Source organism: Streptomyces sp. NRRL S-340 (genome assembly GCF_000720185.1).
Classification (GTDB): Bacteria; Actinomycetota; Actinomycetes; order Streptomycetales; family Streptomycetaceae; genus Streptomyces.
Map to the genome: position 1 here is coordinate 1 of NZ_JOIY01000009.1, position 55,913 is coordinate 55,913.

Genomic DNA, 55,913 nt, shown 5'->3' on the forward strand with positions numbered 1-55,913 from the left:
ATGATCGAGATCCGCAAGCAGAACCCCGCCTTCGGCCTCGGCACCTACACCGAACTCCCCTCCTCCAACCCCGCCGTCCTCGCCTTCCTGCGCGAGTACAAGGACGACCTGGTGCTGTGCGTGCACAACTTCTCCCGCTTCGCCCAGCCCACCGAACTCGATCTGCGCGCCTTCGACGGACGGCACCCGGTCGAGCTGATCGGCGGCGTCCGGTTCCCGGCCATCGGGGAACTCCCCTACCTGCTGACCCTCGCGGGCCACGGCTTCTACTGGTTCCGGCTCACCAGAGTCGCATCCCGGATCGGCCGACGAGTCTGACCGTGTGGCCGAGACGAAAGGAGGCGTGACCATGACGAAGACCGCATCCCTCCAGCCGAGCAGCCCCGGCGTCGCCGACCCCATGGCCTCGCTCGGGTCGCTGCTGCGCGCCTGGCTGCCGCGGCAGCGCTGGTTCGCCGGCAAGGACCGGCCCGTCACCGATCTGCGGCTGCTGTCGATGACGGAGCTGTTCCCGGGCTGTCTGCACCTGCTGGTCCACGCCGAACACGCCGGGCTCGCCACCGGTCACGGCGGCGTCCCCGCCCCGGCCGGCATCTCGGCGCCGCCGCCGGCCGACTGCTACCAGTTGCTGCTCGGCGTACGGCAGGAGCTGTCCCCTCGGCTGCACCGCGCCTTCATCGGCCGGGCCGCCGAAGGGCCGCTGGCCGGTCACGCGATCTACGACGCCCTGTGCGACCCGCGCTCGGCGCAACTGCTGCTCGAACGGCTGCGCCACCCCGGCAGCGCGGGCCCGCTGCGCTTCGAGGCGGACCCGTCCGCGCTCATCCCCGGCGGCCTGGCGCCCCGGCTGCTGGACGCCGAGCAGTCCAACTCCTCCATCGTGTACGGCGACGAGTTCATCCTGAAGGTGTTCCGCCGTGTCCAGCCCGGTGTCAACCCGGACCTGGAGGTGCCGTGGGCGCTGGCCCGGCAGGGCTGCAGCCGGGTCCCCGCCCCGGTGGCCTGGCTGCGCACCACCCGGCCGGAGGAGGCCACGCTCGGCGTGCTCCAGCCGTTCCTGCCCGACGCCGCCGACGGCTGGACCCTCGCCCTGCGGGCGCTGGCCACCGGCGACGACTTCACCGCCCAGGCGCACCAGCTGGGGCAGGCGACGGCGGAGGTGCACCTGGCGCTGGCCGACGCCTTCCCGACCGCCGGGCACCGTGAGGTCGCCCGTACGGCGGTGGCGATGACCGAGCGGCTGGAGGCGGCGGCCCAGGCGGTGCCCGCGCTCCGGCCGTACACCACCCGGCTGCGCACCGCGTTCGCCGCGCTGGCCAGCTGCGACGCCGGACCGGCCGCGCAGCGGGTGCACGGCGACCTGCACCTGGGCCAGGTGCTGCGGGCCGGACGCGAGTGGTTCGTCATCGACTTCGAGGGCGAGCCGTCGCGTCCGCTCGCCGAGCGCCGCATCCCCGAGTCCCCGGTGCGGGACGTGGCGGGCATGCTGCGCTCCTTCGACTACGCCGCCCGCCAGCGCCGCCCCTGGCGGCCGGAGTGGGCGCGCCGCTGCCGGGAGGCGTACTGCGCCGGCTACGCCTCCCGGGCCGGCTGGGACCCCCGTAAGAAACACGCCCTGCTGCGGGCCTACGAGACGGACCGTGCCGTGTACGAAGTGCTGTACGAGGCCCGGCACCGCCCCGACTGGCTCGCCGTACCGATGGCGGCGATCGAACGTCTCGCCGTGAGAGGAGGCTGAACCGGTGGCACTGCGCGACACGTCACTTCCCGAGCCGTCCGGCCCTGTCCCGCCCGCGGCGGGCCGGGCCCAGGCGGCCCCGCCCCTGGACCCCGCCGACCGTGAGCGCCTGCTGCACGGCGCCCACCACGACCCGCACGCGCTGCTCGGCGCGCATCCGGTGCCGGGCGGGGTCGCCTTCCGGGCGCTGCGCCCGTTCGCCTGCGCGGTGAGCGTGGTGACCGACGGCGGGCGCACCCCGCTGGTCAGTGAGGGCGACGGCCTGTTCTCGGCCGTGCTCCCGCTGGACGCGATCCCCGAGTACACCCTCGTGGTCGGCTACGAGCAGGAGGAGTACGAGGTCCACGACCCCTACCGTTTCCTGCCCGCCCTCGGCGAGCTGGACCTGCACCTGATCCGGGAGGGCCGGCACGAGCAGCTGTGGAAGGCGCTCGGCGCGGAGCCCATGACCCACGAGGGCGTGGCGGGCACCCGGTTCACGGTGTGGGCGCCCAACGCCCGCGGGGTGCGGGTCGCCGGTGACTTCACGTACTGGGACGGCACCGCGTTCCCGATGCGCTCGCTGGGCGCGGCAGGGGTGTGGGAGCTGTTCCTGCCCGGCGTCGGCGAGGGCGCGCGGTACAAGTTCGAGATCACCTCGCAGTACGGCGGCCGGTTCCTGAAGGCCGACCCCATGGCGCGGCGTACCGAGGTGCCGCCGGACACGGCCTCGATCGTGACGGCCGCGCACCACGAGTGGGGCGACGCCGAGTGGATGGCGCACCGCGGGGACACGCCCGTGCACGAGGCGCCGCTGTCGGTGTACGAGGTGCACCTGCCGTCCTGGCGCAAGGGCCTGACCTACCGGGAGCTGGCCGAGGAGCTGCCGGCGTACGTCAAGGACCTGGGCTTCACGCACGTGGAGCTGATGCCGGTCGCCGAGCACCCCTTCGGCGGCTCCTGGGGCTACCAGGTGACCTCGTACTACGCGCCGACCTCGCGGCTGGGCTCACCGGACGACTTCCGGTACTTCGTGGACGCCTGCCACCGGGCCGGGATCGGCGTGATCATGGACTGGGTGCCGGCGCACTTCCCGAAGGACGACTGGGCGCTGGCCCGCTTCGACGGGGACCCGCTGTACGAGCCCGGGAACGCGCAGCGTGCCGAGCACCCCGACTGGGGGACGTACGAGTTCGACTACGCCCGTACCGAGGTGCGCAACTTCCTGGTCGCCAACGCCGTCTACTGGTGCGAGGAGTTCCACATCGACGGGCTGCGCGTGGACGCGGTGGCCTCCATGCTCTACCTGTCCACCGCCTGGGGCGGGGTGACCGCGCCGACCGACCGCGGCGGGCTCGGGTTCGGGCTGAAGTGGAACATGGGCTGGATGCACGACTCCCTCCAGTACATGAGCAAGGAGCCGGTGCACCGCAAGTACCACCACCACGAGATGACCTTCTCGATGGTGTACGCGTACAGCGAGAACTACGTGCTGCCGATCTCGCACGACGAGGTGGTGCACGGCAAGCAGGCCCTGGTGTCGAAGATGCCCGGCGACTGGTGGCAGCGCCGCGCGAACCACCGGGCGTACCTGGGCTTCATGTGGGCCCATCCCGGCAAGCAACTGCTTTTCATGGGGCAGGAGTTCGCGCAGGGCGGTGAGTTCTCCGAGGAGCACGGACCGGAGTGGTGGCTGCTGGACGAGGGCGCCAACTGCGCGGCGGGCGATCACCGCGGGGTGCGGGACCTGGTGCGGGACCTGAACGCGCTGTACCGGGACGTTCCGGCGCTGTGGCAGCGCGACACCCGGCCGGAGGGTTTCCGCTGGGTCGCGGTGGACGCGGCCGACGACAACGTCTTCGCGTTCCTGCGCCACGACGCGGCGGGCGCCCCGCTGCTGGCGGTGTCGAACTTCTCCCCCGTGGTCCGCGAGGGGTACCGCCTGGACGTGCCCGTCGACGTGACCGCCTGGTGCGAGGTCCTGAACACCGACGCGGCGCGCTACGGCGGCGGGGACGTCACCAATCCCGATCCGGTCAAGCCGGAGGACGGGCACGTCCGTCTCACGCTGCCGCCGCTGGCCACCGTCTGGCTGACCCCGTACCCCGCCTGACGGCACGGGGTCACCGGCCGGCCGCCGGACCGCGCACACCGCACCGGGTGTCCGGCGGCCGCCTCGGGGCAGTCGGGGTCGTACGACCCCGGCGCCCGGCCGGTGTCACGGGACGAAGGGCGGCATGAGGTGCGGACCGTCGGAGTGGAGGAGGAACTCCTCCTGGTCGACCCGGACAGCGGTGAGCCGAAGGCCCTGTCGGCCGCGGTGCTCGCCCGCGCCGAGGCGGCCGACGCGGAACAGGACGTGTTCGAGAAAGAGCTGTACGGGCAGATGCTGGAGTTCGCCACGCATCCGCAGACGGACATGGCCGAACTCGGCGCGGAGATCGTGCGCTGCCGCAAGGAGGCGGCCCGGCACGCCGGGGAGATCGGCTGCGCGGTGGCCGCGCTGGCCACCTCCCCGCTGCCGGTGAGCCCGGCCATCGGCATGAACCACCGCTACCAGTGGCTGGCCGAGCAGTACGGCATCGCGACCCGGGAGCAACTGGTCTGCGGCATGCACGTGCACGTGGCCGTCGAATCCGACGAGGAGGGCGTCGCGGTCCTGGACCGCATCCGGCCGTGGCTGCCGGTGCTGGTGGCGATCAGCGCCAACTCTCCGTTCTGGCAGGGCAAGGACACCCGCTACGACAGCTACCGCAGCCGGGTCTGGGACCGCTGGCCCTCGGCGGGTCCCACCGAGCTGTTCGGGTCGGCGGAGCGCTATCACCGGCTGGTGGCGGACATGGTCGCCACCGGGGTGATCCTCGACGAGAAGATGGCGTACTTCGACGCGCGCCTGTCCGAGCGGTACCCGACGGTCGAGATCCGGGTCGCGGACGTGTGCCTGCACGCCGGCACGGCCCGCCTGGTGGCCACGCTGGCGCGCGCCCTGGTGGAGACCGCCGCCCGTGAGTGGCGGGCGGGCGGCGCGCCGGTGGACCACAGCGTGAGCCTGCTGCGGCTGGCGGCCTGGCAGGCCGCCCGGACCGGGCCGGGCGCGGAACTGCTGCACCCGCACACCATGCGGCGGCTGCCCGCGCGGTCGGTGCTGCGGGCGCTGCTCGACCATGTCTCCGACGCCCTCGCCGACACCGGGGATCTCGAACAGGCACGCGAATTGCTGGACACCCTGCTCACCCGCGGGAACGGTGCCCGGACACAGCGCGAGCTGATGGAGCGCGCCGGCAGCCTGCGGGAGGTCGTCACCGAGTGCGTGCGGCTCACCCAGGAGTGATTCAGAAGATCAGGGCGAGGGCGTAGGCCAGGAAGCCGGCGGCGACCAGCAGGACGAGGAGCAGGATGAGGGTGAGCGGGGTCGCCGCCCACCCCCTGGAGGTGGCCTCCGGCTCACGGGGGCCGGCCTCGGGCATGCTGCTCTCGGCGGGCGGGGTCTCCCCCGGTGGCACACCGCCGCCCGGTTCGAGCCCGGACGTCCGGTCCGGGTCGGGATCTGGATTGACGTGACTCATGCCCTCCGAGTCCCCACTCCTGCCCACTGGGTACCACCGGATCCCGGCGCCCGGTGCCGCCGCCGTGGCGACGAGCGGGGACGGGACCGGTGGTGCCTCGCGCCGAGACGCGTGCCACGGTCCGGCGACGCGTAGCCTCCCCGCGCACGGGAACTAGACAGAGGACGAACGGAAGGGACAGGACGACGACGCCCTGCGCACGCCGGGCAGGGAAGGCGAGATGGCAACCGATCCGCATGGGGAAGACACACTGGCCACCGAGGGCATTCCGAGCCGCACCGCTCGCTTCGCGGGCGAGCTGCACCATGTGACGGGCGCGCGGCTGGCCGCGGAGGAGTTCCTCGACGATCTCGCGCGCAGTGCCCTGCCGACGGCCCCCGAGCACTGGGACGACATCCTGCTGGTGGTCACCGAACTCGCGGCGAACGCCGTGCAGTACGCTCCGGGGCCGTTCGTGCTGCGCCTGCGCCGCACCTTCGACGGGGTGCACGTGACGCTGAGCGACACCAGCACCACGCCGCCGGCGCCGCGGCCGTTCCATCCCAGCCGGGGCGGCGGCGGGATCGGCTGGCACCTGATCCACACGCTGAGCGACCAGGTCAGCGTCGTCGTCACCGACCACGGCAAGGACGTGCACGTCTTCCTGCCCTGGTGAGCCCGGCCGCGCGCCCCGCGGGGCGCGCGGGGTGCGCGGGCCGTCGCCCGGTCAGGCGGTGTTCGCCTCCTGGCGCGGCGGCAGCCCGTGGTAGTACTCCCCCACCCGCGTCAGGTAGCCGCGGTCCCGGGTCTCGCTGTCGGTGCGGAAACGTGGCGCCGCCTTGATCTCCGCCCGGGAACAGGAGACCTCGATCCTGCGCTCGGCCGGGTCGATCCGGCCGACCACGCCCGCCGGGACCAGGACACTGCGGCCGAAGACCCAGACGCCGGTGTCCACGACCAGGTGCCGCATCCCGAAGGTGTCGGCCGCCCGGTCCACGTGGCCGATGGTGCCGTCGCCCGCGACGACGGTGAAGCCGGTCAGGTCCACGTCCCCCGTGCGGCCGGCCCGCGGCGGATACGCCCAGATTCCCTCGATGGTCACGCTGCCCCTTCCTCTCTGCGGCCGCACAGCCTCCAGCGACGGCCCACGGCTGCGGCGGCTGCACGCCCCCCGTGCCGGTCCCACGGCCGTCCCGGCGGCCCCGCGGCCTTCCCGGTCACTCCACAGCACCAACTACCCTGCCCCGACGTCCGCATTCGACGGCCGGCCCGCGCACCCGGCGAGTGTGCCGGGCCTGTTCGGGGGTAGGCGCGCAGGCGCAGTCCGCACTCGTTGGAGGTACTCGTGTCCGTTGCCCAGAACCCGCTGTCCGTCGAGGTCACCCTGATCCGGGAGGACGTGGCCCTGTTCGCGGTCGAGGGCTACCTGGACGTCGACACCGCGACCGAACTCCAGGCGCACCTGGCCAATCAGCTCCACCACGGCCGGCGGCACTTCCTGCTCGACCTGACGGGGGTGCCGTTCATGGACTCCTCCGGCATGAACATCATCCTGCGCGTGTACCAGGAGGTCCGCGAGCGTCCGGGCAGCGTCCACATCATCGCGCCGGTTCCGGCCGTGCGGCGGATCCTCGACCTCACCGGGGTCAGTCTCACGGTGCCGGTGTCCGACACCACCGAGGAGGCGCTGGCCCGGGTCGACGAGCCCGCCGCGCGGCCGGAGTGAGGCCGGGGCCCCAGGCCCGTGCCGTGCCGCCCGGGCGGCCGGTGCGGTCCTTTCTGGTGCGCGGACGGCCCGTGGCGGGCATGGTGGTGATCGACACGTGTGTGCGGCCGTCGTGCCCGGCCGGGCGGAGGAGGACCGGCGGCACGGCGGGAGCGAAGAGGTGCGAAGCAGCGATCCAGGGGCAGGCGCTTGACGTCGAGGCATACCGCCTGGAGCCGCAGAAGGGATGAACACCGTGACACGACCCAGGATCCTGGTGGTCGGCGCAGGTTTCGCCGGCGTGGAGTGCGTCCGCCGTCTGGAACGCACCCTCTCGCCCAGCGAGGCCGACGTCACCCTGGTGACGCCGTTCGCCTACCAGCTGTATCTGCCGCTGCTGCCCCAGGTCGCCTCCGGCGTGCTGACGCCGCAGTCGATCGCCGTCTCGCTGCGCCGCAGCAAGAAGTACCGCACCCGGATCATTCCGGGCGGCGCCATCGGCGTGGACCTGAAGGCCAAGGTCTGCGTCATCCGCACCATCACCGACCGGATCGTCGACGAGCCGTACGACTACATCGTGCTGGCCCCCGGCAGCATCACCCGTACCTTCGACATCCCCGGTCTCACCGACCACGCCTTCGGCATGAAGACGCTCGCCGAGGCCGCCTACGTCCGCGACCACGTCATCACCCAGCTCGACCTGGCCGACGCCAGCGACGACCCGGCCGAGCAGGCCGCACGGCTCCAGTTCGTGGTCGTCGGCGGCGGCTACGCCGGCACCGAGACCGCCGCCTGCCTGCAGCGCCTGACGCACGCCGCCGTCAAGCGCTACCCGCGGCTCGACCCGTCGCTGATCAAATGGCACCTGATCGACATCGCCCCCAAGCTGATGCCGGAGCTGGGCGACAAGCTGGGCCGCAGCGCCCAGGAGGACCTGCGCCGGCGGGGCATCGAGATCGCGCTGGGCGTCTCGATCGCCAAGGCGGGCCCCGAGGAGGTCACCTTCACCGACGGCCGGGTGGTGCCCACCCACACCCTGATCTGGACGGCGGGCGTGGTGGCGAGCCCGCTCATCGCCACCCTCGGCGCGGACACGGTCAGGGGCCGGCTCGCGGTGACCGCCGAGATGTGCCTGCCCGGTTACGACGGCGTCTTCGCGCTCGGCGACGCCGCCGCCGTGCCGGACCTCGCCAAGGGCGACGGCGCAGTGTGCCCGCCGACCGCCCAGCACGCCTCCCGGCAGGGCAAGCGCGTCGCGGCCAACCTCGTCGCCTCGCTGCGCAACCAGCCCATGCGGCCCTACGAGCACAAGGACCTGGGCCTCGTGGTGGACCTGGGCGGCGCTGACGCGGTCGCCAAGCCGCTGGGCGTGGAACTGCACGGGGTGCCCGCCCAGGCGGTGGCCCGCGGCTACCACCTGGGGGCGCTGCGCACCAACGTCGCCAAGGTGAGGGTCGGCACCAACTGGCTGCTCAACGCGGTCGCCGGCGACGACTTCGTGCGCACCGGCTTCCAGGCCCGCAAGCCGGCCAAGCTGAAGGACTTCGAGTACACGGACGCGTACATGACGGCACAGCAGGTGCAGGAGTACGTGGAGAAGTCGCGCACCCGGGCGTTGTGACCCGGCCGCCGCGGGGTGGCCCGGCTCCGGACGTCGCGCCGCCCCGGGCGGGGTGACACCACGTGAGCAGGGTGACGCCACGCGGGCGGCGCACCGCCGCGCCCGGCCGGGCCGCGAGGAGCGGTCCGGCCGCGGCGTGCGATGCTGGAGAAACGGATCATCACGAAGATCCACGGGGATCGGGAGAGAGTACGGCGGCGTGAGTGCAGCGGAGGGGTCGGTCTGGGCACGGCTGCGGGATCGCGTCGCGGCGTCCGATCCCGGGCTGCTGAGGCTGGCCGCTGGGTCCAGGACGGCCGGATCGATAGCGCTGACCCTGGCCGTGCTGGGCGCGCTGCGCGTCCCGGTGCCGCACCTGGTGGCGGGCGCGATCGCGTCGATGGCGGCCACCTTCGCCATCCGCGAGAAACAGCGCCCGCAGCAGGCCGTGACGCTCGCACTCGGCCTCCCGGTGGCGCTGGCGTCCGTGTCCCTGGGGGCGCTGCTCAACTCGCGCGTGATCGGCGGCGACGTCTTCTTCGTGGCGCTGATCTTCTGCGCCGTCTACAGCCGCCGCTTCGGCGACCGCGGCAACGCGCTGGGCCTGATCGGCTTCCAGGTCTACTTCATGTCGCTGTTCGTGGGCGCCACCGCGCACACGCTGCTGTCCCTGTACGTCGTCGTCGCCCTCGCGTTCGCCTCCAGCGCCCTGATGCGCTTCGTGATCGTCTACGAGACCCCGGCGGGCATCCTGGCACGGCTGCGCGAGGCCTTCCGGGTGCGGCTGGCCCAGCTGGTGTCCGCGCACCTGGAGCTGCTGGACGCCGGTCCCGACGAGGCGGACAAGGCCCTGGAGGCGGTGCGCGAGGGCACCGCCCGGCTGCACGAGACGGCGCTCATGATCCAGGGCCGGCTGGAGCAGGGCACCTCCGACGAGGCCGTGGCCCGGCTGGTGCAGCGGCGCATCGCGGGCGCCGAGATCGCCGCCGAGCGGCTGGGACTGCTCCTGCTGAACGCCCGCAGCAGCGAACGCACCGACACGCTCACGCTCCACCTGCCCGGCGCCCCCGTCCCCTCGCACGGCAGGCTGCCGGTGCGCGAGGAGGCCACGGACATCCTGCGCCGTGACCTGGGGGCGCTGCGCATGCTGGTGCTGCGGCCCGTCGGCGAGGGCGGCGGGACGGCCATGACGCACGTACGCAACCGGCTCCTGGGCTACCGCGAGGAGGAGAACCTGCCGGCCGCGTCGGCCGCCGTGCAGGACGTCTTCCGCGGCATCGGCGAGGCCGCCCGCGCGGTACTGGGCCTGCGGACCGCGCTGGGCACACCGCAGGACGAGTCCGACGACACCCCGGCCACCACCCGCTCCCGGGAGGAGCTGGACGCCGAGGACGCCGCCATCGAGGGCGCCGAGGCGAGCGAGGAGGCCATGGAGGAGCCCGCCACCGGTCTGCGGCGGCCCACCACACGGGCCGCGGTGCAGGTGGCGCTGGGCTCGTCACTGGCCATCGTGGGAGGGGAGTTCCTCTCCAGCCAGCGCTGGTACTGGGCGGTGCTGACCTGCTGGATCGTCTTCATCAACACCTCGTCCACGGGCGAGATCCTGGTCAAGGGCTACCGCAGGCTGCTGGGCACCGTGCTCGGCGTGGTGGCCGGTATCGTGCTGGCCGGTCTGGTCGGGCCGCACACCTGGCCGGCGCTGGCCCTGGTGCTGCTCTTCGTCTTCGCGATGTTCTACACCGCGCCGCTGTCGTACACGCTGATGTCGTTCTTCGTGACGGCGGCGCTGGGCCTGCTGTACACGCTGCTGCACACCTACAGCCTGTCGGTGCTGCTGCTGCGCATCGAGGAGACGGCGCTGGGCGCGGCCTGCGGCATCATCGCGGCGGCCGTGGTCCTGCCGGTGCGCACCGACCGGCGCACGGACGAGCTGCTGGTCACGGTCCTCGAACGGCTCTACGACGTGACCGGCACCGCCGTGGACCAGCTGAGCGGCGGCCGGCAGGCCGACCTCCTCGACCAGGCGCGCGACCTGGACCAGGCGCTGAGCGATCTGCGGGGGGCCGTCCAGCCGCTGACCCACCCGATCACACCGCTGCGGGCGCGGCGCAACACCGCCCAGTACCTCCTGGCCCTGCTGGAGACGTGCGCCTACCACGCGCGGTCGCTGGCGGCGACGGCCGAGCTGCTGCCCACGCATCCGTCGATAGCGGCGGATCCGCGGCTGCGCCAGGCCTGCCGCCGGATCACGCACAACATCGCGGCGCTCACCGCCCACGTGGCGGGTGAGCCGCAGGCCCCCGAGATCGAGACCGGCCCGAGCATCGCGTCCCTCCTGGAGTCGGGTGCCGCCCCCGGCACGCCCCGCTACGGCCGGATCACCGACCGGGTGCTGCGGCACCTCCAGCGCCTGGACGAGGCCGTGGTGGGCCTCGCCCGGCCGCTGGGTGTCAAGGTGCCGACCTCCAAGCGGTGAGGACGGCAGCGGGGGCGGGGGGGGTCGGCGCCGGGTCTCAGAAGTCGGTCGGCAGGTCACTGGCGGCGGCGATGCCGCGCAGTTCTTCCGTCTCCCGGTGCCGGTCGCGGATGTAGTCGGCGATCTCCGTCAGGCGCGCCGGGTCGGCGGCCGTCGTGGCGTCGGTGACGACCCGGACGGGGCCGGTCTCCTCGATGTCCAGGACGACCAGCTCGTTGTCCAGGCGCCCCGTGACCGCAGTGGCGATGACCAGGGCCGCCTCGTCGCGTATCTGCTGCGGCAGCCCCTGCGTCTGCGGCCCGTCCAGCGGGAAGTCCGTGGTGGGCACGCCTTGCTCTCCCTGTTCGTGTATGGCGCGCAGCACCGGGTCGACGACGGTGAGCAGAAGCTCGTAGTCGTCCTCGGGCATCCGGATCCGCAGCAGGTCGAGGTACACCTCCACGGCCCGGTCGTCGGGCGGAAGCTCGTCTTTGTCCATCTCCCCCGTGTTCCCCGGCCGGGCGCTCTCAGACGCGGCCGGTGCTGTGCCGCCCCCGGCCTGCGGGAAAGCAGGCGCGACAGCACGGAGCACGGCGCAGCACCACGCCGCACGGCTGCGGGCCGTGCGGCGTGTGGTCGGTAGGCAGGCGGGACGGGAACAGGGGGCAGCGCGGGCCGCCGGTCGGTCCGGAGGGACGCGACGCGCTCTCCGGCCGGTCCGGAGATGACGCGACGCGGCCTTCGGGTGCGGCCGGTCAGCGGGTCGTGCCGGGGCGGGGGCCGTGGGGGCGGCGGGCGGTGCGTTCCGCGAGGACCTCGTCCCTGACCCGGGCGCAGCTGCGGCTGATGAGCCGGGAGACGTGCATCTGCGAGATGCCGAGCCGGTCGGCGATGCGGCTCTGGGTCATGTCCTCGAAGAAGCGCATGTAGAGGATGGCACGTTCGCGTTCGGGAAGCCTGCGCAGCCCTTCCTTGGCCGACTCGCGGTCGATGACGACGTCGTACGAGGAGTCCGCCGCGCCCAGCGTGTCCGCGAGGCTGTAGCCGTCGGCCCCGGACGACATCTCCGCGTCCAGGGAGAGGGTGCTGAAGCTGTCCAGGGCCTCCATGCCCGTGCTGACCTCTTCCTCCGTCAGTCCGGTGTGGGCGGCGACCGCCGCGATGGAGGGCTCGGGGCTGCCGGGGTTCTGGGTGAGTTCACGGCGCGCCACACGCACCTTGTTGCGCAGTTCCTGGACCCGGCGGGGCACGCGCAGCGCCCACATCCGGTCCCGGAAGTGCCGCTTCACCTCGCCGGTGATGGTCGGCACGGCGTAGCTCTCGAAGGCGCCCCGGTCCGGGTCGAACCGGTCGATGGCCTTGACCAGGCCCAGTGCCGCCACCTGCCGCAGGTCCTCGATCGACTCGCCGCGGTCGCGGAAGCGGCCCGCGATGCGGTGGGCCATCGGGAGCCAGGCGGTCACGAGTTCGTCGCGGACCGCGTCCCGTTCGGGCCCCTCCGGCAGAGCCGCCAGGCGCCGGAAGAGGGCCTCGGTCTCGGGTGCGTCGTCGTGCTGCCGCCGTGTGGGAGCGGCCTGGTCCTCGGGGGTGCCGGAACGGCTTGTCGATATGTCGATCAGCATGCGGAATCGCTCCTGAACGGTGGTTTCAGGGATGTACCGCGGGAGGCGGGGCACTCGCTCGGGGCGATCCGAAGGGCCTTCGGAGCACCCGTGCCGCTCCCGCTGGCGCGCCTCCGGTCCGAAGCACGAAATTCCGTCTGCCCGGGGGCGGGAGGAACAAACTCCGCTTCTCGGATTTCTTTGCAGCGGGCAACGCTCCCCGGCGTGCGCGGGCGCTCTCCGCAGCGGCCGGCGTGCCTGCCGGGCCCGGCACCTTCAGGTCAGGGACACCACGGCGCTGATGCACTTCCCGCCGGTGGGCAGGTCGCGGACCTGCACGTCACGTGCCAGCCGGCACACGATCGGCCAGCCGTGCCCGCCGCTGCGGAAGCGGCCCTGCGGGTCCGTGGGGGGCCGGGCCACCGGGAGCCGGTCACTGCGGTCGCTCACGCAGACCCGGACCTCGGGTCCGACGACGTCGACGTGGAAGTCGGTCACCCCGCCGCCGTGCAGGATGGCGTTGGTCGTGAGTTCGGAGGCGACGAGCTGGGCGTCGGAGACGGCGTGCGCGTCGCACGGCGGATGACCGGCGCGGCAGCACGCGGTGATCACGTCCGCCACGGCCTGCCGGGCGTCGGCCGGCCTGCACGCCTCGGACCGGGCGGCGCCGGGCGGCAACTCCACGACCGGGGTGGTCCTGTGCTTCTCGGGCATCTCTCCGCTCCCCTGTTCCTCGCTCCCTGCGCGGTGAGGGTTCTCCGTGCGGTACGGACTCCGCCGGCCTCACCGTCCGGCTAGCCCTCGCGGGCCGGCCCAAACATCCGGCGGCGTCGGCGACCGGTTCGACGCACCTGTCGTGCGCGGGAGCCGCCTGGCGTGAACGTGCGGGTCATTCGGGGGATGAAAACGAGTGAAACCGGTCACTCGGACCCTTCTCGACCGAGGAGAACGACCGAAAATGGTTTACTATTCATACATACGCGGCGACGGGGTCGACCCCGCAGCGGTCCCCTGGATGCCGCCGCATACGGCCCTGGCTGGCCTCCCCCGTCCAGCCAGGGCTTTCTCACGTCCTCGTCCGCCGAGGTGCCCCGCGTGCCCGCAGCCGCTGGAATGGGCGTAGGCAGATGCGCGGAACCGAACGCCGGTGAGGAGTCCCGGTCATGACCAAAGCGATAAAACTGCTCACCGCCCTCCCCCACAAGCAGCGCGACCGCCTGATGGAGGTCGCGCGGGAGGTGTCCTTCCCGGAGGACACCAGGATCTTCGAGGCGGGAGGCACCGCCGACCGCTTCTGGGTGATCCGTTCCGGCGCCGTCCACCTCGACCAGCACGTCACACCGACCCGCAGGGTCACCGTGGCGAGCCTCGGCGCGGGTGACCTGCTCGGCTGGTCGTGGCTCTTCCCGCCCTACGAGTGGGACTTCGGCGCCGAGGCGTTCAGCCGGGTCCGCGCCTACGAGTTCGACGGTGCGGCGGTACTGGCCCTGTCCGTGGAGGATCCGCTGCTGGGACTGTCCCTGGTGCGCACCGTCGCGGAGATCCTGGCCAACCGGCTGGAGACGACCCGGGGCAGGCTCCTGGAGCAGTACACGATCCCCCGGCGGAACGTCTAGGCGCGCTGTCCCGAAGGCGTGTCACCGACACCGGGACAGCACACCCGGGACGGCTCCGGTCTCAGATGCGGTAGCGGCGCAGGGCCGGCACGGCGGCGGCCAGTCCCAGCATCAGGACGACGACCAGCAGCCCGCCGCCGGCCACGGCCGCGCGCGGTCCGAACGCCGAGCCGGCCGTGCCGTGCAGGACGTCGGCCAGGCGCGGCCCGCCCGCCACGACGACCGTGAACACCCCCTGCATCCGGCCGCGCATCTCGTCGGTGGCGGCGGAGAGCAGGATCGCGCCGCGGAACACCATGGAGACCATGTCGGCCACTCCGGCGGCGGCCAGGAACGCCACCGCGATCCACAGGTTGCGGCTCAGGCCGGCCCCGGCGACGGTCGCGCCCCAGGCGGTGACCGCGCCGATCACCATCCAGCCGTGCCGGCGCGCCCGGGAGAAGGTGCCGGAGAACAGCCCGCCGGCCACCGCGCCGATGGGGACCGCCGCGAACAGCAGCCCCAGGGCGAGGCCCTCTCCGTAGGGGGCGAAGGTCTCGGCGGCGAGCTGCGGGAACAGGGCACGGGGCATCCCGAAGACCATGGCGATGATGTCCGCGAGGAAGGACAGCAGCAGCACCTTGTGCCCCGAGATGTAGCGGAACCCGGCGGCGATCTCGCGCACCCCGGCGCGCCGCCGGTCCGTGCCCGTCAGCGGCGGCAGCGACGGCAGGCGCCACACCGCCCACACCGTGACGCACAGGGCCACGGCGTCGGCGAGGTACAGCTCGGGCAGTCCGATGACGGGTATCAGGGCACCCGCCAGCAGCGGTCCCGCCACCAGCCCGGTCTGCATGACGGTGGAGCCCAGCGCGTTGGCCGCGGGCAGCTCCTCCTCGGGCACCAGGCGGGCGATGGAGGCGTTGCGGGCCGGGGAGTTGAGCCCGAAGAAGGCCTGCTGGAGGGCGAGCAGCACCATGAGGACCGCCACCGAGTCCAGCCGGGTCAGGGCCTGCGCCCAGAACAGCAGCGAGGTGACGGCGATGCCGCAGTTGGTCACGAGCAGCAGCTTGCGCCGGTCCACGGTGTCGGCGACGGCACCGCCCCACAGCGCGAAGACGACCATCGGCACCAGGCCCGCGAGGCTCGCGTAGCCGACCCACGCAGAGGAGCCGGTGATGTCGTAGATCTGCTTGGGTACGGCGACGGCGGTGAGCTGGCTGCCGACCGCGGTGACGATGGTGGAGGACCACAGCCTGCGGTAGGCGGGGCGGCGCAGCGGACGGGTGTCCATCGCCCAGCGGCGCCAGCCCCGCCGGGCCTCCCCGGCGTCCGGGCCGCCGCCGGTCCGTGGCGCGCTGCTGCTGTCGGTGGTCTCGCTGGTGTCCACGGGCTTCCTGGTTGCTCGTTACATCTTTCTGTTTGGGACCAACTATCGCAGCACCGGCCGCTCCTCTCGCACACGCGTTCCGGGCGACGGACCTGGCGGCCGGTTCCGGCCCGGTGCCGGTCCGCCTCGGCTGTGTGCGGATTGTGCGAAGGTCCGCCGCCTGGCCGTGCGCGCTGTTTCAGCGCCCGGCGGCGGGTGACCCGACGGCGAGCACGAAGTTGACGAGGCACGGACGACTTTCGATCGCAGGTGACATTTCATGGAGAACTGGCGCGAACACGCCGCGTGCCGCCACGAGGACCCGGATCTCTTCTTCCCGATCGGGACCACCGGTCCGGCGCTGGTGCAGACCGAGCAGGCCAAGGCGGTGTGCCGCCTTCTCCGGGGGTAACCATGTGGCGCGAGGCGAGTGGAGACCATTTTGTGCAGCTCAGCGCCGGTGTGATCGACAGTATCGTGTGCAACACCTGTGGCGCTACTTGATGTTGGGTAAGGTCGCCATTCATGACTGATGACTGGCGGAACGACCGGATCGGCAGTGCCCTTCGGGGCGAGAACCCTGCAGTGCTCCGGAAGTTGGAGGCGGGATTCGCGGTGATCGGGGACGTCCAGTTCCTGCCGGGATACTCGGTGCTCCTGGTCGACGATCCCGTGGTGGAGCGGCTGTCGGATCTTCCGAAGAGCAAGCGTCTGGCGTTCCTGTCCGACATGGACAAGCTGGGCGAGGCCGTTGAGCGTGCCTGTAAGCGGCTGGATCCAGCCTTCCGGCGGGTCAATCTGGAGATCTTGGGGAACACCGACCCCTTCCTGCACGCGCATGTATGGCCGCGGTTCGACTGGGAGCCGACCGATCTTGTGGGCCGCCCGGTGTGGCTATACCCCCGTGAGCGGTGGAGCGACCAGCAACATGCCCTTGGCCCGCAACACGACGCGGTGCGCAAGGCGATCAACGAAGAGCTGGACGGTCTCCTCGCTTGACGTGTCCGGGTCGGCGACCCGGACACGTCAGTGGCTGCCTCAGCCGCGTTGGTTCAGTGCTCTGGTCAGGTCCCGGTTGGCCTCCCTCGCGGCATTGAGATCGGATCGGGCCTCCTCCAACGCGGAGGTCAATTCAACGTTGTGCTGCTCCAGCCTCGTGATCTTCCGCTGGAGCTCATCGATGTCCGCCGGGGCTCCGAGCCCTGACTCCTGCCATGCCTGAGCTCCCAGCGCCTGCGACAGCCGCTTCTCCAACTGCTGAACGCGGGCGGCCAGGCGGGCGTTGCGGGCCTGGGCGTTGACAAGGTCGGCCTGGAGCGATGCCCGGCTGACCGGCGAGCCGCCGGCCGGGTCCTGGGCTGCCGGTTCGAGTTCGGCGGCATGGACGATTTCGAGCAGATCGCGGTGACGGTAGAGGAAGCTGCGATCCACTCCGGCTTGCCGGGCGATGGCCGAGACGCTGATCGGGGTGCCGTTCTTCGCGGAGTTCTTGACTGCCGTGGCCACCCGCTGGCGGCGGCGCTCGGTGTCCGCCTGCCGGCCATCACGCATGGCGGGGATCACGGCAGCCTCCAGGGCCTGACATCGGGAAGTGGCTGGCCGACGCGGGGCATGCCCAGCATTACCGGGCGGCTGCGGCGGACCAGGGCGACGGCTTCCTCGATCTGGGCGCGTTCTTCTTCCGACAGGTCGTCCAGGTCTGCCTTGACCCGGTTGATCAGGCGGCGGACGCGGCCGATTTCCTCTTCGGAGGGCATGGCCTCGCTGCGGGCCCAGTCGTCGGCCTCGAAGGCCGACATGAGCCGTTCGCGGCTGCGGAGCAGATCAGAGAGGTAACGCTCGAGGTCGGGAAGGTAGGAGACGTCGGTGCGGAAGTGGTCACAGCCGACGCAGCGGAACCGGATCGGGCAACTCTGGCCGCCGGCCGCGACGTTGTGCGGTTCCAGGCAGATGCCGTAGGCCGTAGCCACTTCCCCGATGGCCCGGCGCACGTGTTCGGAGTCCAGCATCCCCTGTGCTTTGCGCCAGACCCGGTTGCCGCGACGGTCGAACTGCAGGGCAGTGACCCGGTCGACGGCCTCGCGCCGTCGTTCTTGGCTGACGCGGTAGTACGCCTGAGTTGTGGAGAGTTCACGATGGTCCATCAAATCCATGAGCACGTCCGGGGCGATGTCGCTGTCCGCGTGACGCTGCGCGAAGGAATGCCGGTAGGCATAGGGGAAGATCCTGGACTTGTCGAACGGCAGCATCTTCGTCACGAGCTGCCCGTCGACCAGCACCACGACCGGCATCATGATGTCGGGCAAGTCATCGACCCACGCTCGGTGAGCCTCGCCGATCGAGCCGATCGGCTTCGTCCCCGCAGGGTTGGCCACCGGACTCGGCAGCAGCTTGAGCTTGCTGGTCGGGGTGTCGGGGAACCGCTCACGTACCCGTTCCTGCTGCGCCGTGATCACGGCGGCGGTCGCCTGCGCGATCGGCAGGCGACGTCCCAGCCGGTAGTTCTTGGAGTTGTCGTAGACCATGACGAGCGTGCCGTCCGGATCCTTCGCCAGGCAGTCCCACGGCAACGTGCTGATCTCGTCAGGCCGCCGCCCGGTATCGATCAGCAGCTCGGTCGCGACGCGGAACTCCCGGTTGCTGCTCTTCTCCAGCAGATCGAGGTTGTCACAGAGATGCCGCATCACCTCGTCCGGCAGGTCGCGGCCAGCCTCGGTGTCCTCGGGCTCATCCGGGATGTCCTCCACAGACAGCGCGAAGTCGGCCGGCAGGCCCTCCAGCACCTCTCCGGGACCGGTGAGGCCCATGACACGGATCCGGTTCACGATCTTGCGGACATAGCGGATCACGTTGACCCGGTGGTGAGCTCCGAAGACGCCGGTCTCGGCGAGGAACGCGACCCGGTTGCAGAAGCTGACCATGTCCGTACGACTCAAGAGCCTCAGCTGACATCCTTCGTCCTCACGCTGCAGCCGCAGGCTCTCCGAGAGCTGTTCCATCCCGCGGATCATGTTCTGCATCGAGCCGGCGACGTTCCGGCCGCGTCGTCGCGGGAGTTCGTCATAGGCCCAGGCCTTGACCGCTTCGCGGAGGGGCAGCTGATGGATCCTGGTGAAGTTCAGGGTGCGGGTCTGGCCGAAGACGGCCAAGTCCCAGATGTCCTTGAGGCGTTCCGTCTCCGGCGTCGCCCCCAGCCGACGCAGCGCGGTCCGGGCACCTCTGATGATCATCTGGAGGTCAGTGGTCACCCCCGCGTGGTCCAGGTCCCCGTCTTGAAGGGTCTCCAGGCTGGGGGCCTGGAGGAGGCGCATCTGGTCGCAGATCTGCCTGAGCCGGTGATCGCGAGTCTTCACCTCACGCGTAGTGCGGACTTGGAGGCAGTAGAGGAGTTCGGCGACCAGCCGGTCAGGCAGGCCGCGCAGGCTGACCTCGCGGTCGACGGCCACCGCCGGCGTCGTCAGACGCCACCGTTCCTCGTCACCGTCGAAGTTCCCGCGGCGCCGCGCGAGGTTGAGTCGTGTGGCGTGCACGTCGCAGTAGCGGCGTCCTTCCCGGCCTCGCGCCCGGTAGCAGGAAGCGACCTGGCAGGGTCCGATACTGGGGAACGGCCGCAGATTCGGGCGTTCGAGAAAGTCCTCCAGCGTCAAGTCGCTGGATCTTGACCAGTGGTACTGGTGCGCGGGACACACCCGGACGGCAACCGTCCTCCGTGGCCGTTCACAGCCCGGCACCTCGCAGAACTTCTGCCCGATGCTCCGAAACGGACTGTCGGCCCGGCCCCTGGCAGTGAACTCCTCCAAGGACAGTTCGGAACCGGACCGCCTCCAGCGGTTCATGCAACTTGCACACACCGGCTCACTGACCGGAGTGCCCTTCACGCAGCCGGGGACCAGGCAGTCCGGCATGCCCAGCACCGGGTGGCTCTTGGGATAGCGGACGACACGCACGTCCCAGTCCCAGCTCACCAGCGTCAGGAAGTCGGTGTCCAGCGCGTCGATGATCTCCCTGGTCCGTAGGTCCCGCAGTTCCTGGGCCAGCGGCAGTGGCGTCGCCATCACTTCTCTCCCGTCCCGTGCAGGGCCCGCGGGGAGGGAACGCGCTCGATCGCCTCGCGCAGTCGTGTCCGGTCGGGGATCAGGTAGGGCCGTGGGGATTCCGGGTGTGTCTGACCGAGCAGGGCCTGCACCTCGTCCAATGAGCCGCCGGCGTCCGCGACGTTGCTGCCGAAGGCGCGGCGGGCCATGTGCGGGCCGACGTTCCGCGGCAGCTTCGCGCGCTGGCTCAGACGCTCGAACAGCTCACCCAGCGCGTCCGGCGACATCGGCGCCCCCAGCGGCTCACGGAACAGGTTGACCAGCAGAAAGTCGCTGCCGCCCGCTCCGAGGATCTCGTGGCGCTCGTCGATGTACTGGTCGAAAGCCTGGACCACCAGGAAGTCCACCGGCTGCGTCCATGACTGCTTCGACTTCGACCACGCCCGGTTGCTGTTGTCGCGGCGCCGGACGTGCAGGTGAGCCCCTTCGTAGTCACAGCCCAGGGCCCGCGAGTCGGGCAGCAGGTGACAGTCGCTGCGGTGCAGCCCGGCCGTCTGGCCACGGCGCAGCCCGACCCGGCCGAGCAGCAGCACGATCAGCCGGTCCCTGGCGTTGCGGCACTCCAGGAACATCGCCACCAACTCCTCGTCGGTGGCCCGGTCAACCTCCACCTCCGGCTCCTGCACCCGGTGGACGGCCCGCAGCCGGTAGGACAGGCCGGAGTCCTCGCCCTGGGCCTCCAGAGGCAGGTCCCGGCTGTCGGCCAGCTCGTATATCTGCCCGAGCACCGAGCGGGGCGCCTCGCCCACCGACACGGCGTACGACAGCAGACCGCGTACCGCGGTCAGCACCCCGTTGATCCGCCGTTCTCTCCGGGCCGGCTCGGCCCCTGGACCCAGCACCACCGAGGCTGGTTCACCGTCCGGCGTCGACGGCGTGTACTTCAGCCAGACCATGAACAGGCCCATGTCCCGGGCTGCTTGGGGCCATTGCCGCCCCGTGATCCGGCACCACAACAGGTACAGCGCGACGCTCTCGGCGTACGCCTTCGTCGTCAGCTCGGCCCGGCTCCGGCCGAACCGCAGGAACCGCAGCCACTGATCTGCGACCCACACCAACTCGAAGTCGTCGTCGACGACCGTCCAGTACCGAACTCCCGACGGCAAATCCACAGGAAAGGCACGCAATGCAACTCCACGATCTGACGGTTGATGCAACAACCCGCCACAGAGCCACACCCCCCGAGAACGAGTCTCAGAAGATCAACTTACCGCCCCCGCACAACGTCACACCACACCGGACTGGCCCCCAGAGAAGCCGGCGCTGCCCCGTCCGGGACGAGTGCCTGGAGTGGGCGCTGGACACGGCCCAGACCCTCGGGGTGTGGGGCGGGACCAGCGAGAACGAGCGGCGCGCGCTCAGGCGGCGCCGCGCCACGGCCCGCCACCGTTCCGGATGACCGGTCCGAGATCCGCGTTCCGGATGACCGGTCCGAGACCCGGACCGGCCTCGGTCGGGGTCTCGGGATCCGGACCGGCCTCGGTCGGGTCTCGGCCCACGACCGGCCCCGGTACGGGGTTTAGGAATCCGGACCGGCGTCTGTCCCGGTCCCTGACCCGGACCGGCGTGGGACCACCGCGCCCCGCATGACGGCATCGGCGGGGCGGCCGTACGGCAGGGGTTTCACCCGCCCGAGCGGCGGAGCGTGCCCCAGCGGGCCTCCTGCCGGGAGACCTCCTCCCGCGCGGCGTCGATGACCTCGGCGTCGATCCAGCACAGCGGCCGCACGTCGACGACCAACGGCTCGTTGTCCGGGCCCCGGCCCGTCTCCCGGCCCGTGAGGACCCAGGGGCGGACGCCGGGGCCCTTGTCGTGCGGCAGGTGCGCGTAGTCGTACAGGCGGCGGGCCACCCACAGCTCGACGGACCGGTCCTGCCACCAGTCCTCCACGTCGAGCGGGTTGGCCGACAGGCCGGGCATGCGGACGCCGGTCAGCTCGTCGACGCTGGAGGTGGCCCCCAGATCGGTCGCCGGGCCCCGGGACCAGCGGACGTACAGGCCGGTGTGCCGCCCGACGAGGGTGGCGAGGCCGGTCAGCGAATGCACGACGGGCAGGTCCTCCGGCGCGCTCATGTCGTGGTCTCCCTCCTGCTCCGCCTCGGTGAGCAGCCCCGCCTCACCCCGGCGGCCGCTTCCGTCCCACCCGGCGGGCGCTTCTCTCTCACCCGGGTGTGCCGTGCCGCCTTGCAGCAGGCTCCGGCTCGCCTCAGCAGGCCCTCCGGCCCCGCGTCCGTAGGCCGGGGTACCCGCGATCAGCCCACGGAACCGGCCGGTTCGTCGTCGGGTGCGCCGGCCGGGCCCGCGGGCAGCCGGAGCGTGAAGACGCTCCCGGCGCCGAGTTCGCCGGCCGCGGTGGCGGTGCCGCCATGGGCGTCGACCAGCTGGCGGACGATGGCGAGTCCCAGCCCGCTGCCGCCGGTGCGGCGGCTGCGCGACTTCTCCGCCCGCCAGAACCGGTCGAAGACGTGCGGCAGGTCCCCGGGTGCGATGCCCGAGCCGGTGTCGGCCACGGTGAGCACGACCTCGTCGCCGTCCAGGCGCGCGGTCAGGGTGACGGTGCCGCCCGCCGGCGTGTGGCGCAGCGCGTTGTTCACCAGGTTGCCCAGCACCTGCCGCATGCGCACCGGATCGGCGTCCAGGCAGAGCCCGTCCTCGCACGCGGTGCGCAGGGCGACACCCGCGGTGCGGGCCGCTACCTGGTGGGCCGCGGCCACCTGGTCGAGCAGGTCGCCCGCGCCGAGCGGCTCCCGGTGCAGGCGCAGGGTGCCGGCGTCGGCGGCGGCGAGGTCCTGGAGGTCGTCGATGACGCGCTGGAGCACCAGCGCCTCGTCGTGCAGCGAGGCGAGCAGGGCGGGGTCGGGGTCGACGAGGCCGTCGCGGGCCACCTCCAGCCAGCCGCGGATGTTGGTGAGCGGGCTGCGCAGTTCGTGGGCGATGTCGCTGACCATCGCCTTGCGCTGGGCCTCCAGACGCTCGCGGCGTTCGGTCAGCTCGTTGAAGGTCCGGGCGAGCAGACCGGTCTCGTCGCGGGTGGTGACCGGGACCCTCACGTGCTGGTCCGGCGGCTGCCGGGCGGCATCGGTCAGGGCACGCAGGGGCCGTACCAGCCTGCTCGCGACCACCGCGGTGACGGCGACGGTGACGGCCAGCACGAGACCGGCGGCTCCGACGACCTTGGCCTTGTTGCCGGAAGACATGACGAAGCGGGGTGCCGTCCGGACCCCGCCGCCGAGGAAGAGCTGGGCGGCGGGAGCGACGTAGGGGTCGAGCTGCTCGCGGTAGGCGTCGTCGGCGCACCGCTGCTCCTTGCGCACCTGCTCGTCGTCGCCCTTGGCGACCTTGCTGAACAGGTAGTGGTTGCCGGGGCCCGGGAGCACGGGCCCGAAGGCCAGGAACCGGCCGAGGTTCGGATCGAGGCCGGCGCGTACGAGACAGCCCTGGACCCGCCGCCACAGCTCGTCCCAGGCCTTCTGCTCGGTGGGCGTGGGACTGTTGAGGGCGCCGTCGGCGCACGCGACAGGCACGTCGGTGTCCACCCTTCCGTCGGCGTCGACGAGGTAGGGGCGTCCGCTCGGCATGTGCCGGATCCTGGTGCGCACGCCGTTGGCCTCGAAGCAGCGCTGCCGTTTCTCGGCGATCCGGTCGATCGTCGCGCGTTCGCCGGCCGGCAGCAGATAGGGTCCGACCGCGCGCGGGTCGACGCCGCTGAGCTGGGCGCCGCGCTGGGTGTAGGTGTCGGTGTGCAGGGGGTCGACGGTGGCGGCGGGGCTCGGCGGCAGCGGGCTGCCGTGCGGTGCGGAGTCGGCGACGGGGGTGCGGTCGCCGGTGGCCAGGGCGATCCGGCGTCCGGTTCGCGCGGCCAGTTCGCGGACCGTGGGCCCGACGCCCTTCCAGTCGGGGTGGGTGGCGGCGTAGCCGCTGAGCCGGGCGAGGATGGCCTCGTCGTCGGCGAGGTCCTGGCCCTGTTCCTGGCGCAGGGCGCTGGTGGTGGTCTGCACGGCCAGCCAGGCCGTCGCGGCCACGGAGCAGCCGGCGATGAGGACGGAGGCGATCAGCAGGCGCACCAGCAGCCGCTTGCGCAGCGGTATGCCGCCCTGCGCGCCGGTGTCCCCGCTCACAGGCTGTCGTCGCCCGGTTCGTGACCGCCGTTCAGTTTGTAGCCGACACCGAAGACGGTCAGCAGGCGGGCCGGTCTGCGCGGGTCGGCCTCCAGCTTCTTGCGCAGGTTCATGATGTGCACGTCGACGGCCCGTTCGGTCGAGGCCCGCTCCAGGCCGCGCGTGCAGCGCAGCAACTGCCGCCGGGTGAAGACCCGGTCGGGTTCGGCGGCCATGGCGAGCAGGATCTCGAACTCGGCCGGGGTGCACTCCACCGGCCGTCCCTCGCAGCGCACCTCGTGCCGTACCGGGTCGACGGTGATCCCCGCTGCGCGCACGACGGGGTCCTCGCGCCGTTCACCGGCCCGGCCGCTGCGGCGCAGTACGGTGCGGACGCGGGCCATGAGTTCGCGCGGGCTGTAGGGCTTGGTCATGTAGTCGTCCGCGCCGAGTTCCAGGCCGAGCAGGATGTCGTCCTCGGTGGAGCGGGCGGTGAGCATCAGCACCGGGACGTCGCCGTCGCGGCGCAGCGCCCGGCACACCCCGAAGCCGTCGATCCGGGGGAGCATCAGGTCCAGGACGACCAGGTCGGGCCGGTGCAGCCGGGCCGCCTCCAGGGCGGCCCGGCCGTCGTGGACCACGGTCGCGGTGTGCCCCTCCCCCACCAGGGAGCGGCGTATGAGTTCGGCCTGCATCTCGTCGTCCTCGGCGACCAGCACATGTGCGCACACCTGGCGGATCCTAAGCGGTCGGCGGGCCGGGGACGGCACGGCGTCGATGGGTGATCATGCGTCGACCTTGGCCGACGCATGTGAGGAATTCGTCAGGGCCGGGGCGTGGCCGGCTTTCCGCGGGTGTCCAGCCAGGTGCGGAAGAGTCCGTCCAGGTCCTTGCCGCAGAGGCGTTCGGCGAGCGCGGTGAACTGTGCGGTGGTGCCGTGTCCGGCGCGGTGGTACGCGGCCCAGGTGCGCAGGATCCGGAGGAACGCGGGGTCGCCGACGGCCCTGCGCAGCTGGTGCAGGGTCATGGCGCCGCGGGCGTAGACCGGGGTGGCGAAGATGTTCCTGCCGCTGCCGGGGTCGCCGGGCGGGAAGGCCCACAGCCCGTCGCTCGCCGGCCGGGCGTACAGCGCGTCGAACTCCTGCTGGGCGCTCGGGCCGCCGTGCTGCTCGGTGTAGAGCCATTCTGCGTAGGTGGCGAAGCCCTCGTTGAGCCAGATGTCCTGCCAGCGGGTGAGGGAGACGGAGTCGCCGAACCACTGGTGGGCGCTCTCGTGGACGAGGGTGCCGAGGTCGGGCGCGGAGTCGTACAGGGGCCGGGTCTGGGTCTCCAGCGCGTAGCCGACGTCCGGCGCGTGGTCGACGATCGCTCCGGCGGCCCGGAACGGGTAGGGCCCGAACAGCCGGCTCTCCCATTCCAGGACCGACGGCAGGTGCTTCAGTACGGGTGCGGCGGCGGTCGCCTCGCGCGGGTCGACGGCGTTGTAGACCTGGAGGCCGTCGCGGGTGGTGTACCGCTCGACGCGGAACCTGCCGACGGTGGCGGTGGCCAGGTAGGCGGCCATGGGCTCCGACTGGCGCCAGCGGTAGGTGGTGCGGGCGTGGGCGGTGCGGCTGCCGAGGTAGACGCCGTTGGCCACGGCGGTGCGGCCCTGGGGGACGGTGATGGTGAAGTCGTACGTCGCCTTGTCCAGGGGGTGGTTGTTCGCCGGGAACCAGGTCATGGCGCCCTGCGGTTCCCCGGCGACGAAGGCGCCGTCGTCGGTGGGGATCCAGCCGTCCGGGGAGCCGTCGGGGTCGGTGACCGGCTCGGGGGTGCCGCTGTAGGTGACGGTGACCTGGAAGCGGTGGCCCGGGCGCAGGGCGGTGCGCGGGGTGACGACGAGTTCCTGGCCGTCGCGCCGGTGGGCCGCCCTGGCGTGGTCGACGGTGACGCCGGTGACCTTCAAGCCCTTGAGGTCGAGGTCGAAGCGGGTGAGCGGCTGGGTGGCCCGGGCGGTGAGGACGGCGGTGCCGTCGAGCCGGCGGCTGCCGGGGTCGTAGCGCAGCGTCAGGTCGTAGTGGGAGACGTCGTAGCCGCCGTTGCCGGCGAGCGGGAAGTACGGGTCGCCCGCGCCGGGGGCACCGGTCGTCGCGGATGCGGTGGGCGCGGCGGGCGTGCCGACGGGGCCCGCGGCAGCGGGTCCGCCGGCGGCCAGCAGCGCCGCGACCGCGACGGGGACGGCGGCGGTCACGGCGCGTGGGGCGGGGCGGTGCTTGCCGGTTGGCGTCACGGTGTCTCCTCGGAAGGGGGCTGGGGCGGCGCGTGATCAAGGGCCCCCAGAGTAGAACCCTCCTGACGCGTCGCGGCAGTGCTGTGCGGTGGCCCGCCCGCCGCCGTGCGGGAGGGGCGGGCCGCCGGGCCCGGTCAGGCAGGCTGCCGGGCCGCGGCCCCGGTTCGGACGATCCGCCGCCCCGGTTCGGACGATCCGTCGGACCGGCCCCGGTTCGGACGAGCCGTCGGACCGGCCCCGTTCAGACGACCTGTCCGGCCGCGGCGCGGCCGGCCGCGCGGCCCGAGAAGAGGCAGCCGCCGAGGAAGGTGCCCTCCAGCGCGTTGTAGCCGTGGACGCCGCCGCCGCCGAACCCGGCGACCTCGCCCGCCGCGTACAGGCCCTCGACGGGCTGCCCGTCGAGGCCGAGCGCGCGGGAGTCGAGGTCGGTCTGGATGCCGCCGAGGGTCTTGCGGGTGAGGATGTGCAGCTTGACGCCGATCAGCGGCCCGGCCGCGGGGTCGAGGACGCGGTGCGGGACGGCGACCCGGCCGAGGCGGTCACCGATGTAGCGGCGGGCGTTGCGGATGCCCTGGACCTGGGCGTCCTTGCTGTACGGGTTGGCCATCTGGAGGTCGCGGGCGGCGATCTGGCGGCGCACCTCGGCGGGGTCGAGCAGCGGCCGGTCGGTGAGCCGGTTCATCTTGCCGACGAGTTCTTCGACGGTGTCGGCGACGACGAAGTCCGCGCCGTGGCGCACGAAGTCCCGCACGGGCCCCGGCGCCCCCCTGCCGAGCAGCCGGTCGCGCAGCACCGCCTTGCGGTCCTTGGCGGTGATGTCGGGGTTCTGCTCGGAGCCCGAGAGCGCGAACTCCTTCTCGATGATCCTGCGGGTCAGCACGAACCAGGAGTGGTCGTGGGCGGCGATGTCCTCGGTGGTGCGCAGGTGCCGCAGGGTGCTGAGCGTGTCGTAACCGGGCAGGCAGGGGTCGGGCAGCCGGCGGCCGAGCGCGTCGAGCCAGACCGAGGACGGTCCGGGCAGGATGCGGATGCCGTGGCCGGGCCAGACGGGGTTCCAGTTGCGCACGCCCTCGGTGTAGTGCCACATGCGGTCGCGGTTGACCAGGCGTACGCCGGCCGCGGCGCTGATGTCGAGCATCCGGCCGTCGACGTAGGCGGGGACGCCCGTGACCATGCGGGCCGGCGGGGTGCCGAGCCGTTCGGGCCAGTACCGGCGGACGATGTCGTGGTCGGCACCGATGCCGCCGCTGGCGACGATCACGGCCTGGGCGGTGAGTTCGAACGGGCCCCTCTCCTCGCGGTTGGAGGCGACACCGCGGGGCGAGTCGTCCGGGGCGAGGACGGTGCCCCGTACGCCGCGCGCCGCGCCGCCCTCGACGACGAGTTCGTCCACCCGGTGCCGGTGGTGGAAGGTGAGCAGTCCCTTCCCCGCCGCCTCGACCGCGTACCGGGCGAAGGGCTCGACGACTCCGGTGCCGGTGCCCCAGGCGATGTGGAAGCGGGGTACGGAGTTGCCGTGGCCGTCGGCCCTGAGATCGCCGCGCTCGGCCCAGCCGACGGTGGGCAGCAGCGTGATGCCGTGTCCTTCCAGCCAGGACCGCTTCTCCCCGGCCGCGAACTCGACGTAGGCGCGGGCCCAGCGCATCGCCCAGGCGTCCTCGTCGTCCGCCCGGTCGAACCGCGCGCTGCCCTGCCAGTCGTTCCAGGCGAGTTCGAAGGAGTCCTTGACTCCCAGGCGCCGCTGCTGGGGGGAGTCGACGAGGAACAGCCCGCCGAACGACCAGTACGCCTGGCCGCCGAGATCGGCGGCGTTCTCCTGGTCCACGAGGGCGACCCGGCGGCCCCGGCTGGTCAGTTCGTGCGCGGCGACCAGACCGGCCAGGCCCGCTCCGACGACGATGACGTCCGCGTCCATGGTGTCCCGTTCCCTTCTCAGTGGGTGCGTACGGCGGTGCCGCTGCCGTCGGTGAGCAGTGCGGTGAGCAGTTGCCGCAGCCAGGCGCGGGCGGCGTCGGCGTCCTTGTCCAGCAGCAGTTGGACGGTGACCCCGTCGTAGGCGGCGACGACCGCGTGGGCGGCGCCGTCCGCGTCGCCGAGGACGGCGGGCAGCGGGGTGCGGGCGTGCGCGCGGGCCAGCCGTTCGGCGATCGCCCCGCGCAACCGCGCCCGGTGCTCGCGCAGGGTGTCGGCCACGGCGGGGTCGCGGGCCGCGTGCACCAGGAAGTCCGTCTTCACGAGCAGCCAGTCGAGGTCGAGCAGGAGGACGTCGGTGACCCGGTCCACGGCGGCGGCCACGTCGAGGTCCGGTCCGTCGAGGGCGAGCGCCCCGGAGACCTGGCGGGCGATCAGTTCGGCGCGCTCGCGGTAGAGGGCGAAGAACAGCTCGTCCAGGGTGGTGAAGTTGGAGTAGAAGGCGCCCCGGCTGTACCCGGCGGCCTCGCAGACCTCCTCGATCGACACGCGTCCGAAACCCTTGGCGGCGAAGACCTCGAACGCGGCCCGGAGGAGGTCGGCGCGGGTCCGCGCCCGGCGTTTCGTGGCGGCCGGCCGCGCCACCGGCACCGGCTGCCCCGATTGCTGTGTCATGTCACTGCCACCTTGTTTTCGATACGTGAATGTATCCGATGCACTGGTGTATCGGAAGACCTGGCCCACCGCCCCGGCCGGCCGCACCGGGCCGCGGCGCGGGTGCCGGAACCCCCGTCGCGGGCAGCGGCGGACGCGGGGCACGCGGGTTCCCCCCCCTCGCCGGGCCGGTGATCACATCTGGTTTGCTGTCCCCCGCGGGGGCCATCCACGGCTTGGGGAGATCGATGACTGCGGACGTGCGGCAAGTGGCCGACGGCACCTACCTGGTGCACGGCAACAACACCAACTGGGTGATCCTCACCGAGGGTGACGCGCTCACCCTCGTCGACACCGGCTACCCGGGCGACCGGCAGGACCTGCTCGACTCGCTGGCCGCGGTGGGCGGTTCACCGGAGGCGGTGGCGGCCGTGCTGATCACCCACGCGCACAACGACCACCTGGGCTCCGCCGAGCACCTCCGGGCCACGTACGGCACCCCGGTCCGCCTCCACGAGGACGAAGTGCCGCACGCCCGGCGGGAGTTCCTGCACCAGGTGAGCATCGGGACGGTGCTGCGCAACGGCTGGCGGCCGGGGGTGCTGCCCTGGGCGGTGCACTCGCTGCGCGTCGGCGGCACCACGAACCTGCCCGTCGCCGCCCCCGAGCCATTCCCGGTGGCGGGCCCGCTGGACCTGCCCGGGCGGCCGGTGCCCGTGCACACACCCGGCCACACCCGCGGCCACACGGTGTTCCACCTGCCCGACGCCGGCGTGGTGATCTCCGGCGACGCCCTGGTGAGCGGCCACCCCACCTCGCGGATCACCGGCCCCCAGCTGCTGCCCGACATGTTCCACCACGAGCGCGCCCGGGCCCTGGACTCGCTGGAGATACTCGAAGGTCTCGAAGCGGACGTGCTGCTGCCCGGCCACGGCCCCGTCCACCGCGGCCCGGTGGACCTGGCCGCCCGACGGGCCAGGGAACACGCGCTCTAGAGTTTCCGCCATGGCTTTGCAGATCAGCGCCACCAACCCGGAGCACCCCGCGCTCCTGCTCGAACTGCCCTGGGAGACGCCGCTGGAGGAGTGGCCCGAGGAGTACCTCGTGCCGCTGCCCCGCGGCATCTCCCGGCACGTCGTGCGCTACGCCCGGGCCGGCGACGAGGTGGTCGCCGTCAAGGAGCTGGCCGAGCGCCCGGCGCTTCGCGAGTACGAGCTGCTGCGCGACCTGGACCGGCTCGCCATCCCCGCCGTCGACCCGCTCGCCGTGGTCACCGGCCGCACGGACCGCGCCGGGACGCCCCTGGAACCGGTGCTGATCACCCGGCACCTGGGCGGCTCGATGCCGTACCGCTCGATGTTCGAGACGACCCTGCGGCCCGCCACCATGCACCGCCTGATGGACGCCCTCGCCGTGCTGCTGGTGCGGCTGCACCTGGCCGGGTTCGCCTGGGGCGACTGCTCGCTGTCCAACACGCTCTTCCGGCGCGACGCGGGCGCCTACGCCGCCTACCTCGTCGACGCCGAGACCGGTGAGCTGCACCCGCGGCTCAGCGACGGGCAGCGGGACTACGACCTCGACCTGGCCCGGGTGAACATCAGCGGCGAACTGCTCGACCTGGAGGCCTCGGGCGCGCTGCACCCCTCGGTGGACCCGATCGAGTTCGGCACCGAGATCTGCGCCCGCTACGACGGGCTGTGGCGGGAGCTGACGCGCACCTCCGTCTACCCCGCCGGCAAGTACCACTACATCGAGCGCCGCATCCGCCGCCTCAACGACCTCGGCTTCGACGTGGCCGAGATGCAGATCGAGCACTCCTCCAACGGTGACACGGTCACCTTCGTGCCCAAGGTCGTCGACGCGGGCCACCACCAGCGGCAGCTGCTGCGGCTGACCGGCCTGGACACCGAGGAGAACCAGGCGCGGCGGCTGCTGACCGACCTGGAGAGCTGGATGGCCACCCAGGACGACTACGCCCCGGGCGACCCCCTCTCGGCCCGGCCCGAGGTGCTCGCGCACCGCTGGGTGCGGGAGGTGTTCCGGCCCACCGTGCGCGAGGTGCCGCGCGAGCTGCGCGAGCTGCGCGGCGCCATGGACCCGGCGGAGATCTACCACGAGCTGCTGGAGCACCGCTGGTACCTGTCCGAGCGGGCGCAGCACGACATCGGCCTGGACACCGCGGTCGAGGACTACGTCAGGAACGTCCTGCCCAAGGCCCGCACGACGCTGGAGCCCACCGCACCCGAGTAGGCGCCCCGGCCCCGGCTCACTCGTGCGGGACGACGGCCACCGGGCACCCCGCGTGGTGCAGGACGCCGTGCGCGACGGAGCCGATCCGGGCGCCGACCGCGGTGCGGCGGGCCCGGCGGCCCACGACCACGAGCTGGGCGTGCGCGGCCGCCGCCAGCAGCACCTGGCCGGCGCTGCCCATCTCCACGTGCTCGACGACGGGCACGTCGGGGAAGCGCTCCCGCCAGGGCCGCAGCGCCTCGGCGAGGCCCTTCTTCTCGTACGGTTCCATGCCGCCGGCCTCGTCGAGCAGCTTGAGCGAGCCGGGGCTGTAGGCGAAGACCGGCGGCAGTGTCCAGGCGCGGACCGCCCGGACCGTGGCCCCGCGGGCGGCGGCCGCCTCGAAGGCGAACCGGAGGGTCTCGGCGCTGTCGTCGGCGGTGCCGTGCTGGCCGACGACGACCTCGCGTCCCGCGGCCTCGGCGGCGGGTTCGTCCCCGGCCCGGACCAGGACGACGGGCCGTGCTGCCTCGGCGATCACCTGCTGTCCGACGGAGCCGACGAGGAAGCCGACGAGGGCGCCCTGCCCGCGTGAGCCGAGCACCAGCGCCTCGGCGTCCGCGGCGGCGGCGGTCAGCGCGTCCGCGGCGTCGCCCTCCACGATCTCCGTGGTCACCGTCAGGCCGGGGTGGCGGCCGGTCAGGCCGGCGACCGCCCCGTCGGTCACCTCGCGCGCCTGCTGCCGCTGCGCGTCACGGCCGCCCAGGTCGAAGGCGTCGTACACCTCGAAACGCCAGGCGTTGACGACGCGCAGCGGCAGCCCGCGGCGCTCGGCCTCCCGCCCCGCCCACGCCAGTGCGGCGAGGCTCTCCCGCGATCCGTCCACACCCGCCGTGATCGGCCGTGTCATGCCGTCCGCCTCCCTGGTCGTGGGCCCGTAGGTCGGTCCCAGTCTCCCCCACGCCCCGGACGATCTTGCCATGCGGCCCTGACCGGGCGGGGCACGGGCGGCGGTGACCAGGGGGCGGGCGGCCCCCGGCCAGGCGGGCGGCCCGCGCTCGCCCGGGCGAACGGCCACGGACGCACCTACGATGGGCGCAAGTGGGCTCGAAGACGGGGGCACCGGGCCGCCCGTCGCGACCGCACGGGGTGGGAGACACATGACACAGGCCGCGGAAACCGCGCGGACCGTCATCATGACCGTGGACGACGATCCGGGAGTCTCCCGTGCCGTCGCCCGCGATCTTCGGCGGCGCTACGGCGAGTCGTACCGGATCGTGCGCGCGGAGTCCGGCGAGTCCGCGCTGGACGCGCTGCGCGAGCTGAAGCTGCGCGGCGACCTCGTCGCGGTCATCCTGGCCGACTACCGCATGCCGCGCATGAACGGCATCGAGTTCCTGGAACAGGCCCTGGACGTGTACCCGGGCGCGCGCCGGGTGCTGCTGACCGCGTACGCGGACACCACGGCGGCGATCGACGCCATCAACGTCGTCGACCTGGACCACTACCTGCTCAAGCCGTGGGACCCTCCCGAGGAGAAGCTGTACCCGGTCCTGGACGACCTGCTCCAGGCGTGGCGGCACAGCGACCACCGGCCGGTGCCGAGCACCAAGGTGGTGGGGCACCGCTGGTCGGCGCGGTCCTCGGAGATCCGCGAGTTCCTGGCCCGCAACCAGGTGCCCTACCGCTGGTACTCCTCCGACGAGCCGGAGGGGCAGCGGCTGCTGCGGGCGGCCGGGCAGGACGGGCAGCGGCTGCCGCTGGTGGTCACCCCGGACGGCACCCCGCTGGTCGAGCCGGAGGCCCCGCAGCTCGCCGCCCACGTGGGTCTGGCGACCACGCCGGCGGCCGACTTCTACGACCTCGTCGTGATCGGCGGCGGGCCGGCCGGGCTGGGAGCGGCTGTGTACGGGGCCTCCGAGGGGCTGCGTACGGTCCTGGTGGAGCGTTCGGCGACCGGCGGACAGGCCGGGCAGAGTTCGCGGATCGAGAACTACCTCGGTTTCCCGGACGGCGTCTCCGGTGCCCAGCTGACGGACCGGGCGCGCCGGCAGGCCGCGAAGTTCGGCGCGGAGATCCTCACCGCACGCGAGGTGACCGCTCTGGAGGTCAACGGCGCGGCGCGCACCGTGCGGTTCTCCGACGGTTCGGCGGTCGCCGCGCACAGTGTGATCCTGGCGACCGGTGTCTCCTACCGGCAGCTCCCGGCGGCCGGGGCGGAAGACCTGACCGGCTGCGGCGTGTTCTACGGTTCGGCGCTGACCGAGGCGCCCTCCTGCCACGGGCAGGACGTGTACATCGTGGGCGGCGCCAACTCGGCCGGGCAGGCGGCGATGTACCTGTCCCGGGGGGCGAAGTCGGTGACGCTCCTGGTGCGCGGCCCGTCGCTGTCGGCGTCGATGTCGCACTACCTCATCCAGCAGATCGAGGAGTCGCCCAACATCTCGGTGCGCACCGGCACGGTCGTCGAGGCCGCGCACGGCACCGGCCGCCTGGAGCAGCTCACCCTGCGCGACCTGGACAGCGGGCGCGAGGAACGGGTCGACGCGCAGTGGGTGTTCGTGTTCATCGGCGCCGCGCCGCTGACCGACTGGCTGGACGGGACCGTGCTGCGTGACGAGCGCGGGTTCATCCTGGCCGGTCCGGATCTGACCGCGGACGGACGGCCGCCGGCGGGCTGGGAACTGGACCGCCCGCCGTACCACCTGGAGACCAATGTGCCCGGGGTGTTCGTGGCGGGCGACGCCCGGGCCGAGTCCGCCAAGCGGGTCGCGTCGGCGGTCGGAGAGGGAGCCATGGCCGTGATGCTGGTCCACCGCTACCTGGAGCAGTCATGAGCGGGCGGGTGATGCCCTGCAGCCCCAGGGAGATCGGTTCGCTGTTCCTGTTCGAGAAGCTGTCGGACGAGCAGCTGGGCCGACTGTGCAGCGACGGCCGGGTGGAGCGGTTCGAGCCGGGCCCGGTGTACACGGAGGGTGATCCGGCCACCTGCTTCTACGTGATGATCGAGGGCACGGTGGTGCTCTCGCGCCGGGTCGGGGACGACGACGTGGAGGTCGCCCGCACCTCGCAGCGCGGGGTGTACGCGGGCGCGATGCAGGCGTACATCGGTGACCGGGTGCGGCAGGTGTACACCAACTCGATGCGTGTCACGGAGCCGACGCGGTTCTTCGTGCTGCCCGCGGACACGTTCGCGAGCATCATGCAGGAGTGGTTCCCGATGGCGGTGCACCTCCTGGAGGGGCTGTTCTTCGGTTCGAAGAACACCCAGGCGGCCATCGGCCAGCGGGAGCGGCTGCTGGCGCTCGGCTCGTTGTCCGCCGGGCTGACGCACGAGCTGAACAACCCGGCGGCGGCGGCCGTGCGGGCGACGGAGACGCTGCGCGAGCGGGTGGCGAAGATGCGCCACAAGCTGGCGGTCGTCGCCGAGGGTCCTTTCACCCGGGAGCAGTTGGCGGACCTCATCGACATCCAGGAGCGGACGGCCGAGCAGGTGGGCAAGGCCGTGGCGCTCAGCCCGCTGGAGGCCGCCGACCGGGAGGACGCGCTCACCGACTGGCTGGACGACCACGGCGTGCGCAACGGCTGGCAGCTCGCGCCCACGTTCGTGCAGGCGGGGCTGGACGTCGACTGGCTGGAGCAGGTGGCGGCGGCGGTCGGCGAGGACATCCTGCCGGGGGCGGTGGGGTGGCTCAACTACACGGTGGAGACCGAGCTGCTGATGGACGAGATCGCGGACTCCACCGCCCGCGTCTCCCGGCTCGTCGACGCCGCCAAGCAGTACTCGCAGCTGGACCGGGCGCCGTACCAGATCGCCGACGTGCACGAACTCCTCGACAGCACGCTGCTGATGCTGTCGGGCAAGAGGGGGCCGCAGATCAAGGTCGTCAAGGACTACGACCGGACGCTGCCGCGGATCCCGGCCTATCCCGCCGAACTGAACCAGGTGTGGACCAACCTGATCGACAACGCCGTCTCGGCCATGGACGGCGCGGGCGGCGAGGGCACGCTCACCGTGCGGACGGCGCTGCACGGCGACCGGCTGCTGGTGGAGTTCCGCGACACCGGGCCGGGGGTGCCGCCGGAGATCCGCGGCCGCATCTTCGACCCGTTCTTCACCACCAAGCCCGTCGGCCAGGGCACCGGCCTCGGGCTGGACATCTCCTGGCGGATCGTGGTCAACAAGCACCACGGCAGCCTCGCGGTGGAGTCGGTGCCGGGCGACACGCGCTTCCAGGTCCTGCTGCCGCTGACCGCCGCGGACGGCGACGGCACGGCGCCGGGTTCCCTCCCCGAGGAGAAGGCATGAGCAGCGGCGGTTGTGAGGACACGTTCGTCGACCCGGCGGTACCGCCCAGCGGTGCGGGCTGCGCCGAGTGCGACGCGTCCGGCGGCTGGTGGTTCCACCTGCGGCGCTGTGCGCTGTGCGGGCACGTCGGCTGCTGCGACGACTCCCCCGGCAAGCACGCCGACGCCCATTACCGGGCCAGCGGGCATCCGGTGATCCGCAGCTACGAGCCGGGCGAGGAGTGGTTCTGGAACTTCGCGACCCAGGAGCTGTACGACTCCGGCCCGCGGCTCGCGCCCCCGCAGGCCCACCCGGACGACCAGCCGGTGCCGGGCCCGGCGGGCCGGGTCCCGCACGACTGGGCCCGGACCCTGCGCTGAGCGGGGGCCTGACGGGGGTCTGACGGGAACGAGGATGCCCCGCCGGGGGCGGGGCATCCAGGTCACGGTCCGGTGGTCCGTCAGGGACGGGCCGCCGGGGTGTTGGCGGCGGTGACGTTGACCGCCGCCCAGGCCGTGTCCACCGTGCGGTACTCGGTGCTGGCCGCTCCGTAGAGGTCCTTGGCCGCCTGCAGCGTCGCGACACGCGCGTCGTGGAAGTCGGTCGTGGACACCATGTAGCGGGTCAGCGCCCGGTAGAAGATCGCGGTGGCCTTGGCCCGGCCGATGCCCTGCACCGACAGTCCGCCGTAGGTCGGCGAGTCGTAGGCGACACCGCCGATCGTCTTGCGGCCGCTGCCCTCGGCGAGCAGGTAGTACGCGTGCGAGGAGACACCGGAACCGGCGTGCACCTCGGTGTAGTACACCTGTGGCGACCAGTAGTCGATCGCGCCTTCGAGCTGGTCGAGGGAGGGGTGGTCGAGCCGGCGCAGGAACTTCTGCGCGAGGCCCAGCTTCTCGCCGAGGAGGTAGTTCGGCGGGTTCTTCGGGTTGTTGGCGAAGAACTCGACGCTGGAGCCGAAGATGTCGGCGAGCGACTCGTTCAGCGACCCGGGTTCGCCGTACTGGTTGCCGGCGGCGTCCACGCGGGTGGGCTCCAGCCGGGCGGTGGAGTCCACCACGCCGTGGGTCAGTTCGTGGCCGGTGACGTCGAGGGCGACGAGCGGCTTCTTGAACATGTCGCCGTCGCCGTCGCCGTACAGCATGCAGTCGCACGTCGGGTCCCAGAACGCGTTCGCGATCCCGTTGCCGAAGTGCACCATGGCCTTGGCGCCCTTGGAGTTGTTCTCGATGCCCTTGCGCCCGAAGGTCTTCTTGTAGAAGTCCAGCGTCTTGCTGATGCCGTACTGGGCGTCGACGGCGGCGGTGACGCGGTTGGAGACGCTGCCGTTGCCCCACCTGTTGTTCGTGCTGGTGATCTTCGCGCCGCGCGCGAAGTTCTCCTGCAGCTGGTTCCTGGCGTCGCGGGTCTCGGTGCCGTAGCGCGTGGGGTCGGTCAGCACGAAGCCGGTCCGGGCCGTCTGCGTGGTGGTCAGGGAGACCGGGCCCACGAACAGGGACGCGCCGCTGCCCGCGGTGGTGCGCGGGTAGCGCCCGGAGGAGGCGGAGGTGCCGCTGATCGTGCCGAGCGAGCCGGCCGGCGGGACGCTTCCCCGCGACGGCAGGGTTCCGCCCTGGCGGCTGAGGGTGGCGCGCAGCTTCGGTGACAGGAACTCGTCGCTGTCGGGTGTGTTGCTGCGCACCTTGCCGGTGACGGCGTCGACGACGACCGTCCGGGAGCGGGCTCCCTCGGTGGTGGCGCTGCCGGTGACCCGCACCTGGTAGGCGAGCGCCGAGGCGCCGCCGCGGGCGTCCACCACGAGCTGGGCGGTGCCCGCGTCGCCCTCGGCCACGGCGGCGGCCTTGGCGGCGGCCTGCGCGGGCGTCACCTCGGCCCGCGTGGTGGCGGGCCTGACGGTCCGGTCGGCGGCCCGGGTGACGCCGGTGTACGCGAGCTTGCGGTCGAGGTGGACGACGAGGTCGGCACCGAGCACCGGCATGCCCTGGTGGGTGCGGATGAACCGGACGTGACGGGCGCCCTCGGGGTCGGCCATCACGTCCTGGGCGCGCAGTTCGTCCCCCGGGACGACGCCGGTCGCCGACGCGTGGGCGAAGGCGGCGGCGCGGGCGGCATCCACCACCGAGGCGGTGGAGGTGCGGACGGCCGACACCGTGCGGGCCGGCCCCTTGGCGGGGGCGGCCAGTGCCGGGCCGGCCAGGCCCGTGGCGGCCGTCGTCGCGGCGACGACGACCGCCACGTTGCGTATGTGGGGTCTGTGCACTCTTGAGGGTTCCTTCGTTGGTGAAGGCGGCCGGGATCGCCAACCGCCCCTACGCATGACGCGGTTGCGTCATGAGGGCTGGTCGGGCCCCGGAAAGAAACCCTTGTGGGCAGGACATGCACATGTAAAGCACGAATGATCCATTCCGTGCCGTCCAGGGCAATCCTTTGCCAATTCAGTCCCGCGCGGTGATCAAGGAGTGATCGGCGAGTGACCAACTGTGTGTCGTTCCTGGAGATGTGACGCGGTACGAGATGGTTGCGTTGCCCGGATGTGATCAATCTCGCAACGGACCACACGCCGACGAAGACGGGAGCGGAATCGTATGGCCTCACGCACGAGGGGCACGAGCGCGGTGCTCGGATCGCTGGTACTGGCCCTGCTCGCAGGACCCGCGCACGCGGCGGCCGGCCGCCCGGGGCCCCCGGCGCCCGCCGCGGCGGTCCGTGCGCCCGCCGCGCTGCCCGCCCCCGACACCGCGGCGCTGGACGCCCTGCTGCGCACCGCGCTCAGCGAGGGGGCGCCCGGCGCGACGGCGCGCGTCGAGGACCACCGCGCGTCCTACGACGACCACCCCACCGTCCACCAGGCCACCGAGGGGACCGCCGACCGTACCGACGCCCGGGCGATGGACACCGCCGACCGCTTCCGCATCGGCAGCGTCACCAAGACCTTCACCACGGTCGTCCTGCTGCAACTGGCGGCGGAGGGCCGGCTGCGGCTCGACACCTCCGTCGACCACTACCTGCCCGGGCTGCTGCCCGACGAGCGGATCACCGTGCGGCACCTGCTGAGCCACCGCAGCGGCCTGTACGACTACACCGCCGGCATGTTCGCCCGCACGGTTCCCGGCTTCGAGGCCGTGCGCACCAAGGTCTTCACCTACCGCGAGCTGCTGGCCGAGTCCCTGCGCCACCCGCCCACGAACGCGCCCGGCGCCGCCTACGCCTACTCCAACACCAACTTCGTCGTCGCCGGTCTGCTCATCGAGAAGCTGACCGGCCATCCGGTGCGCACCGAGTACGAGAACCGCATCATCAAGCCGCTCAAGCTGGGCGACACCTTCTACGTCCACCCCGACACGCAGATCCCCGGCCGCCACGCGCACGGCTATCTCACCCCGGACGACGCCAAGGGCGCGCTGGTGGACGCCACCGACCAGACGGCGTCGTGGGCGCAGAGCGCGGGCGCGCTCATCTCCTCCACCCGCGACCTGGACACCTTCCTGTCCGCACTGCTCGGCGGCCGGCTGCTGCCCGCCGCCCGACTGGCCGAGATGGAACGCTGGATGCCGGCCGGCACGGGTCAGGCCTACGGTCTCGGACTGCGCCGGCGCGACCTGTCCTGCGGGATCTCCGTGTACGGCCACACCGGGACGGTCCAGGGCTTCTCCACCTACGCGTTCGCGAGCGAGGGCGGGCTGCGCAGTTACGCCGCGGTCGCCACCACCTCCAACAACGACGCGGTGCACCGGACGATGCTGCGCACCCTGGAGGCCGTGTTCTGCGGCAAGCAGGCCCCGGCGCGCGGCGCCGCGCCGCGTCCGCGCGCGGGCTCGGCGCACGAGCGCACCGGATGAGTCCGCCCGCCGATCTTGGCGGAACGACCACCTCCGGGCCAGGATGCCTCCATGAAGGGTGATCTCTTTTCCAGTGAGCACGTGGTGCGGCCCGCGACCGCACCGGGCATGTACGTCGAGAACGCCAAGTGCGTCCGCTACGTGGTGAACGGCGAGATGCTGGCACGCCAGGGCGCCATGGTGGCCTGGCGCGGCAGCCTCCAGTTCGAGCGCAAGGGCCAGGGCGTGGGCGGCATGCTCAAGCGCGCGGTCACCGGGGAGGGTCTGGCGCTGATGTCGGTGCGCGGACAGGGCGAGGCCTGGTTCGCGCACGAGGCGCAGAACTGCTTCATCGTCCAGATCGACCCCGGCGACGAGTTCACCGTCAACGGGCGCAACGTGCTGTGTTTCGACCCCTCGCTGTCGTACGAGATCAAGACGGTGAAGGGGTCGGGCATCGCCGGGGGCGGGCTGTTCAACAGCGTGTTCACCGGCCAGGGCCGGCTGGGCCTGGCGTGCGAGGGCAACCCGCTCGTCATACCCGTCACACCCCAGCAGCCGGTCTACGTCGACACGGACGCCGTGGTCGGCTGGACCGCCCGCCTGCACACCTCGCTGCACCGCTCGCAGTCCATCGGGTCGATGCTGCGCGGCGGCTCGGGTGAGGCCGTGCAGCTGATGCTCCAGGGCGAGGGCCACGTCATCGTCCGCCCCAGCGAGGCGACCCCGCAGAAGGCCCAGCAGCACTGAGCGGCCGGCCGCCCGCGGGTGCCGGCAGCACCGGACCACCGGGCACCGGTTGACCCGGGGTGTCCGCCCGGGTGAGGGTCGGGGTGGCGCGGATCCCCGCCCGCGCCGGAAGGACGGACCGCCTTGATCGGCATCACACAGATCGAAACCGCGGCCGAGCGGATCACCGGTCACGTCGTGCGCACTCCGACCGTGCCGAGCCCGGGCCTGTCCGCACTGCTCGGTGCCCCGGTGACCGCGAAGCTGGAGCTGCTGCAGCGCACCGGTTCCTTCAAGGCGCGCGGCGCGACGGCGAAGCTGCTCTCGCTCGGCGAGGCCGAGCGGGCGGCGGGCGTGGTCGCCGTGAGCGGCGGCAACCACGGGATCGCACTCGCGGTGATGGCCGCCGCCCTCCATGTGAAGGCCACCGTGGTCATGCCGCGCTCGGCACCGGCCCGCTCGCTGCGCACAGCGGAGGAGGCCGGAGCCTCGCTGCGGCTGACCGACGGCATGGACGAGGCGTTCGCGACGGCGGCGCGGCTGCGGGACGAGGGGCTCACCCTCGTCCACCCCTTCGACGACCCGGTCGTCATCGCCGGCCAGGGCACGGTGGGGCTGGAGTTCGCCGAGGACGCCGGTCCGCTCACGGACGTGCTCGTCAGCGTCGGTGGCGGCGGGCTGATCGCGGGCGTCGCCGCGGCGCTGCGCGCGCTCCGCCCCGGTGTACGGATCTGGGGTGTGGAGACCGAGGGCGCCGAGGCCATGTCGCGGGCACTGGCGGCGGGCGGCCCGGTGCCGGTCCCCCTCTCCTCGGTCGTCACGACGCTGAGCGCCCCCACGGTGTCGCAGCTGACGTACGAGCACGCCCGGGCCCTGGTCGAAGAGGTGCTCGTGGTGCCGGACCGGGCGGCCGTCCAGGGTGTGCTCGACCTCGCCGAGCACGCCAAGGTGTGGACGGAGCCCGCCGCGGGCTGTCTGCTGCCGGCCGCCCGGCAGGTGCTGGACCGGGTCGGCCCCGGCGCCCGGCTGGGGCTCGTCGTGTGCGGCGGCAACGCGGCGCTCACCGACGTCCTGGACTGGGCGCGGCGGTTCGGGCTGCGCTGAGGTCCGCGGACAGAAGGGGCGCCCGGCCCACGACGCCCGGCACGCACGCTCGCGGCGTTGCCGAAAGGCCCTGGCAGCTCCGCTGCAGGGACCTCCCGGCGCCCTTGCGGTCGCACGCGCCGGACGCCGCGAGCAGATCGGACTCCCCTTTTGTCCGCAGCTCTGAGAGGGCCGTTTCCGGGGGCGCCGGCCGGGGACTCGGCCGTCATGGTGCAAATCGGATACACGATGATGACCGAGCAGGCCGGTCCGCGTGAGCTGGTGGACCACGTCGTACGGGCCGAGGAGGTCGGCTTCGACTTCTCGGTCATCTCGGACCACTACTTCCCGTGGCTGCGTGCGCAGGGTCACGCACCGTACGCGTGGAGTGTGCTGGGGGCGGCGGCGCAGGCCACCTCTCGCATCCCGTTGATGACGTACGTGACCTGCCCGAGCTTCCGCTACCACCCGGCGGTCGTGGCGCAGAAGGCCGCGACGGTGCAGTTGCTGGCGCAGGGCAGGTTCCGGCTGGGACTCGGCTCGGGCGAGAACCTCAACGAGCATGTCGTGGGCGGCGGGTGGCCGTCGGTGGATGTGCGCCACGAGCGCCTGGAGGAGGCCGTCGAGATCATCCGGGCGCTGTTCGGGGGCGGCCACGTCACCCGGCACGGCGCCCACTTCGACGTGGAGTCGGCCCGGCTGTGGGACCTGCCCGACGAGCCGCCGCCGATCGGCATCGCGGTCTCCGGCGAGCAGTCCTGCCGGCTCGCCGGGCACCTCGCCGACCTCGTCATCGCCACCGAACCGAAGCCCGGACTGCTGGAGGCCTTCGACCGGCACGGCGGCGAGGGCAAACCCCGGGTGGGCCAGTTGCCGGTGTGCTACGACACCGACCGGGACGCGGCGATCGGCCGTGCGCACGAGCAGTTCCGCTGGTTCGGCAGCGGCTGGAAGGTCAACTCCGAGCTGCCGCACCCGGACTCGTTCGAGGCGGCCACCCAGTTTGTCACCCCGCACGACGTCGCCGAGTCGATTCCCTGCGGCGACGACCCGGAGGCGTTCGTGGAGGCCGTACGCCCCTACGCCGAGGCCGGGTTCACGGAGGTCGCGCTGGTCCAGATCGGCGGTGAGGCGCAGGAGCCGTTCCTGGACTGGTCGGCGAAGAGCCTGCTGCCGGCCCTGCGGGACGCCTTCGGCTAGAACCTGCTCTCACCGGGACGCCGGCACGGCCCAAGCGGCCGGCGCTCACCGGGAGGTGTGGCGGCGCCTGGCCCACAGGGGCAGCACGAACCAGCACAGCAGGTACCAGGCGACGACCGGCGCGACCAGCCAGGGGACGAAGCCGTCGTGCGTGGCCACTCTGAGGATCAGCAGCAGGGAGGCGGTCATGGTGGCCAGCAGCAGGATCAGCCCGACGAAGGTCATCCTGGACGCCCAGCGCACCGCCTGGGGTTTGACCCGGCGGCCGGAGACCAGGCGGTGCAGGGAGACGGGTCCGATCAGCGCGCCGGTCGCGGCGGCGCCCAGGACGACCGTCACGATGTAGATGGTCCGGTCGGCGGGCGCGAGGGTCGCGTACTTGGGCTGGAAGACCACGGTGAGAAGGAAGCCGAAGAGGATCTGCACCCCCGTCTGGGCGACCCGCACCTCCTGGATCAGCTCGACCCACATGCGGTCGGCCCGCTCCTCCTCGGTCTCGTCACGCCCCCGGCGCCGCCGGTCCTCCGCCGCCCGCTCCGTCGCCATCACTCCGCCTCTCCTGCCCCTGGCCCCGCCCCCGACGGGCCGGCCCTGTGCCTGGGCGTGTGCCCAGGGAGGCGGAAAACCTGCCGTGCGCGTCCGGCGGTCCGGGCGCGCACGGCAGGGCAGGCCCCCTCCGGGGGTCCACCGGCGGGCGGCGGTCCTACCAGCGGGCCTCCACCTGGTCCTTGATCCGCCGCTCGTAGAGGTCGCGGACGGCCGCCACGGTCTCCTCGGGCAGCGGCGGCAGCTTGCCGACGGCGGCGTTGGCGCGGGCCTGTTCCGGGGAGCGGGCGCCGGGGATGACGGTGGTGACACCGGGCTGCTGGATGATCCAGCGCAGGGCGAGCTGGGCCGGGGTGCAGCCCTCGGGGGCGAGCGCGGCGAACTCGGCGGCCGCCTCGACGCCCGTGGCGAAGTCCACGCCGGAGAAGGTCTCGCCCTGGTCGAACGACTCGCCGTGCCGGTTGTAGGTGCGGTGGTCGTTGGCGGGGAAGACGGTGTCCTTGGTGTACTTGCCCGACAGCAGGCCGGAGGCCAGCGGGACGCGCGCGATGATGCCGACGCCCGCCTCCCGCGCGGCGGGCAGCACCTCGCGCAGCGGCTTCATGCGGAACGGGTTCAGGATGATCTGCACACTGGCCACGTTCGGCCGGGCGATGGCGGTCAGCGCCTCGGCGCAGGTCTCCACGCTGACGCCGTACGCGGCGATCCGCTCCTCCTCGACGAGGGTGTCGAGCGCGTCGAAGACCTCGTCGGAGGAGTACACGGGCGTGGGCGGGCAGTGCAGTTGCACCAGGTCGATGCGGTCGACGCCGAGGTTGCGGCGGGAGCGGTCGTTCCAGGCGCGGAAGTTGTCCAGGACATAGTTCTGGGGGATCTGCTCGACGCGCCGGCCCATCTTGGTCGCGACCAGGACGTGGAGGTCGGGGCGCCCGGCGAGGAAGGCGGCGATGGTCTGCTCGCTGCGCCCGTCGCCGTAGACGTCGGCGGTGTCGAAGAAGGTCACCCCCGCCTCGGCGGCGGCCTCCAGTACGGCGAGGGCTTCCTTGTCGTCGACGTCGCCCCAGTCGGCGCCCAGCTGCCAGGTGCCGAGGCCGACGACCGACGCGTGCTGGTGGGACCTGCCGAATTCACGTTCGTTCATGCCGTCAGTCTGTCACCCGCCGCCCGCCGGGACGGCGTTCGAGCGGCCCGCGCGGACGGACGGCGCCCCGGCGGGCCTGCGGCCCGGCGCGACCCCACCGGGCCCCGCGACCCGCCCGTGCCACGCCCCTGCCCGGCGGATCAGCGGATCCGCGAGCGCTCCTGCGCGCGTCCCAGCGCGCGGGCCTCCACCGTGCGCGCGACCTTCGGTCCGAGCCACCTCTTCAGCCGCCGCACCGCGGTCAGCCGGCCGGCCGCCTTGTCGATCCCGTAGTACACCTGCGGGGGGACGTGGGGCAGCAGTGGTGAGTGGCGCTGGCCGAGCAGCGCGAACATCCGGTGCGGGGGCAGGTGGATGTAGCGGGGGAGGTTCTCGTACCACTGGGCGCTGTGCCGGGCCGCGCTCTGCACGGGCAGCAGGGCCGAGCGGCGTTCACGTTCGTAGGCGGCGAGGGCCGGCCGCAGGCCGGGGTGCGCGCGCAGGGCGCCGGCCAGGCAGATCGCGTCCTCCAGGGCGAGGGTGGTGCCGGCGCCGACCGAGTAGTGCGTGGTGTGGGCGGCGTCGCCGAGCAGCACGAGGCGGTCGCGGGACCAGGTGCGGTTCGTCAGGGTGCGGAAGGTGAGCCAGGGGGCGCCGCCCGCGCCCGCGGCGCGGCCGATGAGCCGGTGACCGTCGAGCACACCGGCGAAGAGGGCCTCCAGCAGGGCCAGCGCGTCCGCCTCGCCGAGCCGGTCGAGTCCGAGACCGGTGAAGGTCTGCGGGGAGCACTCGACGACGCAGGTGCTGCGCCCGCCGCCGTAGGCGTAGCCGTAGCACCAGATCCAGCCGTGCCCGGTCTCGACGAAGGCGAAGGTGAAGGCGTCGAAGACCTTGGTGGTGCCGAGCCAGAGGTAGCGGTTGCGGCCCGGGTGGAGCCGGGTACCGAAGTGCGCGGCGTGCCGGGTGCGCAGCGCGCTGTGCACGCCGTCGGCGGCCACCACCAGGTCGGCGGCCGGCAGGTCGTCAGCGGTGACCTCGCTCTCGTACTCCACCCGTACGCCCAGTGCGCGGGCCCGGCCGGCGAGGATCTCCAGGAGCCGGTGCCGGCCGATGCCGAAGCCCTGGTCCCCTCGGTGGCGGGCCGTCAGCTCCCCGACGTGGGCGACTCCGTCGCGCCACCGCACGGAGTGCGCTTCGACGGCGGCGGCCGACTCGGGGTCGTGGGCGTGCAGCAGGTCGAGCAGTCCCTGCCAGTACGTGACGCCCCAGCCGTAGGTCGAGCCCTCGGGGCTGCGCTCGTGGACGGTGATGTCGTGGGACGGGTCCTGCCGTTTGAGCAGGATGGAGAGGTACAGGCCCGCGGGCCCGCCGCCGGCGCAGACGACCTTCACGCACACCCCTGATGACTACACAGAGCGGTCGATGGGCAACGAATGGTAACAGACTGCGCACGTCCGGCCACTCACCGTGAGGTCGCTTCCGCCGCGGGTGGCCGCCCGCCCCGGCGCGCTCCCCCGCCGGTCAGGCGTCCGCCGTGCGGCACTCCGGGTGGCCCCAGCCCTGGGCGTTCTTGGCGATGGACTCGCCGGCGGCGTAGGAGCGGCCGCACAGGCAGCGGCCGGGGAACTTGGCCTTGATGGTGCGGGACGACGAGGACGTGGACGACGAGGCGGACGAGGCGGAGCCGGTGCGCCGGGGTGCCTTGCGGCGCGGCGCGGCGGCCTTGGGGGTGTCGGGCGAGGGCGGGGGCTGCGGGGAGCCGAGCGCGCTGCCGGCCGCTTCCTGCACCCGGGCCGCCTGGCTGGCGGCGCGGTCGGCGAAGTCGTTGAGCGGATCGCCGTCCGCCTGGTGGGCGGGGACGTAGCGGAAGTCGACGGAGCGGCCCTCGAGGAGTTCGTCGATCCGGACGACGAGTTCCTGGTTGGCGACGGGCTTGCCGGCGGCCGTCTTCCAGCCGTTGCGCTTCCAGCCGGGCAGCCAGGTGGTGACCGCCTTCATCGCGTACTGGGAGTCCATGCGGACCTCGAGCGGTGTGTCCGGATCGGTCGCGGCGAGCAGCCGCTCCAGGGCGGTCAGCTCGGCGACGTTGTTGGTGGCGGTGCCGAGCGCACCGGCCTCCCAGCGGGCCGCGGTCCGGGCGTCGTCCGAGACGACCCACGCCCAGCCCGCCGGGCCCGGATTTCCCTTCGAGGCCCCGTCGCAGGCGGCCACCACTCGTTCACGCATGGGCTCGATGATGCCACGGCCCGGCGGCCGCCCGTGCCTTCGTCCGGCGGCCCCCTACGGAACGTTCTTGACCTGCGGCTTCTCGCCCTGGGTGGTGGTGATGTCGATCACGGAGAAGTGAGCGCCCTGCGGGTCGCCGAGCACCGCCAGCCGGCCGAAGGGGGTGTCCACCGGGCCGTAGCGCAGGGCGCCGCCGAGGCGGGTCGCGGCGGCGACGGCGGCGTCGCAGTCGGCCACCGTGAAGTACACGTTGAGGTAGGAGGGCACCTCGGGCGGGAAGTCGTCGGTCATCCGCATCCGGCCGAGCACCGTCTCGTCGTCGAGGCCGAACAGCCGGAAGTCGATCGCTTCGTCCTCGATCTGCTTCGTGGTGTAGCCGAAGACCGAGGTGAGGAAGGCGTCCGCGGCGCCGGGGTCGCGGGTGAGGAGTTCGGCCCAGCAGTAGGCGCCGGGGGTCTCGGTGGCCTCGAACCCCTGGTGGGTGCCGGCCTGCCAGACGCCGAACACGGCGCCGCTCGGTTCCCGGGCCAGGCACATGGTGCCGAAGTCACCGACCCGCATCGGCTCCATGAGCACCTCGCCGCCGTGGTCGCGGATGCGGCGCGCGGTGGCCTCGGCGTCGGGTGAGGCGAAGTACAGGCACCACTGGGACTGCCCCTCCTGTCCGGGCACCGGCGGCACGACGGCCGCGACCGCCTTGCCGTCCGCGTAGGCCTCGGTGTAGTTGCCGTACTCCGTGGACGACTCGCCGAAGGTCCAGCCGAGGACCTCGCCGTAGAAGGTCTTGGCCTGCTCCAGGTCGGTGAACATCGCGTCGGCCCAGCAGGGTGTTCCCTCACGTCGTACCGCCATGGCTGCGGCCCTTCCGGTCGGTGGCGTGCTCCGGTTACACACGCTAGCCATCCGTGCGGCCGGGCGCGCGCCGGAGGCGGCGGTCTCATCCGGCGCGCAGCCCCCGGTCGGCGAAGGCGATCAGCCACTCGAAGCTCTCCTCGACGTCGGCGCTCCACCGGAAGCCGCCCGCCGACTGCAAGGTGGCGAACCCGTGGCAGAGGCTGCGCAGCGTGCGCAGGGCGTGGTCCACGTCGGACTCCGCGATCGCGTAGCCGCGCAGGACCGCCATGAACGCCTGCAGCAGCCGCTGCCCGGCGGCGGCCAGCGGGTCGTCGGGGCCGGAGGGTTCCACGCCGATCGTCGCGGCGTACCGGCCGGGGTGCTCCAGGACGAAGGCGCGGAAGGCACGTGCCGCCGCCGCCAGGGCGTCGCGGCCGGCGTACCCCTGGACCGCGCTGCCGACGGCGTCGGCCGCCTGGCCGAGCGCCAGGGCCGCGATCCGGCGGTTGAGGTCCTCCTGGCCGCCCACGTGCTTGTACAGCGAGGGGGTGCGCACGCCGAGCCGTTCGGCCAGCAGACCCATCGTCAGGCGGGCGAGGCCCACCTCGTCGGCGAGGGCGGCACCGGCCGCGACCACGGCCGCGGGGTCGAGTCCGGCCCTAGGCACGGGCGGCCTCCGTACCGAGGAAGGCGAGCATGAGCGCGACCACTCGGCCGGGGAACTGGTCGTGCGGGTAGTGCCCGGCACCCTCGATCATCTCCAGGCGGCCCGTTCCGGGCGGCAGGGCGCCGACGATCGCCGCGCCCTCGGCGCGCGGGTCGGCCCAGTCGGGGTCGAGCGTGCCCATGATGACCAGGACCGGGCTGCGGACCTCGCCGAGGCGGGCGCCGGCGTCGGCCGGGGTGGTGCGGCCCATGGCCTGGAAGGCCTTCATACGGCCCGGTTCGCGCAGCAGGGCCTCGATGCGGCCGGTCCGCTCGTCCCAGTGGGCCGGCTTCGCACCGGGGTAGGCGACGTCGAGGTACGAGCGCCACAGCGGCAGGCTGCCGAACACGCCCGCGCCGAGCAGTCGCAGCATGCCCTGACGGAAGCGCTTGACCCGCAGGTCGCCGAGGCGGACCGCCTGCTTGCGGGTGAAGGGGGCCAGCTCGACGACCGCGGTGACCAGTGAGGGCTCGCGGGCCGCGGCGATCGTGGCGGCGCCGCCGGAGACCGAGTGGCCGACGAGCACGGCCGGGCCGCCCAGGTGCCGGATCAGGGCGAGCAGGTCGCCGGCGATGGCGGTGCGGCTCCATTCCTGCCAGTCGGCGTCGGACTCGCCACAGCCGCGCAGGTCGACGGCGGCGACCCGGTATCCGGCGACCACCAGCGGGGGGATCATCGCCCGGTAGGCGGCGCGGCTGTCGCCCATGCCGTGCGCGAGCACCATCAGCGGGCCGGATCCCGTCACCTCGTACGCGATCGTGCCGCCGTCGACGGCCAGGTACTCGGTCATGTCGCCCTCCCGTGGCTAATATCGTTAGCCAAAAGCTAATGTGATTAACCAACACCTGTCAACACCGGAACCCCCCGCGTTCCCGCGCCCGGCCAACAACTCGCCTCCCGTACGCCCCCGTTGACATCACGCGCCCGAGCCCTAGGGTGGGGGCTGCACAGCATGTCGCACGTCATTCGGTATCCCGAACATGAGGGGTGAGACGGAGAGACACCGCCCCGCCCGTCACCGGCATGCGGAGGACTTAGTGACCCCACCTCTCGGCAGACGCGGCTTCCTCGCCGCCACCGGCACCGCGGCGGCCCTGGCCACCACCGGCGCGGTGCCCGCCCACGCCACGGCCCGGGCGGCACCCGCGGGCGCCGTCCGGACGCCCGTCTCGGCGACCCGCCCCTTCCCGCTCTCCGCGGTGACCCTGCTGGACGGCCCGTTTCGTGACAACCAGCTCCGCAACACGGCCTATCTACGCTTCGTCGACCTCGACCGGCTGCTGCACACCTTCCGTACCAACGCCGGCCTGCCCAGCACCGCCCGGCCGTGCGGCGGCTGGGAGGCGCCCGGCGTGGAACTGCGCGGCCACTCCACCGGACACCTGCTCTCCGGGCTCGCTCTGGCCGCCTCGGCCGGCCCCGGCGACGCCGGACTGCGCGACAAGGGGCGCCGGCTGGTCGCCGCGCTCGCCGAGTGCCAGGCCGCCGCACCGGCCGCCGGCTTCGGCGCGGGCTACCTCTCCGCGTTCCCGGAGAGCTTCTTCGACCGGCTGGAGGCCGGTACCGGCGTCTGGGCTCCGTACTACACCATCCACAAGATCATGGCCGGACTGGTCGAGCAGTACCGCCTGGCCGGGAACGAGCAGGCACTCGACGTCGTGCTGCGCCAGGCCGCCTGGGTCGACGCCCGCACCGCGAAGCTCAGTCACGAGCAGATGCAGCGGGTGCTGGAGACCGAGTTCGGAGGCATGAACGACGTACTCGCCGATCTGCACGCCCTCACCGGCGACCGGCGGTGGCTGGAGGTGGCCGAACGGTTCACCCACGACCGCGTCTTCGACCCGCTCGCCCGCAACGAGGACCGGCTGTCCGGGCTGCACGCCAACACGCAGATCCCCAAGATGGTCGGCGCGCTGCGGTTGTGGGAGGAAGGCCTGTCCGACCGCTACCGCTCCGTCGCCGAGAACTTCTGGCAGATCGTCACCGGCCACCACACCTACGTCATCGGCGGAAACAGCAACGGCGAGGCGTTCCACGACCCGGACGTGATCGCCGGCCAGCTGTCGAACAGCACCTGCGAGAACTGCAACAGCTACAACATGCTCAAGCTGACCCGGCTGATGCACTTCCACGCCCCGCACCGCACCGACCTGCTCGACTACTACGAGCGCACCCTGTTCAACCAGATGCTGGGCGAGCAGGACCCCGACTCCGCGCACGGCTTCAACATCTACTACACCGGCCTGGCGCCGGGCGCGTTCAAGCAGCAGCCCTCGTTCATGGGCCCGGACCCCGGGATGTACTCCACCGACTACGACAACTTCTCCTGCGACCACGGCACCGGCATGGAGACGCAGGCGAAGTTCGCCGACACGGTGTACTCGCACGACGACCGCAGTCTGCTGGTGAACCTGTTCGTGCCCTCGGAGGTGACCTGGCGGGAGAAGGGCATCGGCTGGCGGCAGACGACCCGCGTCCCCGACGGCACCACGACGACCCTGACGGTCACCTCGGGCCGGGCCGCCCACCGGCTCCTGGTCCGCGTCCCGTCCTGGGCGGTGGGCGCCCGGGCCCGGCTCAACGGGCGGACACTGCCCGACCGTCCGGAGCCGGGCGGCTGGCTGGTGCTGGACCGCTCCTGGCGTACCGGCGACCGGGTGGAGGTCACCCTGCCCATGCGCACGGTCGTGGAAGCGACCCCCGACGACCCGGCCGTCCAGGCGGTGCTGCACGGCCCGGTGGTGCTGGCCGGGGCGTACGGCGAGCGGTCACGGCCATGGATGGCCCGTCTGGACGTCGGCTCCGTGCGGCAGCGCTCGCGCGATCCGCTGCGCTTCACGGCCCGCGCCGACGACGAGGAGGTGACGCTGCTGCCGGTGGCACGCGTGCACCACCAGCACTACAGCGTCTACTGGCTGACCGGTGAACCCCCGCCGCCGCCCCCCGGGTTCGCCGCCTGGCACCGCTTCGACGAGACCGCCGGCAGCACGGCGGCCGACGCGACCGGCAATGGCCGCACGGCGCACCTGGCGGGCGGCGCCTCCTGGTCGGCGTCCGGGCGCTCCGGCGGGGCCGTGGCCCTGGACGGGACCGACGGCCATGTGGTGCTCGCCGAGGACCTGCTGGCGGGCGCGTCGGCGTACTCGCTGGCGGCGTGGGTGCGGCTGGACGGGCAGCCCGCCGCCTGGAGCCGGATCCTGGACATCGGCACCGGCACCACCGCCAACCTGTTCCTCACCCCGCTCAGCGGCGACGGCACGCTGCGGTACGCGATCACCGCGGGCGGCGCCGAGAGCGAGCAGCGCGTCGACGCCGGGCCGCTGCCGACGGGGCGCTGGGCGCACGTGGCGGTGACGTACGGCTCGGGCACGGCGGTGCTGTACGTGGACGGTGCGGAGGCCGGCCGCAACACGGCCGTCACCGTGGAGCCCCGGCACTTCGGCAACCATGTGCGCACCGGGTACGTCGGCCGGTCGCAGTACGCCGACCCGTACCTCAGGGGCGCGGTGGACGATCTGCGGGTCTACGGCCGCACGCTGGGCGCCGGCGAGGTGGCGGCGCTCGCGGCGGCCCCGGCCGCCTAGGTGTGTCCTGTCGTCACCTTCCCGTCGTCGCCCGGAGGGCAGCCTCGCGCGGCGTCCGGTCCGTGCTCCCGGTGTGCCGGGCGGAAGTCCTCGTACTGGGGCGTGCTCGGGCTTTCGTCCGGTGCGGCGGGAGGGCGTGCCGGGCGCCGCGGGGCAGGCGGGAACGTGACGACAGGGCCTGGGTCCGGGGCCGGCCTCCGCCGCCGGTCGGGGTGGCTGGCCCTCACCAGGCCCGGGTCGCCGCGCCCCCGGGAGGTCCGGGCGGCCGGTCCACTCCCCCGGGCGGGTGGACCGGCCGCACGGCCGCCCGCTACTCGCCCGCGTGGGCCCTTTTCAGGGCGGCGATGTCGAGCTTGCCCATCGAGAGCATCGCCCGGGTGGTGCGGGCTGCCTTCTCCTGGTCGGGGTCGGTGATCATGTCGACCAGTTCGTCGGGGACGACCTGCCAGGACACGCCGTACTTGTCCTTGAGCCAGCCGCAGGGGCCCGGCTCGCCGCCGTCGTCGGTGAGTTTGGTCCAGTAGTGGTCGACCTCCTGCTGGTCCGCGCAGTGGATCTGGAACGAGATCGCCTCGTTGAACGTGAACTGCGGGCCGCCGTTCAGCGCGAGGAACCGGTGGCCGTCGGCGGTGAACTCCACGGTGACCACCGATCCGGCGGGGCCGGGCCCCGCCTCGTTGGACCGGCCGATCCGTCCGATGCTGGAGTTCTTGAAGACGGAGACGTAGTAGTGGGCGGCCTCCTCGGCCGTGCCGTCGAACCAGAGGCAGGTGGTGAATCCCTGGGTGGCCACGGGGTCCTCCTTGGGTGTGGGACGCGGTCATCCGTGTCGACCGGTCCACGCGGTCATCTGTGTCGACCGGCCCGCGCGGCAGAACTCATCGCTCGCCGGGAAATCCGTTCCGGCGCCCCCCTCGGCCTCCTCCGCCGGCTCTGCCCGTGGCAGATCTGCCACGGGCAGAGAAACGGTCCGGGCCGCCCCTGCGCGGCCGACAGTGGAGTCGACGGCAACCACGAACCGACGAGGAGACGCGATGACTTCACTCACCGCTGCGCCACCGCGCGCCGAGGAGGGCGAGACACCGCCCAGCCGCTTCGACGACCACCTGGCGAGCCTGCTGCTCGGGCAGCGGATCGTGTTCCTGGGCACGCAGGTCGACGAGGTCTCGGCCAACCGCGTGTGCGCCCAGTTGCTGCTGCTGTCGGCCGAGGACCCGCGCGCCGACATCAGCCTGTACATCAACAGCCCGGGCGGTTCGGTCAGCGCCGGTCTCGCCATCTACGACACGATGCGGCTCATCCCGAACGACGTGTCGACGCTGGCCATGGGCTTCGCCGCGAGCATGGGCCAGTTCCTGCTCACGGTGGGGACGCACGGCAAGCGCTTCGCGCTGCCGCACGCGCGGATCATGATGCACCAGCCGTCGGCGGGGATCGGCGGCACCACTGCGGACATCGAGATCCAGGCGGAGAACCTGGAGCACACGAAGCGGACCATCGAACGGCTCACCGCCGAGCACACCGGGCAGAGCGTGGAGACGGTCTCGCGGGACGGTGACCGCGACCGCTGGTTCACCGCGGAGCAGGCCAGGGAGTACGGGATGGTGGACCGGGTGGTGGAGTCGCTGGCCGACGTCCGCCCGGCCGCCTCGCGCCGACGGGCGGGGTGGTGAACATGGGGTCGTACACGGTTCCGTACGTGGTCGAGCGGACCGCGCAGGGCGAGCGGTCCTACGACGTGTTCAGCAGGCTGCTGAACGAGCGGATCATCTTCCTCGGCACGGAGATCGACGACGGCGTCGCCAACGTCGTCATCGCCCAGCTGCTCCACCTGGAGTCGGCGAACCCGGAGCAGGAGATCGCGGTCTACCTGAACTCACCGGGAGGCTCCTACACCTCGCTGATGGCGATCTACGACACGATGACGTTCGTCCGCTCGCCGATCTCCACGTTCTGCGTGGGACAGGCGGCCTCCACGGCGGCGGTGCTGCTGGCGGGCGGGGATCCCGGGCGGCGGTTCGTGCTGGAGCACGCGCGGGTGCTGCTCGGGCAGCCTGCCGCGGGCGGCCGGCAGGGCACCGTGTCCGACCTGGCGCTGCAGGCCAAGGAGATGGTCCGCATCCGCTCCCAGGTGGAGGAGGTGCTGGCCCGGCACACCGGGCACGACACCGCGGCCCTGCGCGCCGACATGGACCGCGACAAGGTGTTCACCGCCCGGGAGGCAGTGGCGTACGGACTGGCCGACGAGGTGCTGAGCCGGCGCCTCACGACGGTCTGAGGCGCCGGCCGGGACGGCGGTGTCAGGCGGCGAGGCACAGCCCGTCGAAACGGGAGGCGGGTGCGGGCGCGGTGGACGACGCCGAGGACACCGAGGACACCGGGGACACCGGGGACACGGACGAGGCGGTCGTGCCCCGGCCGCGGCCCGCGGTGCGGCTGGTGACCCGCATCAGCTCGCCCTGGGCCAGGGCCAGCAGGTCGGCGAGGCCCAGACCCAGGGCCTGGGCGGCGGCCGCGAGGACCTCCGAGGAGGCCTCCTTGCGGCCGCGCTCGACCTCCGACAGGTAGGGCATGGAGATCCGCGCCGCATCGGCGACGTCCTTGAGGGTCCGCTCCTGCGCCAGGCGTTCGCGGCGCAGGATGTCACCGACGAGGTCGCGCCAGAGGGGTTCGCGGGCGGGCGCGGTCCGGCCGGCCGGAGCGCCCGCGGCCGGACGGCCCGGGGCGGGGCGGCCGGGCGCCGTGCGGTCCGGGGAGCTGTGTCCCTGCGGGAAGTGGGCGGACGCTGGGCGCGCGGCCTGCGGGCGCAGCGGGATGACGCGGGCTTGGTTCGGCGCTTGGTTGCTCACCTCTTCAGCCTAGGAGCCGCGGGCGTCCGCGCCAGGGGGCGGCGTTCCGCCCTGGGTGAAGCGCCCGTCCGGGACCGGACCGAACAGGCGGCAACCGGGCGGAATCTACACAAGCAGCCAGAAAAATACACTGCATCGGGCGAAGGGATGCACAACGGGACAGAACCGGCGTCAGGTTCAGTCACGCCCGAGGTGCACCAGGGCACGCACCCGCTTGCCCACCGGGACCCGTTCCGCCCCGACCTCGGCCGCGAGCGCGAACACGATCTCCAGGCCGTGCCGGCCGATCCGTTCGGGATCACGCGGGAAACGCCGCGGCAGTGCGGCGCTGCTGTCGTACACACAGACGCTCACCGCGCTGTCGGTGCCCTCCAGTTCGAGGATGTACGGGCCCTGGCTGTGCCGGTCGGCGTTGGTGACGAGTTCACTCACGACCAGGAGCAGCGCATCCTCGGACCCACTGCCGATCTCGGCGCACCACTCGGTCCTGAGCTGCTCGAGGAAGTGCGCGGCGAAGGAACGCGCGTCGGCGATACAGCCGGGTTCACCGGTGTAGTGGGTCGCACGCCGCAGCGGCTGTACGGGGATGTCGACACCAGTGGGTATCACTGCCCCGCCCGGGTCATCGATCATGCGTTTCTCTCTCGGAAGCCGGTACGACCGGACGCTACTGCATCAGTGCTGTTACCCAGTGCCGCGCCCCCCAGTCCCCCGAGGCCGGGGCGTGCGGCCCCGACCGTACGGGCGGTCCGGGCCGGCGACGCGCGGGAGCCGTCGGCGCGGGCGGGTCTTGCGGCGGACGGACCTTCCGGGGGGCGTCCCGCCGTGGCGGTGCTTAGCGTGGCAGCGTGAGCCCCCCGCAAGGTCCGCCGGCCCCGCCGTCCACCGCCCCGCGCCGCTGGGCGCAGGCTCTGGCCACGGTGGTGGCCGCCATGGCCGCCATGGGCGTGGTCGCCGCCCTGGGGCTGTGGGCGGCCGGGGCGGCCGACCTGCCCGGCGACGCCTTTCCCCGGGTGGTCGCGGCCACGGTGGTGACCGCGGTCGGCGGAAGCATGCGACTGACGGGGAACGCGGGGATGCTCGCCGAGACGCACGCCGGTGTCACGGTGATGCCGTTGTCGGTCTCCCTCACCGGTGCGCTCGTGCTCGGCGCGGGCTTCCTGCATCCCCTGCGGCACCGGGCGGCGGCCGGGGCGCGGGAGCCGGCCTTCGGCGCGGCACGGATCGCGGTGCTGTGGCTGGCGGCGCTGACCGGGCTCGCCTTCGCCGCCCGCCAGCGTTTCGCCGTAGACCTGGGGGACGGCGTGCTCGGCGCGGTCGGCGGGCTCCTCGGCGTCGAACCGGAGGTCGGCTTCACCACCGATGTGGGGCAGACCGCCGGCTTCGGGCTGCTGTGGCTGGCGGGGGTGCTGGCGTCGGCCCTGCTGTCGGCCCGGACCGCGGCGGTTCCGGCACGCCTGCCGTGGCTCGGGACCCGGGTGCGCCCGGTGGCGTACGCGCTGGTCGTGCTGCTGCTCTCCTACGTCGTCCTCGGGCTGGTCGTCGCCCTGGTCACGGCCGGAACCCGGGGCCACCCCGCCCAGACGTTCGCCCTGATCCTGCTGGGTCTGCCGAACCTGACCTGGCTCGCCTTCACCATCGGTCTGGGCGCCACCTGGCACGGGCGGGTGGACGGGCCGTTCGGACTGCCGGTGCCGCGCCTGCTCGACGAGGTGCTGCGCACCCCGGACGTCTCCACGCTCGACCTCGGGACGCTCGCCGGCCACGACGGCCGCGTCTGGTGGCTGGTGGTCGTGGACGCGGTGCTGCTGTCGGCCGCCGCGTTCCTGGCGGGGGTCCTCGCCCCGGCCGCGACGCGCCCGTGGCGGCACGCCGTGCACATGGCCGTGGGGCTGGTCCTGACGGTGCTGCTCGTCTGCCTGTCGGGCCGGATCTCGGCCCATTACGGGCTGTCCCTGCTCGGCATCGGTGACGTGGGCGGCGGTCTGTCCGGGGAACTGCTGCTGCGGCCCCGCCTGTGGAGCGCCCTGGGACTGGCCGCGCTGTGGGGCCTGGTCACCGGTTTCCTGGGAGCGGCGGCCGCCCG

50 protein-coding genes and 2 pseudogenes (1 of these 52 running past the window's edge) are annotated in these 55,913 nt (G+C 72.7%); 25 read left to right on the forward strand and 27 right to left on the reverse strand.

Translation table 11 applies throughout. From position 1 onward, the window contains the following. The 4 genes from IG64_RS08660 to IG64_RS08675 all read left to right on the forward strand — a co-directional run. The coding region (locus IG64_RS08660; protein ID WP_037853839.1) for an alpha-glucosidase C-terminal domain-containing protein at positions 1-318 on the forward strand (318 nt) is incomplete at its 5' end. Between the two features lie 31 nt (positions 319-349). Beyond that, positions 350-1,738, forward strand: a complete 1,389-nt coding sequence (locus tag IG64_RS08665) for a maltokinase N-terminal cap-like domain-containing protein (protein WP_037853841.1) — start codon at positions 350-352, stop codon at positions 1,736-1,738. A 4-nt stretch (positions 1,739-1,742) separates the two neighbouring features. Next, the gene (glgB, locus tag IG64_RS08670) at positions 1,743-3,830 is read left to right on the forward strand and encodes a 1,4-alpha-glucan branching enzyme (protein WP_037853842.1); all 2,088 of its coding nucleotides are present in this window, start codon (positions 1,743-1,745) and stop codon (positions 3,828-3,830) included. Between the two features lie 129 nt (positions 3,831-3,959). After that, complete coding sequence (locus tag IG64_RS08675) at positions 3,960-5,048, forward strand: glutamate--cysteine ligase (protein ID WP_037853843.1); 1,089 nt, start codon at positions 3,960-3,962, stop codon at positions 5,046-5,048. Between the two features lies 1 nt (position 5,049). Here the strand turns inward: IG64_RS08675 and IG64_RS08680 are convergent, their stop codons facing one another. Continuing rightward, positions 5,050-5,283 (reverse strand): DUF6480 family protein, encoded by a 234-nt coding sequence (locus IG64_RS08680; RefSeq protein WP_037853846.1) that lies wholly within the window; start codon positions 5,281-5,283, stop codon positions 5,050-5,052. A gap of 220 nt (positions 5,284-5,503) precedes the next feature. On the opposite strand from IG64_RS08680, the gene IG64_RS08685 reads away from it, so the two are divergent. Beyond that, complete coding sequence (locus IG64_RS08685; RefSeq protein WP_037853848.1) at positions 5,504-5,938, forward strand: ATP-binding protein; 435 nt, start codon at positions 5,504-5,506, stop codon at positions 5,936-5,938. Between the two features lie 51 nt (positions 5,939-5,989). On the opposite strand, the gene IG64_RS08690 is transcribed toward IG64_RS08685, so the two are convergent. Further along, a complete protein-coding gene (locus tag IG64_RS08690) occupies positions 5,990-6,364 on the reverse strand; it encodes a hypothetical protein (RefSeq protein WP_037853851.1) in 375 nt (124 codons plus the stop codon). 243 nt (positions 6,365-6,607) lie between these two features. Between IG64_RS08690 and IG64_RS08695 the strand changes: the two genes are divergently transcribed. The 3 genes from IG64_RS08695 (at position 6,608) to IG64_RS08705 (ending at position 11,043) form a co-directional block, all read left to right on the forward strand. Next, entirely contained in the window at positions 6,608-6,988 is a 381-nt protein-coding gene (locus IG64_RS08695; RefSeq protein WP_037853853.1) for an STAS domain-containing protein, read from the forward strand. Between the two features lie 226 nt (positions 6,989-7,214). Further along, complete coding sequence (locus IG64_RS08700) at positions 7,215-8,588, forward strand: NAD(P)/FAD-dependent oxidoreductase (RefSeq protein ID WP_037853855.1); 1,374 nt, start codon at positions 7,215-7,217, stop codon at positions 8,586-8,588. Positions 8,589-8,820: 232 nt separating this feature from the next. After that, the gene (locus IG64_RS08705; protein WP_037854077.1) at positions 8,821-11,043 is read left to right on the forward strand and encodes an FUSC family protein; all 2,223 of its coding nucleotides are present in this window, start codon (positions 8,821-8,823) and stop codon (positions 11,041-11,043) included. 37 nt (positions 11,044-11,080) lie between these two features. Here the strand turns inward: IG64_RS08705 and IG64_RS08710 are convergent, their stop codons facing one another. The 3 genes from IG64_RS08710 to IG64_RS08720 all read right to left on the reverse strand — a co-directional run bounded on the left by IG64_RS08710 (position 11,081) and on the right by IG64_RS08720 (position 13,337). Continuing rightward, a complete protein-coding gene (locus IG64_RS08710) occupies positions 11,081-11,521 on the reverse strand; it encodes a hypothetical protein (protein WP_037853856.1) in 441 nt (146 codons plus the stop codon). Between the two features lie 256 nt (positions 11,522-11,777). Beyond that, positions 11,778-12,644, reverse strand: a complete 867-nt coding sequence (locus IG64_RS08715) for a SigB/SigF/SigG family RNA polymerase sigma factor (RefSeq protein WP_037853857.1) — start codon at positions 12,642-12,644, stop codon at positions 11,778-11,780. Between the two features lie 255 nt (positions 12,645-12,899). Beyond that, positions 12,900-13,337 (reverse strand): ATP-binding protein, encoded by a 438-nt coding sequence (locus IG64_RS08720; RefSeq protein ID WP_037853858.1) that lies wholly within the window; start codon positions 13,335-13,337, stop codon positions 12,900-12,902. A gap of 449 nt (positions 13,338-13,786) precedes the next feature. On the opposite strand from IG64_RS08720, the gene IG64_RS08725 reads away from it, so the two are divergent. Next, positions 13,787-14,239 carry a cyclic nucleotide-binding domain-containing protein gene (locus IG64_RS08725; RefSeq protein ID WP_037853861.1) on the forward strand — a complete coding sequence of 151 codons (453 nt, stop codon included), beginning with the start codon at positions 13,787-13,789 and terminating at the stop codon, positions 14,237-14,239. A 61-nt stretch (positions 14,240-14,300) separates the two neighbouring features. On the opposite strand, the gene IG64_RS08730 is transcribed toward IG64_RS08725, so the two are convergent. Continuing rightward, positions 14,301-15,608 (reverse strand): MFS transporter, encoded by a 1,308-nt coding sequence (locus IG64_RS08730; protein WP_037853862.1) that lies wholly within the window; start codon positions 15,606-15,608, stop codon positions 14,301-14,303. 259 nt (positions 15,609-15,867) lie between these two features. Here IG64_RS08730 and IG64_RS37880 point away from each other — a divergent pair. Then, positions 15,868-15,984: pseudogene (locus tag IG64_RS37880) on the forward strand (WhiB family transcriptional regulator); the annotation flags it as partial. Between the two features lie 128 nt (positions 15,985-16,112). Beyond that, complete coding sequence (locus IG64_RS08735; protein ID WP_037853863.1) at positions 16,113-16,586, forward strand: HIT family protein; 474 nt, start codon at positions 16,113-16,115, stop codon at positions 16,584-16,586. A 39-nt stretch (positions 16,587-16,625) separates the two neighbouring features. Here the strand turns inward: IG64_RS08735 and IG64_RS08740 are convergent, their stop codons facing one another. From IG64_RS08740 to IG64_RS08750, 3 genes are read right to left on the reverse strand one after another with little or no spacing between them, the layout of a single operon-like run. After that, the gene (locus IG64_RS08740) at positions 16,626-17,150 is read right to left on the reverse strand and encodes a DUF6262 family protein (RefSeq protein WP_234438447.1); all 525 of its coding nucleotides are present in this window, start codon (positions 17,148-17,150) and stop codon (positions 16,626-16,628) included. Beyond that, positions 17,147-19,642, reverse strand: coding sequence for a hypothetical protein (locus IG64_RS42060; RefSeq protein WP_234438448.1), 2,496 nt, complete (start codon positions 19,640-19,642; stop codon positions 17,147-17,149). The genes IG64_RS08740 and IG64_RS42060 overlap by 4 nt, the downstream gene beginning before the upstream one ends. After that, positions 19,642-20,793 carry a tyrosine-type recombinase/integrase gene (locus IG64_RS08750; protein ID WP_037853866.1) on the reverse strand — a complete coding sequence of 384 codons (1,152 nt, stop codon included), beginning with the start codon at positions 20,791-20,793 and terminating at the stop codon, positions 19,642-19,644. The genes IG64_RS42060 and IG64_RS08750 overlap by 1 nt, the downstream gene beginning before the upstream one ends. Positions 20,794-20,939: 146 nt before the next feature. On the opposite strand from IG64_RS08750, the pseudogene IG64_RS42065 reads away from it, so the two are divergent. After that, positions 20,940-21,080 (forward strand): annotated as a pseudogene (locus IG64_RS42065) (WhiB family transcriptional regulator); the annotation flags it as partial. A 224-nt stretch (positions 21,081-21,304) separates the two neighbouring features. Here IG64_RS42065 and IG64_RS08755 read toward each other — a convergent pair. From IG64_RS08755 to IG64_RS08780, 6 genes are all read right to left on the reverse strand, one after another. Further along, complete coding sequence (locus IG64_RS08755) at positions 21,305-21,754, reverse strand: DUF6098 family protein (protein WP_037853868.1); 450 nt, start codon at positions 21,752-21,754, stop codon at positions 21,305-21,307. Positions 21,755-21,933: 179 nt separating this feature from the next. Next, positions 21,934-23,799 carry a sensor histidine kinase gene (locus IG64_RS08760; RefSeq protein WP_234438449.1) on the reverse strand — a complete coding sequence of 622 codons (1,866 nt, stop codon included), beginning with the start codon at positions 23,797-23,799 and terminating at the stop codon, positions 21,934-21,936. Continuing rightward, positions 23,796-24,509, reverse strand: a complete 714-nt coding sequence (locus tag IG64_RS08765) for a response regulator transcription factor (protein WP_051812566.1) — start codon at positions 24,507-24,509, stop codon at positions 23,796-23,798. The genes IG64_RS08760 and IG64_RS08765 overlap by 4 nt, the downstream gene beginning before the upstream one ends. A gap of 92 nt (positions 24,510-24,601) precedes the next feature. Beyond that, entirely contained in the window at positions 24,602-26,011 is a 1,410-nt protein-coding gene (locus tag IG64_RS08770) for a M1 family metallopeptidase (RefSeq protein WP_037854085.1), read from the reverse strand. 280 nt (positions 26,012-26,291) lie between these two features. After that, positions 26,292-27,965, reverse strand: a complete 1,674-nt coding sequence (locus tag IG64_RS08775) for an FAD-binding dehydrogenase (protein ID WP_037853871.1) — start codon at positions 27,963-27,965, stop codon at positions 26,292-26,294. Between the two features lie 17 nt (positions 27,966-27,982). Next, positions 27,983-28,636 (reverse strand): TetR/AcrR family transcriptional regulator, encoded by a 654-nt coding sequence (locus IG64_RS08780; RefSeq protein ID WP_051812570.1) that lies wholly within the window; start codon positions 28,634-28,636, stop codon positions 27,983-27,985. Positions 28,637-28,863: 227 nt separating this feature from the next. Here IG64_RS08780 and IG64_RS08785 point away from each other — a divergent pair, with 227 nt between their 5' ends. Beyond that, the gene (locus IG64_RS08785) at positions 28,864-29,610 is read left to right on the forward strand and encodes an MBL fold metallo-hydrolase (RefSeq protein WP_037853873.1); all 747 of its coding nucleotides are present in this window, start codon (positions 28,864-28,866) and stop codon (positions 29,608-29,610) included. 10 nt (positions 29,611-29,620) lie between these two features. Continuing rightward, on the forward strand, positions 29,621-30,865 hold the full coding sequence (locus tag IG64_RS08790; protein ID WP_037853876.1) for a DUF4032 domain-containing protein: 1,245 nt from the start codon (positions 29,621-29,623) through the stop codon (positions 30,863-30,865). Positions 30,866-30,881: 16 nt separating this feature from the next. Here the strand turns inward: IG64_RS08790 and IG64_RS08795 are convergent, their stop codons facing one another. Beyond that, complete coding sequence (locus IG64_RS08795; RefSeq protein WP_037853877.1) at positions 30,882-31,754, reverse strand: universal stress protein; 873 nt, start codon at positions 31,752-31,754, stop codon at positions 30,882-30,884. 250 nt (positions 31,755-32,004) lie between these two features. Between IG64_RS08795 and IG64_RS08800 the strand changes: the two genes are divergently transcribed. The 3 genes from IG64_RS08800 to IG64_RS08810 are packed head-to-tail and all read left to right on the forward strand — an operon-like array spanning position 32,005 to position 35,512. Further along, positions 32,005-33,681 carry an FAD-dependent oxidoreductase gene (locus IG64_RS08800; RefSeq protein WP_037853880.1) on the forward strand — a complete coding sequence of 559 codons (1,677 nt, stop codon included), beginning with the start codon at positions 32,005-32,007 and terminating at the stop codon, positions 33,679-33,681. Then, positions 33,678-35,153, forward strand: coding sequence for an ATP-binding protein (locus IG64_RS08805; RefSeq protein WP_037853881.1), 1,476 nt, complete (start codon positions 33,678-33,680; stop codon positions 35,151-35,153). Before IG64_RS08800 ends, IG64_RS08805 begins: the two co-directional genes overlap by 4 nt. Next, positions 35,150-35,512 (forward strand): UBP-type zinc finger domain-containing protein, encoded by a 363-nt coding sequence (locus IG64_RS08810; protein ID WP_037853883.1) that lies wholly within the window; start codon positions 35,150-35,152, stop codon positions 35,510-35,512. Before IG64_RS08805 ends, IG64_RS08810 begins: the two co-directional genes overlap by 4 nt. Before the next feature lie 80 nt (positions 35,513-35,592). On the opposite strand, the gene IG64_RS08815 is transcribed toward IG64_RS08810, so the two are convergent. After that, positions 35,593-37,392 carry a M4 family metallopeptidase gene (locus IG64_RS08815; protein ID WP_051812572.1) on the reverse strand — a complete coding sequence of 600 codons (1,800 nt, stop codon included), beginning with the start codon at positions 37,390-37,392 and terminating at the stop codon, positions 35,593-35,595. Positions 37,393-37,717: 325 nt separating this feature from the next. Here IG64_RS08815 and IG64_RS08820 point away from each other — a divergent pair, with 325 nt between their 5' ends. The 4 genes from IG64_RS08820 to IG64_RS08835 all read left to right on the forward strand — a co-directional run bounded on the left by IG64_RS08820 (position 37,718) and on the right by IG64_RS08835 (position 41,962). Then, on the forward strand, positions 37,718-38,971 hold the full coding sequence (locus IG64_RS08820) for a serine hydrolase domain-containing protein (RefSeq protein WP_037853888.1): 1,254 nt from the start codon (positions 37,718-37,720) through the stop codon (positions 38,969-38,971). 51 nt (positions 38,972-39,022) lie between these two features. Then, positions 39,023-39,700 (forward strand): AIM24 family protein, encoded by a 678-nt coding sequence (locus IG64_RS08825; RefSeq protein ID WP_037853890.1) that lies wholly within the window; start codon positions 39,023-39,025, stop codon positions 39,698-39,700. Positions 39,701-39,823: 123 nt separating this feature from the next. Further along, a complete protein-coding gene (locus IG64_RS08830) occupies positions 39,824-40,783 on the forward strand; it encodes a threonine/serine dehydratase (protein WP_037853893.1) in 960 nt (319 codons plus the stop codon). Between the two features lie 207 nt (positions 40,784-40,990). After that, positions 40,991-41,962, forward strand: a complete 972-nt coding sequence (locus tag IG64_RS08835) for an LLM class F420-dependent oxidoreductase (protein ID WP_037853895.1) — start codon at positions 40,991-40,993, stop codon at positions 41,960-41,962. A gap of 45 nt (positions 41,963-42,007) precedes the next feature. Here the strand turns inward: IG64_RS08835 and IG64_RS08840 are convergent, their stop codons facing one another. From IG64_RS08840 to IG64_RS08870, 7 genes are all read right to left on the reverse strand, one after another. Continuing rightward, on the reverse strand, positions 42,008-42,508 hold the full coding sequence (locus IG64_RS08840) for a DUF6328 family protein (protein WP_037853896.1): 501 nt from the start codon (positions 42,506-42,508) through the stop codon (positions 42,008-42,010). A 157-nt stretch (positions 42,509-42,665) separates the two neighbouring features. Then, complete coding sequence (locus tag IG64_RS08845; protein WP_037853897.1) at positions 42,666-43,649, reverse strand: aldo/keto reductase; 984 nt, start codon at positions 43,647-43,649, stop codon at positions 42,666-42,668. Positions 43,650-43,789: 140 nt separating this feature from the next. Continuing rightward, positions 43,790-45,025, reverse strand: a complete 1,236-nt coding sequence (locus IG64_RS08850; RefSeq protein ID WP_037853898.1) for an FAD-dependent monooxygenase — start codon at positions 45,023-45,025, stop codon at positions 43,790-43,792. Positions 45,026-45,149: 124 nt separating this feature from the next. Further along, positions 45,150-45,854, reverse strand: a complete 705-nt coding sequence (locus tag IG64_RS08855) for a ribonuclease H family protein (RefSeq protein WP_037853899.1) — start codon at positions 45,852-45,854, stop codon at positions 45,150-45,152. A 54-nt stretch (positions 45,855-45,908) separates the two neighbouring features. Continuing rightward, entirely contained in the window at positions 45,909-46,706 is a 798-nt protein-coding gene (locus tag IG64_RS08860; RefSeq protein ID WP_037853900.1) for a VOC family protein, read from the reverse strand. Between the two features lie 85 nt (positions 46,707-46,791). Next, the gene (locus tag IG64_RS08865) at positions 46,792-47,325 is read right to left on the reverse strand and encodes a TetR/AcrR family transcriptional regulator (RefSeq protein WP_037853901.1); all 534 of its coding nucleotides are present in this window, start codon (positions 47,323-47,325) and stop codon (positions 46,792-46,794) included. A 22-nt stretch (positions 47,326-47,347) separates the two neighbouring features. Beyond that, on the reverse strand, positions 47,348-48,184 hold the full coding sequence (locus IG64_RS08870; RefSeq protein ID WP_037853902.1) for an alpha/beta fold hydrolase: 837 nt from the start codon (positions 48,182-48,184) through the stop codon (positions 47,348-47,350). A gap of 247 nt (positions 48,185-48,431) precedes the next feature. Between IG64_RS08870 and IG64_RS08875 the strand changes: the two genes are divergently transcribed. Beyond that, on the forward strand, positions 48,432-50,978 hold the full coding sequence (locus IG64_RS08875; RefSeq protein WP_037853904.1) for a beta-L-arabinofuranosidase domain-containing protein: 2,547 nt from the start codon (positions 48,432-48,434) through the stop codon (positions 50,976-50,978). Positions 50,979-51,288: 310 nt separating this feature from the next. On the opposite strand, the gene IG64_RS08880 is transcribed toward IG64_RS08875, so the two are convergent. Further along, a complete protein-coding gene (locus tag IG64_RS08880) occupies positions 51,289-51,771 on the reverse strand; it encodes a VOC family protein (RefSeq protein WP_037853906.1) in 483 nt (160 codons plus the stop codon). A 241-nt stretch (positions 51,772-52,012) separates the two neighbouring features. On the opposite strand from IG64_RS08880, the gene IG64_RS08885 reads away from it, so the two are divergent. Together IG64_RS08885 and IG64_RS08890 are read left to right on the forward strand one after the other, a co-directional pair. Beyond that, positions 52,013-52,651 carry a ClpP family protease gene (locus tag IG64_RS08885; RefSeq protein WP_037853907.1) on the forward strand — a complete coding sequence of 213 codons (639 nt, stop codon included), beginning with the start codon at positions 52,013-52,015 and terminating at the stop codon, positions 52,649-52,651. A 2-nt stretch (positions 52,652-52,653) separates the two neighbouring features. Beyond that, entirely contained in the window at positions 52,654-53,256 is a 603-nt protein-coding gene (locus tag IG64_RS08890) for a ClpP family protease (protein ID WP_037853910.1), read from the forward strand. Positions 53,257-53,278: 22 nt separating this feature from the next. On the opposite strand, the gene IG64_RS43060 is transcribed toward IG64_RS08890, so the two are convergent. Beyond that, on the reverse strand, positions 53,279-53,827 hold the full coding sequence (locus IG64_RS43060) for a helix-turn-helix domain-containing protein (protein ID WP_078883894.1): 549 nt from the start codon (positions 53,825-53,827) through the stop codon (positions 53,279-53,281). Between the two features lie 177 nt (positions 53,828-54,004). Then, on the reverse strand, positions 54,005-54,460 hold the full coding sequence (locus tag IG64_RS08900; RefSeq protein ID WP_037853911.1) for an ATP-binding protein: 456 nt from the start codon (positions 54,458-54,460) through the stop codon (positions 54,005-54,007). A gap of 299 nt (positions 54,461-54,759) precedes the next feature. On the opposite strand from IG64_RS08900, the gene IG64_RS08905 reads away from it, so the two are divergent. Then, a protein-coding gene (locus IG64_RS08905; protein WP_234438453.1) for a streptophobe family protein crosses the window boundary here: on the forward strand, positions 54,760-55,913 show its 5' portion. The gene runs 73 nt beyond the window's last position; the window shows 1,154 of its 1,227 coding nt (coding positions 1-1,154); it begins with the start codon at positions 54,760-54,762; the stop codon falls past the right edge of the window.

What these genes read in the sequence shown, in the direction of transcription:
- IG64_RS08665 (WP_037853841.1), top strand. Translation starts at nt 350, where the DNA reads ATGACGAAGACCGCATCCCTCCAGCCGAGCAGCCCCGGCGTCGCCGAC.
- IG64_RS08680 (WP_037853846.1), bottom strand. Translation starts at nt 5,283, where the DNA reads ATGAGTCACGTCAATCCAGATCCCGACCCGGACCGGACGTCCGGGCTC.
- IG64_RS08685 (WP_037853848.1), top strand. Translation starts at nt 5,504, where the DNA reads ATGGCAACCGATCCGCATGGGGAAGACACACTGGCCACCGAGGGCATT.
- IG64_RS08700 (WP_037853855.1), top strand. Translation starts at nt 7,215, where the DNA reads ATGAACACCGTGACACGACCCAGGATCCTGGTGGTCGGCGCAGGTTTC.
- IG64_RS08710 (WP_037853856.1), bottom strand. Translation starts at nt 11,521, where the DNA reads ATGGACAAAGACGAGCTTCCGCCCGACGACCGGGCCGTGGAGGTGTAC.
- IG64_RS08715 (WP_037853857.1), bottom strand. Translation starts at nt 12,644, where the DNA reads ATGCTGATCGACATATCGACAAGCCGTTCCGGCACCCCCGAGGACCAG.
- IG64_RS08720 (WP_037853858.1), bottom strand. Translation starts at nt 13,337, where the DNA reads ATGCCCGAGAAGCACAGGACCACCCCGGTCGTGGAGTTGCCGCCCGGC.
- IG64_RS08725 (WP_037853861.1), top strand. Translation starts at nt 13,787, where the DNA reads ATGACCAAAGCGATAAAACTGCTCACCGCCCTCCCCCACAAGCAGCGC.
- IG64_RS08735 (WP_037853863.1), top strand. Translation starts at nt 16,113, where the DNA reads ATGACTGATGACTGGCGGAACGACCGGATCGGCAGTGCCCTTCGGGGC.
- IG64_RS42060 (WP_234438448.1), bottom strand. Translation starts at nt 19,642, where the DNA reads ATGGCGACGCCACTGCCGCTGGCCCAGGAACTGCGGGACCTACGGACC.
- IG64_RS08755 (WP_037853868.1), bottom strand. Translation starts at nt 21,754, where the DNA reads ATGAGCGCGCCGGAGGACCTGCCCGTCGTGCATTCGCTGACCGGCCTC.
- IG64_RS08775 (WP_037853871.1), bottom strand. Translation starts at nt 27,965, where the DNA reads ATGGACGCGGACGTCATCGTCGTCGGAGCGGGCCTGGCCGGTCTGGTC.
- IG64_RS08780 (WP_051812570.1), bottom strand. Translation starts at nt 28,636, where the DNA reads ATGACACAGCAATCGGGGCAGCCGGTGCCGGTGGCGCGGCCGGCCGCC.
- IG64_RS08785 (WP_037853873.1), top strand. Translation starts at nt 28,864, where the DNA reads ATGACTGCGGACGTGCGGCAAGTGGCCGACGGCACCTACCTGGTGCAC.
- IG64_RS08790 (WP_037853876.1), top strand. Translation starts at nt 29,621, where the DNA reads ATGGCTTTGCAGATCAGCGCCACCAACCCGGAGCACCCCGCGCTCCTG.
- IG64_RS08795 (WP_037853877.1), bottom strand. Translation starts at nt 31,754, where the DNA reads ATGACACGGCCGATCACGGCGGGTGTGGACGGATCGCGGGAGAGCCTC.
- IG64_RS08800 (WP_037853880.1), top strand. Translation starts at nt 32,005, where the DNA reads ATGACACAGGCCGCGGAAACCGCGCGGACCGTCATCATGACCGTGGAC.
- IG64_RS08805 (WP_037853881.1), top strand. Translation starts at nt 33,678, where the DNA reads ATGAGCGGGCGGGTGATGCCCTGCAGCCCCAGGGAGATCGGTTCGCTG.
- IG64_RS08810 (WP_037853883.1), top strand. Translation starts at nt 35,150, where the DNA reads ATGAGCAGCGGCGGTTGTGAGGACACGTTCGTCGACCCGGCGGTACCG.
- IG64_RS08820 (WP_037853888.1), top strand. Translation starts at nt 37,718, where the DNA reads ATGGCCTCACGCACGAGGGGCACGAGCGCGGTGCTCGGATCGCTGGTA.
- IG64_RS08825 (WP_037853890.1), top strand. Translation starts at nt 39,023, where the DNA reads ATGAAGGGTGATCTCTTTTCCAGTGAGCACGTGGTGCGGCCCGCGACC.
- IG64_RS08835 (WP_037853895.1), top strand. Translation starts at nt 40,991, where the DNA reads ATGGTGCAAATCGGATACACGATGATGACCGAGCAGGCCGGTCCGCGT.
- IG64_RS08840 (WP_037853896.1), bottom strand. Translation starts at nt 42,508, where the DNA reads ATGGCGACGGAGCGGGCGGCGGAGGACCGGCGGCGCCGGGGGCGTGAC.
- IG64_RS08845 (WP_037853897.1), bottom strand. Translation starts at nt 43,649, where the DNA reads ATGAACGAACGTGAATTCGGCAGGTCCCACCAGCACGCGTCGGTCGTC.
- IG64_RS08855 (WP_037853899.1), bottom strand. Translation starts at nt 45,854, where the DNA reads ATGCGTGAACGAGTGGTGGCCGCCTGCGACGGGGCCTCGAAGGGAAAT.
- IG64_RS08860 (WP_037853900.1), bottom strand. Translation starts at nt 46,706, where the DNA reads ATGGCGGTACGACGTGAGGGAACACCCTGCTGGGCCGACGCGATGTTC.
- IG64_RS08870 (WP_037853902.1), bottom strand. Translation starts at nt 48,184, where the DNA reads ATGACCGAGTACCTGGCCGTCGACGGCGGCACGATCGCGTACGAGGTG.
- IG64_RS08885 (WP_037853907.1), top strand. Translation starts at nt 52,013, where the DNA reads ATGACTTCACTCACCGCTGCGCCACCGCGCGCCGAGGAGGGCGAGACA.
- IG64_RS08890 (WP_037853910.1), top strand. Translation starts at nt 52,654, where the DNA reads ATGGGGTCGTACACGGTTCCGTACGTGGTCGAGCGGACCGCGCAGGGC.
- IG64_RS08900 (WP_037853911.1), bottom strand. Translation starts at nt 54,460, where the DNA reads ATGATCGATGACCCGGGCGGGGCAGTGATACCCACTGGTGTCGACATC.